The organism is Pseudoalteromonas sp. DY56-GL22, assembly GCF_041414715.1.
GTDB lineage: Bacteria > Pseudomonadota > Gammaproteobacteria > Enterobacterales > Alteromonadaceae > Pseudoalteromonas > Pseudoalteromonas simplex.
Genome location: NZ_JANHZR010000002.1, coordinates 36,110 through 93,780, shown reverse-complemented (window position 1 = coordinate 93,780; position 57,671 = coordinate 36,110). Strand labels below are relative to the sequence as shown.

Below are 57,671 nucleotides of genomic sequence, written 5' to 3'. Positions count from 1 at the left end.
AATGAGCTGGTCCAAAGTTCTTTATTTACTGGGAACTGTAAATCCCATAACCAGCCTAAGCATACACTTACCACACCTGCGGCGAACAATAAGGCGGTCATTTTCCACTCGCCAATTTGCTGAGCACGTGCCACTAATTGACCTGCAAACACACCCATTAATGCATTAACTATCGCAGGGATATTCGACAACACACCTTCTGGGTCTACTACACGGTTTTGATAACTAATCCCCGGCAGTAAGTGTGCATCAAACCATGCATTCCAACTCCCTGCTGCTGAAAGGTCACCAGCACTGCCACCCGGCACTGGAACAAAACAAAGTAGTAACCAATAACCCACTAAAATAGCCGCAGCGGTAATAATTTGTGTTCGTAAACCAGTATGCCAAACCAACATTGCACAGAAGAACCACGCAATAGCGATGCGGCCAAGCACACTGGCATAGCGAATTTCATCTAACGCCATCGGCATCCCTGTGCCCCAGCCGTGGTTATACAAAATACCTAATAAACACAATAGTAAAAGACGTTTACCCGCCTTACGGTAATACACTTTGCGCTCATCAAACGGTAAATGGTCAATGCGTTTCGGGGCTAACCCCATCGCAACACCCGATAAGAATATAAACAATGGGAAAATCAGATCGTAAAATGTGAAGCCATGCCAAACGCTGTGCACTGTGTGTGCTTCAAAAACTTTCCAGCCAGTCCAGCCAGTTAAAACGAAGAGCGCTGCGAATAGTGACTGTCCGCCTAATATCCAAAACATATCCATGCCGCGCAGTGCATCCAGCGATGCCAAACGTTTTCTTGTTGGTTGTGTTGTTGTCATTGTATTACCTTAAATAGAAAAAGCCCCGCGATACAACGGCGGGGTTTTTACCAGGGAAGCTTGTTATAGCGCTTTTCCAGCAATAAAGGTGGCTTGTACATTTTGCTGTTCGTCTAACACCACAAAGTCAGCGTCAAACCCGCTCAGTAAGCGACCTTTTCTATGTAAACCTAAATATTGTGCAGGATAAAGTGATGCCATACGTAAGCTCTCAGCAAGGCTAACATCCAATGTGTTCACTGTGTTGCGCACCGCACTTGCCATATCAAGTACGCTGCCTGCTAATTCACCGGTCGTTGAATTTAATCTATCGCCAGTACGAATAACTTTACGACCATCAAAGAAATCAAACTCCATATCATCAGTCCCCACAGGTGGCATTGCATCTGTGACTAACATAATTTTTCCGCGCTGTTTGCTGCGAATTGCTAATTTAGCTGATGATGGGTGTACATGGTGACCATCAACAATTAAACCGCACCAGCTGTTATCATCCCAAAGTGCAGCACCCACAACACCCGGCTCTCGCGATGTAAATGCTGACATAGCATTAAATAAGTGGGTAAAACCATCTGCCCCTGCAGCAAGTGCAGCATTGGTGGTCGCAAAGTCTGCATTGGTGTGGCCAATTGATACTTTTACACCACACTCGACTAAGCGCGCGATATCATCAGCACTGACATTCTCAGGCGCTAGGGTTACCATTTTAATGCCTAAGTCTTGGCGGGCATAAATTGCAAATTCTTGCTCTGTAATAGGGCGAATAAATTGCTCGCTGTGGGTGCCTTTTTTCGGCAATGAAAGGTGCGGTCCTTCGAAGTGCACACCCATTACGCCCGGAACACCTTCAGCAATTGCTTGTGCAGTGGCATCGGCCGCTTTTGCCATGACTTCGACTTGGTCAGTGATCAGCGTTGGCATAATCGCTGTTGAACCAAACTGACCATGTGCTTTGGCTATTCTATCTAAGCAATCTGGCGTTTGTTCAGCGTTAAAAAACGCACCGCCACCGCCATTCACTTGTACATCAATAAAACCGGGGGCCACTAAACCCGTTAGCGTAATGGCATTAGCATCTGCTTCAACATGCTTAAACACACCATTGTCGACGCTAAAATACACATCAGATAAAAATTCATCACCGGTAAACAATGAACTTGCATGATAAATCGTCATTACAAACTTACCTCTTGGTTTTGTTCAAGCACAGATTGCTGAGCAAAGTACACAGCGCCCATTTCCGGTGGTTGAATAGGAGATTCAACGCGTTTCGCAATATCTTCTGCAAGCCATTTATTTAATGGCTCAGCTAAACCGCCAATCATAGATAAACGTGGCGGGTTATTCTCTAATAAGCGCTGCGCTAATTTACTAACGTAATCAGCCCCTTCTTTCACAATCGAAACCGCAACTTTGTCGTTGTTATTAGCTGCTTCAAATACATAGCGGGCTAATTTAGCAAAACTACTCGAAGGCTGACCAGACATTTGCTCAACAATCGCCATCGCATTGTCAGCTGCAAAATGCTCGGTGATCACGTTAGTCAGATTTGTTGATTCGCCTAGGCCATCAAGGTCTAATAAGGTCGCTTTTATTGCTTCAAGACCCATCCAGGCACCACTGCCTTTATCGCCTAGAGCAAAGCCATGACCGCCAAAGTTAGTTGTGCGACCATTTACGCAAGAAAAACCACAAGAGCCAGTACCTGTGATTATCACCGCACCATCACTCCCTTCATGGGCGCCGATACAGGCTGTATGTAAGTCGGTGGTGAGGAACATTTGTTTGAATGGATGCTCCCATTCCATAATCTTGTCGTACAAACTTGGTAGGTTTACGCCTGCTAAACCTAAGCCGGCATAAAGCTGATGAACGGTTTCAAGCGGTAAACCCGCATCACGAAGTGCTAATTGTGTTGAGACCATAATTGATTCGAGAGTACGTTCCAAACCATGTAATGGATTTGCAGGACCACCTAGGCCAGTTCCTAATACACCTTGTTTAACAGAGTAGATAGTTGCGCGACATTTCGTTCCGCCGCCATCAATACCAATAAACAATTGGTCCTCACTCACACTCTTCGCCATCATTTAACGACCCCTAGCCTTCGTTTAGTTTTTGTCTAAATCGCATTATTTTTCTTATCAGAATGCGAAATCATCTCAACCTTTGTTGATTTAATGTTACACAACAAATGACAGCGTTGTCATTATATTTTTTATAAAAATTCGTATAACTTTCATATTTATTTTTAATTTATTGAATTAAAACGCTTTATTTAACAGACAAGAAAATTAGAAACCACATCAACAATGTCCTCTAACACCTTTATTTATGCTTTTTTGCATAATTTAGTGCGTTGTGCGTGACTATTCCTTTATTTATCATCAAGTGTAGCTAATGTTAGCTTAGCTGAAATAATACTTTAGTTAAACATTTTATTTTTATAGGAATATTTTTTTACCTTGAGAGTAACAGTGAATCATCAATACAATGAAATTCAGCAGCAGCTTGCTTTAAAATATCTGCTGTGAGGTACTCTGCCCCATAGACATCACACGGTAGCTGATACTTATTCGATAAGTGACCAAGTAATAATGCAAAATCACCATCACCCGAAAGTAATACCATTTTATCGAGCTGCTTAGCATGCTCTAGCATATCAATGGTTATGCCAACATCCCAATCCCCTTTCGCACTGCCATCTTTGCGCTGAATAAAAGGTTTCAGTTTTACCTCAAAGCCAATTGCGCGCAGAATATTTTGAAACTGCGATTGCTTTTCATCGCCACGATATATTGCATACGCAATGGCGCAATCGATTTGGTAGCGTTCGCTCATTTGTGCCCAAAAGGCATTGTAGTCAAAGTTTTTCTTATAGCTTTCTCTACAGGTGTAATAAATGTTTTGTACATCTACAAAAATACCGACTCTTGGCTTATCAACTGCTGACATAATTTTTCTGTTCTTTAGAGATTTGTGTTCACTGTAGCATATCTAGGTTGATATTTACGAAAAAGTAACCTAAATTGGTTACATAAAACAAAGTAACCAAATTTGGTTACTTATCGCGATGTAACTAAATTAAGTTACTTAATCTAAGGGATCATAATGATTGCGGTGATCAGCGGTGATTTAATTAAATCACAAAAAATTCCACAACAAGAATACGACGCCATGCTTTATCAGCTTGATCAAAGCTTGCGCTTTGTTGCTAAGCGCTTTAATGCAAGCTTTACCATTTATCGTGGCGATGCATTGCAAATACAGCTAACAGAGCCAGAGCTTGTATGTCATGCAGCAATCTTGTTGTATTTGCAAATGAAAGCAGCCAATTACGAGCTGCGACAAAGTTTGGCTATTGGCTCACTCGATAACCCCCGCGCCGATATTAAAACAGCCACAGGTAGTGCTTATACTTTATCTGGCCGTGGTTTAGATAACATGAGCCAACAACGCTTAGTGTTAAATATTGAAAATAACCCCCTTGAAGAAGCCTTTGCGCTTAATATTGCGCTTGTCGAAGTGTTGCTTGAAAAAATGAGTCAAAAGCAGGCCAATGCCCTGTTTTATTATTTAACCGCCGAGAACAACAGCCATGCAGAGCTTGCCAAAGAACTTAATACTAGCCGAGAGAATGTCACTAAGTTACTCAACCTAGCCCATTATCAACTTATCGAGCGCTTTATAAATTATAGCCAAACCACACTCAAAGGATTGTTATGACCAGTTTTGCTCTACTACTCACCGCGTTAGTACTGGGCCACTTACTTGCTGACTTTTATTGGCAGCCAATGAGCTGGGTTCACGATAGAAACAACCGTCACTTTCGTGCTAGTAAGCTCTATTTGCACGTATTAACACACGGCGTGACCTCTTTAGCTGTGCTCACACTGTGGGAATACACCTACGGCTGGCAAGAGTTCTTTCGTGTATTGTTAGCAATGGTTGCGATTATGCTAAGCCACTATGTCATTGACTTGGCAAAGTCGTATTCAAATAAAGGCGTAGTGCCGTTTTTACTCGACCAGTTGGCGCATTTTGTTGTGATTGTAATGCTAAGCGTTTGGCTTAGTGATAAGAATGAATTTTATAGCTTAGCGTGGCAGAAGCTGATTGCCCTCGATACTTTGTTTGTTATTGCAGCTTATTTATTGGTGCTTAACCCAAGCTCTGTGTTTATTCGCATGCTGTTTGAGAAAATCAATATTCAGATAAACAATGAAGGCAGTATTCCTGCCGCGGGGCATTTTATAGGCTTGCTCGAGCGAGTGTTAATGTTGAGCTTTATCTTGTTAGGTGAATACGGCGGCGTGGGCTTTCTACTGGCGGCCAAATCTATCTTTCGATTCGGTGATTTAAAAGAAAGTAGCGAAAAACAACTTACTGAATATGTCATGCTGGGCACTTTGTTAAGTGTCACCGTGACACTCTTTATTGGTGTCGCCACCTTATATTGCATTAAACTCATTTAAAACAAAAAACGCGCAATTGCGCGTTTTTTGTTTTTACTGCTATTAACTATCCGCAGCGGGCTTACGTCTTGGGCGAGATGGCCCCGATACACGCTGACGATTACCCGCAGGTTTATTACCTGTTGGTTTAGTGTTATTTGATTTATTCCCGTTGTTAGCGCCTTTTTGGTTTTGGCCCTGCTCTTTACCCTTACCCTGCCACTTACCTTGTGAAGGTCGCTTTTGCGATTTAGGTTTTGGCTTTTGTGAAGGTTTTGCTGCACCTTGACCATCTTGAGCTGGTGCTTTTGGCTTTTTCGGTTTCTTTGGTTTTTTCGGCTTGATTGGACGCGTATCTAGTGGCCTTTCAGCAACTGGTTTGCTTGGCTCAAAACCTGCTTCTGTTGCACGCGGAATAAGCTCACCAATAAAGCGTTCAATACCATATAAATCGTCGGCATCATCTACTGTTACAAACGAAATAGCATGGCCCGATGCACCCGCTCGGCCTGTACGGCCAATACGGTGTACGTAATCTTCATAAATATTCGGTAGATCGTAGTTAACAACGTGCGGTAGCTCAACAATATCAAGACCACGGGCAACGATATCGGTTGCAACTAGTACGCGCACTTCACCGGATTTAAAGCCTTCGAGTGCTTTAACACGAGCGCCTTGCGATTTATTACCATGAATCGCAGCGCCGACAATATCATCGCGTTCAAGCTGCTTAACTAAACGGTTTGCACCATGCTTGGTACGGCAAAATACTAATACTTGTTGCCAATCATTAGTACGGATCAAATGACTAAGTAATGCTGTTTTACGTGATTTATCTACCGCATAAACAGATTGAGCAACCGTTTTAGCTGTGGTGTTTTTTGCCGCGACTGAAATTTCAACGGGGTCGTTAATGAGCCTTTTTGCAAGTTCACGAATTTCGTCAGAAAAAGTCGCTGAGAACATCAAGTTTTGACGTTTAGCAGGCAATTTAGCAATGATACGTTTGATGTCATGAATAAAGCCCATATCAAGCATACGGTCGGCTTCATCAAGGATCAGCACTTCTAAATCATCAAACTTAACAGCATTTTGATTGTGTAGGTCTAATAAACGACCAGGTGTGGCTACTAAAATATCAACACCTTTACGAAGGCGCATCATTTGCGGGTTAATTTTAACGCCGCCATAAACAACAAATGAGCTAACATTTGAATGCTTAGCGTATTGCTCAACATTTTCGCTTACTTGTAAAGCCAGCTCACGAGTTGGTGCCAATACTAATGCACGTACTTTATTGCCACCGGCTTTAGGGTCTTTTGACAAACGCTCGATTAACGGCAGTGTAAAACCTGCTGTTTTACCTGTACCAGTTTGCGCTGCGGCCATAACATCACGGCCTTCAATGATCGCAGGGATAGCTTGTGATTGAATAGGCGTTGGTGCTTCATAGCCCTTTTCTAAAACTGCATTTACTAAAGCTGGTGATAAACCTAACCCATCAAAACTCATACTATCTCTCTTTAAAAATTTCAGCCGATTCGGCGAAGTGCGCGCATTATACCTAGGATAGTCAATAATGCATGGAATTATTTGCAAACTAGCACTTAATAGCGAACTGAGCAGCCTAATTTCAGGCATAAAAAAAGCGGCTCAAATGCCGCTTTGTCTTATATACCCAAATCACCTCAAGGTGGTTCGGGTATAACCAATCTTTACTTGACACCAAGTTCGCGTAAACGCTCTTGTAAGTAGCTGTCTGCTGTGTAACGCTCAGAAAGCACAACATCAGGACGCGGGTGTAAGAATAGTGGTAACGAAATACGTGATTTCGTTGACGCTTTACCCGTTGGGTTGATCACACGGTGAATCGTTGATGGGAAGTAACCACCTGACGCTTCTTGTAACATGTCACCAATATTGATGATCAGGTTACCAAAATCACATGGTACGTCTAACCAACCACCATCTGTTTTTTGTACTTGTAAACCTGGCTCATTCGCCGCAGGTAATACAGTTAGTAGATTGATGTCGCCATGCGCTGCTGCACGGATTGCGCCTGGCTCTTCATCACCTGTCATTGGTGGGTAATGAAGAATACGCAGAAGTGTTTGCTCAGAGTTAGCAATCATATCTTTAAGGTCGATAGAGAACTTAGCGCGCACCTCTTCTGGTGCTTCAGCTTGAACCCAGCTTAATAATGTTGCTGCAAACTCATTCGCTAAACGGTAGTACTCACGGATTTCTTCTTCTAGCTGTGCTGGAACGCGGCCTTTTGGATAAACGTGGTAGTACTCTTTAATATCTTTAACGGTAAAGCCTTTTGCAACTTCTGACACTGATGGTGGGAAGTAACCATCTTGTGTTTCTTTTGAAAATAAAAACTCGTGCTTTTGCTCAGAATTAAAGAATTCTTGCCAATTTTTGTAAATAGACTCAACTAATGACTGAGGGATTGGGTGATTTTTTAGTACACCGAAACCTGTGTTTCTTAGTGACTCAACAAATTGAGCGGCCGCATCGCTCGCTTTATAATCAACGGTAGGTAAATGTTGCATTTGTCTTTTCCAGTGAATAAGGTTCAAGAAGTCTGTGCTAAGCATAGCATTTCTTCATTATAGCGCTTCGCGAGGATAGAGAAACACAGGTAAAAACATAAGGACTTATGTCCGCTCCACCTTGCTTAGCTCCTTAACTTTGATACAGATCAAGCAACAAATCATTTGCTATTTATTAGCAAGTAAAAATGCGTTGAGCTCTTTACTCATTCGTTCTACAAGCGCTTTTGGGCCACCATCATACATATCGTTATGGCGCGAATCTTTAAGCTTAATTTGCGTCACTGGGTACATAGCAAGTTCTTGCGGCGTTAGCAATACGTTGTCATCTGCTGGGTAATCGCTACCGCGTAGTGTCAGTACAGCAATATTTTTGTTTCTTGGGGTCAGCATCCGACGATGATCAAGGGTGATCAGCTTAGCCACCTTAGCAGGATAAATAGCGGCATATAACGCTGCAATATCACCGCCATTTGAGTGCCCAAATAAAGTGAGCTGATTAAAGTCATACGCAGGGTATCGCTTTGCAAGTTCTACGGCTAAAAACTCAAGGGTTTGTACACCACGGTGCCAGTTTTCCATACGGGTGGTCATGTAGGGTGGCTCAGGGTTTAAACTCGGATCGCCTTTTAACTCATGAGCAACTTCAACCGTTAAGTAACCATGCTGATGAAAGGCCTGCTGGGCAAATTGATAGTCTGTATGTGCCATACCATAGCCTGCCCCAATAAACGCCACGGGGCATTTCTTCTTTATCGTGCATTTGCTATCGGCTGCTGTAATGGTCACCGGAATATGGCGTGCCCGCTCAGTATCAAACAGTGTCTCTGTTTGATTTGCAAAGGCTGTTTGCCCGCAAAGCGTTAAAGCGAGCAATAGCGCCGCCTTTTTAATATTTAACATGCTAATTTGAATTCTAAACTACGTTTAACCATAGGCCACTCACCATCAATAATTGAAAACACCACGGTGTCGCGTACGCATCCATCAGCCATTATTTGGTGATTACGAAGCACCCCATCTTGTTTCGCCCCTAAGCGAGCAATGGCATTGCGCGAAGCCTGATTATGCCAATGGGTACGAAACTCAACAGCAATCACATTAAGTATTTCAAATGCATAACTCAGTAGCAGTTTTTTACAATCAGTATTAACCCCAGTACGCTGAAAACGCTTGGCATACCAGGTATAGCCAATTTCTAAACGGCGGTTTTTACTGTCGATATTACAAAAGCGAGTTGAGCCTATCACCTCATCGGTGTGTTTATCGATGACAGCAAATGGTATTGCGCGACCAACTGACTGTTGTTCAAACGCCATATTTAAATAATCGTCAACACGTTCTTCATTGGGCACTGAGGTAAACCAAAGCTCCCAAAGCTTTCCATCTGAAGCGGCGTTTACTAAAGCATCACGGTGCTCAAGCGTTAACGGCACTAATTTAACAAATTGACCTTCTAAGGTGATGGGGCTTAAATCCATAACTTTCCTTAACCTTAATTAGTAATAATATTTAATCCACCAGCTCTATATCGAGCCCTGCTAATAAATCCAAAGCGGCATAACGTTCAAATTTGGCCTTACTGATATTGTTAGCTGTTATATCAATGGCGAAATGACTGGCACCAATAAAATTAGCTTTACTGAGGTTGGTTTGTTGAAACAAGCTGTCACGAAAGTCCGTATTAGTAAAATCAGCAGATGTTAAATCTGCATGTCTAAAATCAACATCTTTGGCAAAACAGCTACGCATTTTTAAAGCTTTTAAACTAAGTTCAAAAAAGCTGCTGTGGCTAAGTTCACAGCCAACAAAACTCACTGGAGCACGGCTGGCGAGTAGCGGCCAATCAACATCAGTAAAACGAACACTGGTTAATTTACACTGTTTAAAGCTTACTTCTTCAAGCGAGGTGTATCTAAGCTCAAGCGCAGCTAAATTACAATTTTTAAACTCACACTCTATAAACCGACAGTTTTCAAACTGACTATTGCTAAAGTCACAGTCAATAAATTCACATTGCTCAAATTCGCAATGCGAAAATGTTTGTCCTGCAAGGTTTGCTTCAAAGGTGTGCTCAAAATAAAGGGAATGGCTTGCGATCACGCGGTGGTCTCAATATCTTGTTTAAGCGCAAGTACAGCAATAAAAATAAGACCAAACAATGGAATTAGCCCTAGTAAGCCACCAATAATTGCCACCACGATTGGTGTTGAGGTTTTACGCTTACCTAAGTAATAGCTGATAGCGGCAAACAGTGGGAACAGAACAAGTACAAAATAACCTAAAAAAGTTGCACTGATATTCATACTCTTTCCTTGAAGAACATACTAAATATTCATTTAAGCACAAAAAAACCCTAAGGCATACACCTTAGGGTTTTCGTTGATCAGCTTATGAATTATTCAGCGTCTTTCGCTACAACATCAATAGCAAGCTCAGTTAATGCATCGGCATTTGCTTTGCTTGGTGCATCTGTTAATAAACATGATGCTTGCGTTGTTTTAGGGAAAGCAATAACGTCACGAATATTATCAGTACCGCATAGCAGCATAACTAAGCGGTCAAGACCAAACGCAAGACCCGCATGCGGTGGCGTACCATATTTAAGTGCATCAAGTAAGAAGCCAAACTTGTCTTGCTGCTCTTGCGCTTCGATACCTAAAATTCTAAATGCTGTTTCTTGCATTTCTGCATTGTGAATACGTACCGAACCACCACCAACTTCGTAGCCGTTTAATACCATGTCGTATGCATCTGATAGTGCACCAGCTGGGTTTGCTTCAAGCTCTTCAGGAGAAATACCTTTCGGTGCAGTGAATGGGTGGTGAACCGCATGCAATGTACCTTCGTCGTCTTCTTCGAACATTGGGAAGTCAACTACCCATAACGGTTTCCAGCTATCAAGATCAGTAATACCTAAATCAACACCAATCTTAAGACGTAGCGCGCCCATCGCTTCGTTTACAACGTTACGCTTGTCAGCACCAAATAAAATGATGTCGCCAGATTGTGCGTTAGTACGCTCAAGTAACTGGTTGATCACCTCTTCGTTTAAGAACTTAGCTATTGGTGACTGTACACCTTCAACGCCCGCTGCACGGTCGTTCACTTTCATCCATGCTAGGCCTTTCGCGCCATAGATACCGATGAATTTAGTGTAATCGTCGATTTGTTTACGAGAAAGCTCAGCACCGCCTGGTACAGTTAATACAGCAACACGGCCTTTTTCGTCATTAGCAGGACCAGAGAATACTTTAAACTCAACGTCTTTTACTAAATCAGCAACGTCTACAAGTTGCATTGGGTTACGTAGGTCTGGTTTATCAGAACCATATAAACGCATTGCTTCGCTGTATGGCATTACTGGGAAGTCGCCTAAGTCAACGTCTAGTAATGATTGCCACATTTCGCGGATCATTTTCTCAGTCATTGCACGCACTTCATCAGAGCTCATGAATGACGTCTCTAAATCGATTTGTGTGAATTCTGGCTGACGGTCAGCACGTAAGTCTTCGTCACGGAAACATTTAACAATTTGATAGTAACGGTCAAAGCCCGACATCATTAATAATTGTTTAAATAACTGTGGCGACTGAGGTAAAGCGTAGAAGCTACCTTTATGAACACGGCTAGGTACTAAGTAGTCACGGGCACCTTCTGGTGTTGCTTTTGTTAGTACTGGTGTTTCGATATCTAAGAAACCGTTGTCATCTAAGAAACGACGCACAAAGCTGCTCGCTTTTGCACGAAGTTTGATACGGTCGCTCATTTCAAGACGACGTAAATCTAGGTAACGGTATTTTAAGCGGCGCTCTTCAGAGTTTTGCTGATTAAAATCAAGTGGTAATGGCTCTGAACGGTTGATGATAGTTAAGCTTGTGCCTAAAATTTCAACTTCACCTGTTGCCATGTCTTTATTTACTTGGCTATCAGGGCGTGCGCGAACAACACCTTTTAACTGCACACAAAACTCTTGACGTAGTTTATTCGCAGTATCCATTAATCCTTCTACTTCAGGATCAAAAACAACTTGTACTAAACCTTCTCTGTCACGTAAATCGACGAAGATAAGGCCACCAAGGTCACGGCGTTTGTTGATCCAACCACATAGTTCAACTTCTTGATCTACGTGAGATTTATTTAGCTGTCCGCAATATATAGAGCGCATAGTATTCCTGTCAGTTAAAGACTTATAGCCGCCTGCTCTTAAGAGTTCGCTATTTTGAGAGCAAAAGCCACTATACAAAGTAATCATTTAAGGCAGAGCATTATACCCAAACCATCGCAAAATGCGAGTGCCAGCAGTGCCTGTCGGGGGGGTAAATATACACCCCGACTTCTGAGCAAACATTTCTTTTGATACACTAGCTAAAGTTTAAATTTATTGGTTGGTTTAATGCTGTATTTAGGTTGTCCGCAGTGGTCTAGCACCGCATGGAAAGGAAATTTGCTCTCTAGTCACTGTAAAAGCGCCGACATGCTCAGTGAGTATGCGCAATGCTTTAACTCAGTCGAGGGCAACACCAGTTTTTATGCTGACCCAAGTCACGAGTCATTATTACGCTGGCATGATGCGGTACCCGAAGACTTTAAATTTACGTTTAAGTTTCATCGGCGTTTTAGTCACGAATTACAGCTGACGAATATAACTAGTGAGCTTAATGCGTGGCTAAACTTATTTGAGCCAATTTTTGCTAAAACGGGGCAAATCATGTTGCAGCTACCCCGCGCCTTTGAACCTGATGCCCTACCCCTTCTTGCAAATTTTATTGCGCAACTACCCAAGCAACTTAGTTACGGTGTAGAAGTCCGTCACCCTGGCTTTTTTAATAAAGATGATGCAGAAATTCGCTTAAATCAGCTGTTAATTGAAAATAATATAGATCGCATCAGCATGGATACCCGCGCTTTATTTGCAGTACCCGCCGATACCGATGCACTCATTGATGCGCAAAAGAAAAAACCTTATCTACCTGTGCATGCCATTGCAACAGGAAATCAGCCTATGCTGCGCTTTGTGATTGCCAGTCTTGAACATGAATACAAGTCGTATTACCAGCCATGGCTGAAAAAAGTAAAACAATGGCTTGATGAAGGAAAATCACCCTATTTGTTTTTTCATACCGCAGATAATCGCCAGTCACCACTTTTAGCAAGACAGTTTTGCCAAGATTTAGGTTACAATCACCCCGTGCTTGCGCCTTTTATGGGTGAACGCGAAGCAAGCCAAAGCAGTTTATTTTAGCGCCCGATTTATCAAAGAAAATATGAAAGATTACAGCCGTTATTTTCAAGGTTATCCGCCCCATATCATTGAGCAAGTGTTACAGCTATTTAATGGTGACAGAGCCGCAAAATACCTTAAAGGCAAATACCCTGATGCGCATAGCATTACCAGCGATAAAGCTTTATACAATTACGCCACTGAACTAAAAAAGCGCTACCTTAAAAATGCCCTGCCTTTTGGCCGTGCCGCATTCAAAAAACAAGGCGATATGGTCACAAATGCCTTAGGCACCCATACTTTTCGTATGCAAGGTAAAACCCGAAAACACGATCTTGCCATTAATAGCGACCTGCTTCGCGCACCTGAACCACTTCTCAAAGCACTCGTCGTACATGAGCTGGCTCACTTTAAAGAAAAAGACCACAACAAAGCCTTCTATCAACTTTGCTGCCATATGGAGCCGCAATATCATCAACTAGAACTAGATTTAAGAATATTCAGTGTGTTGGTAGGTGAAGGGAAAAATCCGTATTAAAACTATCAGCTAAAAACTGACGGCTGAAAGCTGACAGCTAAACTTCTGAAACCTCAAACCTTCTTTGCCCTATCAGCTGCCCAGACTCGGTAACCACTTTGACGACCCATTTCCCTGCAGCATTAGCAGGGAAATTCGTTTTATGGCTCCACGCTCGATAGCCCTCTTTACGACCACCAGAAATATCCAAGGCTATGCGGTCAACTTCTTTTCGATTATGCACCCAAACGTGGAAGATTTTTTCATTTAAACCTCGCGGTGCTTTTACCGCACTAAAACTATATAGACCGTTTGCATGCAAGCTCTGCTCAGTGAGTTCTGTTATTGGCGAAAGCGGTTTACGAACTTGTGCATCTAACTGATATGACATACTCATATCCGTTAAACGCAGTGCCGCAGGTGGCACAAAGCTACGTAATTGCCAAAGCCCGGCACCTAATGAACAAAGCAATAACACCAACAACGGAAAACGCCACCATTTCGCATTGGGCATCAAATTACCAAGACTAGGGACAGTTAAAATAACCGCTATTATCAGTGCAATTTCAAAACTTTGGCTGGTCGTTAACTTCAACAAAATAGGTAAGGTAACCGACAGCACGACAAACAAAGAAAAGCTATGAAACACACTAAACCACACACTGTGCCTTGCAAGCTTTTTGTAATAGAGGGGGTCAACAACAGAAACGAACGCACAAAGTATAATTAAAGCGGTAAACGCGGCCTGCCCATGATCCCAGGTTGTCACTGCTAAGAAAAATGGTAAGGCAAAAAACAAACTTTCTTGCTGCACAACTTGCAGCGCAAAGCGCATCACGTTAGGCGACACCGCCACACCAAAACGCTCCTCGACTTTATCTCTAAGCCAGTTATCTATTAACAACCACAACCAAGTGACTAATAATAAGATAGATATAAGCTGCGAAAACGATTCTTTTCGCTCAACAAAGACATAGCTTGCCACACCACTGCAAAAAGCCAACACCGCCATCAACCCCGGCCGCTTCTGCATCATGAAAACAAATTTAGTTATAAAGTTTTTTAAGTAATTCATGCAATCATCAAATCCATTTAAGGCTTTATGAGTAAACCATAAATTGGATGAATGTAGGCTTTAAAACGAGCTTTAAGTTCAAAGCTTTAAGCTGTAAGTTTTGAGCCAAGACTAATTACTCAACCGCATCGATTATGAAGGTTCGTAAATAACAATTTGACTCAACCACCAGTTAAGTTCATCGTCAATTTGCCATGCCTCACATGAATTCAGATGTTTTAAAATTACCTGCTTATCAGACTGACAACACATAGCTTTTAATACAAGATTACCATTTTCCCAAAGTGTTGCTCTTGCTATAAGGCCATTGCCTTTAATTTCGATGTATTGAGCTTTAATTGGCTCACCCAATTGAGCAGAGAGAACCACCTTGAGCTTTTCAATTGTCAAAATTTTAGATTTTGAATTTCTCCAATTATCTAATTCTTGCAGCATTATTTTCCTCAACATAAGAATGTAAGCAATTGCTACCAAGCACTATTTTTATACCGAGGTAGCTTACAAGGCTCTTAACCTAATGAGTCAAAGCAAATTTCCGTATAACTCTCATGTGAAATACCTAGGGTAAATTTGCCATACTCAGCTTGATCAGATTCGCTATATTCGAGCCAAAGTTGTTTTGCTTCTAACAAATCAGAAATATTATCAATCTCTCGGACTCCATTAAGTACAACATGTAGAGTCTCCGATTGAGTTTGGAATGTAACAAACACTTGAAACTCACTCCCAGCGCGTTTTAACTTCACTTCATCGACTATAACATCTTGGTATATGTGATTAAACTTCAATTCAATTGCCTATTGAGTTATTTCAGTAGATTAATTTATGTATTACACACCAAGACATTAACTTAATGAAAGCTGAAAAACCATATTTCAAACTTAGGGTTCAGTACCCTCAATTGAATTTCAGCGTTGAAATAAACTCAACATAGAACACTAAGTCTTATAGCCTTTTCAAAACAAAAAAACGCGGCCTGACCCGTACCTCTATTTTATCTGACGGCTGAAAGCTCATGTTAAATAAAAACACTTTTGACTATTCAATCAAACTTGGATAACTTCAGTCGAACACCTAAAATGCTTGAAATTATTTTTTCACAGTGGAGGGGGTGGAGAATAGAGGTAGATTATGCACGTTAAATTGAAATTCACTTTAATACTTTCTTTATCATTACTTTCTATTGGCTGCGCAAAAGCAGAGCAATGTGCAGAGTCAATGCAACTAGGTGAAACTACTTTGTATTCAGAGTGTCGAGGTGCTGAAGCAATTTCATCCAGTACTATACACTCATCAATGAGCCTAGATGAAGCATTCGAGATGATGTTGAATATTTTAGAGTCTAAGGGTGATATTCAAGCTTCAAAAAACGATTTATATGTTTCTATTTTTTCAATAATGCAGACAGAAAAATTTAATTTTAGAGTAACTTCTTTTCCTAACGGGATATTATTGGCTTCTGAGAATACTAGCGCAATTTATCTGAAAATAGATGAGAAAACATGGTTACAAAAGGTTCTGTAACGTACACATTAAAAAATGTTAAATTGCAACTTAAATCGCATTCCACCCTGCATTTATTTACTATTTAGCATTTTATAACAATACACATAACGCCTCCCATTTATTGATTCAACAAACCTCGCATTAATATCAAATTAATAACTGAACCCAATATAAGCCCAATATACAATTGAAAAGTTAGTTTCCAGTTAATATTTAATCTTGTTAATAACTGAAATTAACTCCTAATAAAATAAAAGGTAAAGAAAGGAATATCTAATGCCATTAAATGCAAACGTAAAAACAGAGGTTATTAAAAATACTGAGAAGTTTGAAGGACGAGTTCCTCATTTGTATCTTGATACCAGAGGATTAGATACTGTGGGAATCGGTCATCTAATTTAAAACAAAGCAGCCATGGCATCAGTTGTCATGTATAAAAATAATTCAAACAACACGCTTGTGTTAGCTTCATTAGCTGAGAAGCAAGCTGAGTATGACTCGATAAAAAAGCAACCCTATGGCTTTAGTCGCAATGCAAATTTTTACAAATTGCATACAACTTTAATTATGAAAGACCATGATATAGTAGCGCAAAAAGAAAAACACATTTTAAAATTCTATAGTGAACTTACTAAATATTACACCACGTCTAATGGCTTCGCTAAAAGCTTTGATTTAATGCCCTATTCAGTACAGAAAGCATTACTTGATATGGTCTTTAATTTGGGCTGCGTACGCAGTATGTAAAAATGAATAACGCCATTAAGAAAGAAGACTGGATTGTTGCAGCAGTTGAGAGTAAAAGGGTTGGCATTTCAAGTTCAAGAAACAACTATGTCAGCAACTTATTCCTTTCTGCCCAAAAACAGTCAATCACACCTTAAGAGGTTAAAAGCATGTCTCAGCAATTATTACGTTTAGGAATATACGTTAGTGTTATTTTTACCTTGTTAAGCGCTTGCTCTACAAGCAACCAACCATCAAAACAACAGCAAAACATTGAAACTGCTTGGCTAAACCCTTTGATATTTGAACAACAAATCGAGACTAATGACTCTTTGGAGGATATCAAATTCAATATTGAGTTTACAGGAACTCACAAAAAGCCATTTTTTGCTAAAGGGTGCTCTTTTGTACTTCAAAGCGGCGATGATATTGTTGTGGACTGGGAGTATGACCGCTGGCAATGGCTTAAAGCCAACTGTGTGGGGGCAAATAGATACTTCAACGCACCAAAAACTGCCTATAGTTTCTGGCCTGAATTATTTGACTTCGAAACAATTAAGCACCTTCCTGCTTCGGCGATTCCCAATTTAGGAGGCGAAAGTTTAGAAGGGCGAACTGGTAGTTTATCTTCTTACGATAAAAGCCTTACGTTCGTTGCAGCATCACGTGAAAACAGTATTTCGGTAGAGGTAGATGGTTTAGAGGTGCATTATACTCAAGTTGCACGTGCAGACTTTAATCATGATGGTTACCAAGATATTTTCATCCGTATGGATTGGTTTGTAAAAGATGCGTTTGGGAAAGGAACTGATTGGGTAGTACTAACTAAATTATCCTCAGTTGAAGATCCTATGTTGCTCTGGCGAAATTAGAAAATTAAATATGGATGTGTAATTTAGAATCTATAAACAAATCCACATTGAACTCAACAAACAATTTAAACACAAAAAAAGCGCGGTCTAACCCGCGCCTCTATTTTTATCTGACGGCTGAAAGCTGATGGCTGACAGCTCAAGTCTTTGGGTTACAAACCAAGTTCTGCCATAAAATCATCATCTGCATCGTCTGCTTGTGATGATGCTTTTTGCTTTTCAGCTTTTTGTTTAGCTTCGTTTTCGATGATGTCATCCGGATCAACCGCTTCTGAAATATCAAAGTCATGTAGTTTAATAAATTCAGTTTTATCCATGGCTAATTCTAGATAGAAGATATTTTGCTTCGCTGTGGTGAAGGTCACACGGCGTGCTTGTGGTCTATCCATAGTGGTATCAACAGAGATTTGCACCTGCTTATTAATTGCCATCATCTTAGGTTGGTTTTGCGTGATAGAAGTATGCAGCTGGTCGCGTACTTTTGACGTAAAGTCACCAACGATTTGGTTCATCAGTTCGCCGAGTACGTTTGCCACATCATCTGATAAATGGCTTTGTGCAATTTCTTCTTCTGGCATTCCCATGTTACGCATGTAGTCATGGTAAATTTCCATGGCAGCTTGCGCTGTGAAGTTTGTTACCACAAGACCGGTAAAGCCACCATCGAACAATACAAAACAGCCAATATCTGGGCGCATACAGGTACGGGTAATTTTTTGAACCATGGCAGAATAACTAATACTGTTACCGCTTGCTGAAGACAGAACTCCAGTCACTGAATGACACAGAGTTGATAAGATATCTTCTGTACTGATCACTTTGCTTTTTGTCATTAAACTTCTCTTTTTTGTACTTGTTATTGATAATTCTAGCCAAGCTACTGAATTTATCACTGACTATCCAGTTAAAAATGCTAAAATAGCGGTATTATTTTTTAAAGAGACTGTTCACGTGACGCAAAAAGACAGTATTTATGCCACTGAGCAAGCGGTTAAAGACTTTAGCTTTGACCAACATGTAGTAGAAGTTTTCCCTGATATGATCCAGCGCTCGGTGCCAGGTTATGCAACTATTGTTAGCACCATAGGCAAGCTGGCTGGCGAGTACGCGCAAAGCAATTCAAACCTATACGACTTAGGCTGTTCTCTTGGCGCTGTAACGTTAAGTATGCGCCGTAATATTCGCACCGATAACTGTAATATTATTGCCGTCGATAACTCAGAAGCGATGGTTGAGCGCTGTAAATTACATTTACAAGGTTTTCGCTCTGACGTGCCGGTCACGGTTACACTGGGTGATATCAACGATTTAGCTATCGAGAATGCCTCTGTGGTCGCGATGAACTTTACACTACAGTTTATTCCACCTGAAAAGCGCCAAGCGGTGCTTGAAAAGATTTACGCAAATTTAAAACCAGGCGGTGTTTTGCTGCTGAGCGAAAAAATTAGAGGTGAAAATGAGCAATGCGATAATTTGCTCATTGATTTACACCATGATTTTAAACGTCACAACGGCTATTCGGAGCTTGAGATCAGCCAAAAGCGCACCGCTATCGAAAATGTCATGCGTCCTGATCATTTATCTACCCACTTAAACCGATTAAGTGAAATTGGTTTTAGCCAAACGCAAGTGTGGTATCAATGTTTTAACTTCTGCTCGATGATTGCAATCAAGTAATCATCACAACGATATAAAGAGTATTTCATGTCTCAATGGTTTAACCAATTTTACGCTGCGATTGCACAAAGCCCGCTTAGCCACTGGCTCGAAACTTTGCCAGGTCAATTAAAGCACTGGGAACTCGAAGCCAGCCACGGTGATTTACCGAAATGGCAAAAAGTGCTGAAAAACTTACCTGAGGTAAGCACAAACCATGTGAATCTTCAGGATAAAGTACAAATTGGCACCGGTGATGAGCTTTCTGAAGGTCAGCAAAAACAGTTAACGCATTTATTAAAGCGCATGATGCCATGGCGTAAAGGACCCTTTAGCTTACACGGTATCGAGATTGATACTGAGTGGCGCAGTGATTGGAAATGGGATCGTTTACTACCTCATATCGAACCGTTAAAAGGCCGCACTGTGCTTGATATTGGCTGTGGCTCGGGTTATCACTTGTGGCGCATGCGCGGTGAAGGCGCAAATTTTGTGGTGGGTATCGATCCATCCGATTTGTTCTTATGCCAATTCCAAGCGATAAAGCATTATCACCAAGATGAAAACGTGCATTTATTGCCATTGGGTGTTGAAGCTCTGCCAGAGCTAAAAGCATTCGATACAGTTTTTTCGATGGGTGTTTTATATCATCGTCGTTCGCCTATCGACTTTTTAGCGCAATTAAAAGCACAGCTTCGCCCTGGTGGTGAGTTAGTCCTTGAAACACTGGTTGTTGAAGGTGATGAGCACACAGTTTTAGTGCCAACCGACCGCTATGCAAAAATGCGTAATGTATGGTTTATCCCAAGCACCGCGGCATTAAAACTATGGATGGAACGCGTTGGCTTTAAAGATGTACAAGTTAAAGACTGTGCAATCACAACGCTTGAAGAACAACGCAAAACCCAGTGGATGGAAAACGAATCATTAGTCGACTTTTTAGACCCTAATGACACCAGCAAAACCATTGAAGGTTACCCTGCCCCTCTGCGCGCTATTTTAACAGCGAAAGCTTAACAAATAGTGAGAAGTTTCGAGTTTCAAGGTTAAAAGTTCATTTGCTTGATACTTTTGCCTTGTAACTTGAAAACAAAAAACCGGACAACTGTCCTTGTCAAGTCGGTTAAAGTGATTTTTCAACTAGCCGCGCCAGTGCAATTGTTGTAAAATACGCGCGTTTCTAAGCAACCCACATGCAACTTTTTTGAGGAAAACCTGTGAGCGAACAAAAACAGTCTCTTAGCTATAAAGACGCGGGCGTAGATATCGATGCCGGTAATGCACTTGTTGAGCGTATTAAAGGCGTAGTTAAAAAAACCAGACGTCCTGAAGTAATGGGCGGTATCGGTGGTTTTGGCGCACTTTGCGAACTACCAACTGGCTATAAAGAGCCTGTACTGGTTGCTGGCACAGACGGTGTTGGTACAAAACTACGTTTAGCAATCGATCTTAAAAAGCACGACACAGTGGGTATCGACCTTGTTGCTATGTGTGTAAACGACCTTATTGTACAAGGTGCAGAGCCACTATTTTTCCTTGATTACTATGCAACGGGTAAATTAGACGTAGATACTGCGGCTGATGTTGTAACAGGTATTGGTAAAGGCTGTGAGCTTTCTGGCTGTGCATTAATCGGTGGTGAAACTGCTGAAATGCCAGGTATGTACGACGGCGAAGACTACGACATGGCTGGTTTCTGTACTGGTGTTGTAGAAAAATCAAAAATTATCGACGGTACTAAAGTTGCTGCAGGCGATCAATTAATCGCTCTTGCATCAAGTGGTCCTCACTCAAACGGCTTCTCATTAATTCGTAAAGTTCTTGAAGTATCTGGCGCAGACACGAGCGCTGAGCTTGAAGGCAAAACACTTGGCGATCACCTTTTAGAGCCAACTCGTATCTACGTTAAACAACTACTTGAGCTATTCAAGCAGGTTGACGTACATGCGTTATCTCACATCACGGGTGGTGGTTTCTGGGAAAACATCCCGCGCGTACTTCCTGAATCTGCAAAAGCAGTAATCAAAGGTGACAGCTGGAAATGGCCTGTTGTTTTCAACTGGTTACAAGAAAACGGCAACATCACAACACACGAAATGTACCGTACATTCAACTGTGGTGTAGGCATGGTTTTAGTTGTTCCAGCTGACAAACTTGAGCAAAGCTTAACAATCCTTAAAGATCTTGGCGAAAATGCATGGCATATCGGTGAGATCCAAGATGCGAAAGCAGGCGAAGAGCAAGTAGAAATTTTAGGTGGTCGTGACTAATGACCCCTTGTCGTCTTGTTGTATTAATTTCTGGTAGCGGTTCAAACCTTCAAGCCATCATTGACGCGTGTGCGCGTGGTGAGATAAAGGCCGAAATCGCCGCTGTAATTAGTAATAAAGCCGACGCCTATGGCCTTGAGCGAGCAAAAAATGCAGGTATACAAACATGTGTACTAAGCCATAAAGATTTTGACTCGCGCGAGGCCTATGATGCTGAGTTAATGGACATTATTGACAATTTTGAACCAAATCTAGTTGTATTAGCTGGTTTTATGCGTATTCTTACACCTAGCTTAGTGCAAAAGTTTAAGGGAAAAATGTTGAACATTCACCCTTCTTTGTTGCCTAAGTACCAAGGGCTGAATACCCACCAACGAGCGATAGATGCAAAAGATGACGTTCATGGTGTTAGTGTTCACTTTGTCACAGAAGAGCTAGACGGCGGTCCCGTTGTTCTTCAAGCCAAAGTGCCGGTACTCGAAAACGATACCGCAGAGACACTCGCACAACGTGTTCATCAGCAAGAACATATAATCTATCCGTTGGTGGTCAAGTGGTTCAGTGAACAACGACTCAAGATGGAAGCAGATTATGCAGTTTTTGACGAAAAGAAACTTCCTGCACACGGCGCGCACTACCCAGAATAAAAATCTAAGTGCCCTACTCGCTTGTGTGGGCACTTTATTACTTCCTACCAGTGTATTAGCTGGCGACCTCACTCAATACGAAGCCAAATACGATGTACTTCGTAAAGGCGAAACCCATGGTAAAGCAGTACGCGAGCTGAAAAAAGCCGCAGACGGTAACTACGTGATCACTTATCACAGTGAAATCGAATGGATGATTTTTTCAGACTCACGAAAAGAAACATCCATGTTTACTTATCATGATCAGAAAATTTCTCCGCTAAGTTACACTATGGAGCGTTCGGGCACCGGGCCTGATAAAGAGTACAGCTTAAAATTTGATGCTACGCAAAAGCAAGTTCAAAGCAGCCAAAGTAAATACCCTCTTAAAATTGATTGGTCAGATGATTTTCAAGATTCACTGTCTTATCAAGTGCAAGTACGCGAAGAGCTAAAACAAGGTAAAACGCAATTATCGTATCCACTGATTGATAAAAAAGGCAACCTTCGTAATTATGACTTTGAAGTTGTCGGCACAGAAATGATTTCGCTACCTATTGGTAATGTAGAAGCGATTAAAGTAAAACGATTATACGATAACGATAAGCGTCAAGCGCTTGCTTGGTTTGCCCCAGAAATGGATTACATGCTAGTTCGTATGTGGAAAGGTGAAAAAGGCGTAGAGCAATTTGAAGTGCAGCTCAATTCATTCACCGTGACCACACCTGTTAGTGTTCCAAATGAAGTGCAACAAGAAGTGAGTAATGAAGCGCCTGAGTAGCGCTTCATCTTTTATTTAAATCTTTTCGCCCATTTTAAACAGTGCAAACTCACCTGGCTCCATTTTCTGCCAGCGTTCATCATTGGTGAGCGGCCTTGTTGCAATCACAGTAACCACATCGTTCGGTGTGGTTTCTTTTTGAAAATCAATCACCATGTCTGCATCAATTAATGTCGCTTTACCAAACGGTGCACGGCGTGTGATCCAATGTAGGTTATTGGTGCAATAAGCTAAAACATAAACACCATCGGTAAGTAGCATATTAAATACGCCTTTCTCACGCAGCGTATGAGCAAGCTTTGCAGCATAACGAAATACAGACGCCATATTTGATGGGCGTTTAGGGTATTTTTCGCGAATTTTATCGAGCAGCCAGCAAAACGCCAGTTCACTGTCTGTATTCCCCACAGGTCGATAGTAATCTGGTTTTAAATCATGATAATTCGATAGTTGCCCGTTGTGAGCATACGTAATTTCGCGTCCCCATAACTCGCGAGTAAATGGGTGGGTATTTTCAAGACACACTCGGCCACGATTACCTTGGCGAATATGGCTTATCACCGAAATACTTTTTATTGGATAGGCTTTGACGAGTTTGGCAATTTCTGATTGGCAACTTGGCTCAGGATCTTTAAATGTACGACAGCCTTTGCCTTCGTAAAAAGTGATGCCCCAGCCATCTTTATGCGGGCCAGTATTACCACCGCGTTCTAATAATCCTGAAAAACTGAAACAAATATCCGTTGGTACATTGGCCGACATGCCAAGCAACTCACACATAGAACTCTTAACCTATAAAACTAATCGAAGGAAGGCATGATGGGCTGATCCCTGCCTGCGCTCATTGTTAAACATAGCGTTAAAGATGGCAACTGCTATGCTGAGATTTTCAGAACTATCTGAGCAATTCAAAACTAATCGTAAGTATAACGGCGCTGATTATAAGTAATTACTCAACAATTCCTCATCTGCTGTAAATGTTTTTGCACTGATAGCCATTTTTAAAATAATAAAACTCACCAAACAAGCCGTTTTAATCCTTGTTCCCCTCTTGATAATTCGCTTTTCTAGCGCTACTCTAAAAGAGGTGGTCTGACCTCTATTAAGGAATAATCAATGACTCTCATATTTTTACTTGGTTTACTCGTGCTGCTTAGTATTGCGAGTTACCACAGAGCAAGCTGGAATACCTGCTTAGGTATTGCCGTTGCGACTTTACTTGTTGGCACATTTGCTGGCGCGTTTGGCGCAATTAGTTGGCTACTATTCTTACTTATCGCTGTGCCACTTTCTGTGACTGGCGTTCGTCAACAATACATCATCAAACCTATCTTCGCTGCTTTCAAAAAAGTAACCCCGACGATGTCGGATACTGAAAAATCAGCAATCGATGCCGGTACGACGTGGTGGGAAGCGGATCTTTTTTGCGGTCGTCCTGACTGGAACAAATTACACCAATACCCAGCACCTAAACTGACTATCGAAGAGCAAGCGTTTATTGATGGTCCAGTTGAAGAAGTGTGTAGCATGCTAGATGACTGGCACGCAACTCACGAACTAACTGATTTACCGCAAGATGTTTGGCAATATCTAAAAGATAATAAATTCTTTGCCATGATCATCAAAAAAGAATTCGGCGGTTTAGAGTTTTCTGCTTATGCACAATCATGTGTACTGCAAAAGCTAACTAGTAAATCAACGTTACTTTCTTCTATCGTAGGTGTACCTAACTCATTAGGTCCGGGCGAATTACTTCAGCACTATGGTACTAAAGAGCAAAAAGATCATTACTTACCACGCTTAGCAAGTGGTCAAGAAATTCCATGTTTTGCTTTAACATCACCAGAAGCCGGTTCTGACGCAAGTGCAATTCCAGATTACGGTGTTGTTTGTAAAGGTCAATGGAACGGCGAAGAAGTTGTTGGTATTAGCCTAACGTGGAACAAGCGTTACATTACTCTTGCTCCTGTTGCGACTGTACTTGGTCTTGCATTTAAACTACAAGATCCAGACGGTTTACTAGGTGATGACAAAGAACCTGGTATTACCTGTGCGCTGATCCCTACAGATACTCCAGGGGTCGAAATTGGCCGTCGTCACTTCCCGCTAAACGTACCATTCCAAAATGGTCCTACTCGCGGTAAAGACATCTTCGTACCACTTGATTACATCATTGGTGGCCCGAAAATGGCTGGTCAAGGCTGGCGTATGCTGGTTGAATGTTTATCTGTTGGTCGTGCAATTACATTGCCGTCTAACTCAACAGGTGGTATTAAAACAATTGCGCTTGCAACAGGCTCTTACAGCCGTATTCGCCGTCAATTCCGTTTACCAATTGGTCAAATGGAAGGTGTTGAAGAATCAATGGCAAAACTTGCAGGTTACGCATATAGCTCTGATGCTGCAGTGAGCATGTCTACAGGGGCTGTTGACCTTGGTGAAAAACCATCGGTTGTATCTGCGATTATCAAATACCACTTAACTGAGCAAATGCGTGAAGCAACGATTCACGGCATGGATGTTCATGGTGGTAAAGGCATCATGCTTGGTCCAAACAACTACTTAGGTCGCGGTTACCAAGGTGCGCCAATTGCAATTACCGTTGAAGGTGCAAACATCTTAACGCGTAACATGATCATTTATGGTCAAGGTGCAATTCGTTGTCATCCATTTGTGTTAACTGAGCTAGGTGCTTGTGCTATTGAAGACCGCGAAGAAGCGCTTGCTGTATTCGATAAAGCGTTAATGGGTCACGTTGGCTTTACTATTTCGAACCTTGTTCGTACTAAGTGGTTAGCATTAACAAATGCTCGCTTCACAAGTACACCATACAAAGACGAAACAGCTGAGTTTTATCGTGTTGCGTCACGTTTCAGTGCATCATTAGCATTAATGTCAGATATCAGCATGGCAGTATTTGGTGGTTCATTAAAACGTAAAGAGCGTATCTCTGCACGTTTAGGTGACTTACTAAGCTACTTATACCTTGTATCTGCAACACTTAAACGTTACAACGACGAAGGCCGTAAAAAAGAAGATTTTGCGCTTGTTCAATGGAGCTGCCAAGATCACCTTTACCACTGCCAACGTGCACTCGCTGACTTAATCAATAACATGCCATCTGCACCACTACGTGCGATGCTAAAAATCATGTTATTCCCATTCGGTCGTCCAGTACGTAAGCCTACTGATAAGCTTGAGCACAAACTTGCTCACTTATTACAAGTACCAAGCGAAACTCGTAACCGTTTAGCTAACTACATTTATCTTAAAAACGAGCCACTTAACCTTGTTGGTCGTCAAGAGCAAACGCTTAAAGACATCCTTGAAGTTGAGCCTCTGTTTGACAAGGTATGCCGTGAAAAAGGCGTAAAACTGCCTTTCTTCCAGCTTGATAAAGTAGCGCAAATGGGCCTAGAAGCAGGCATTTTAAGCCAAGCTGAAGCCGACAAACTAGCTGCTGTTGAAAAAGCCCGTCTTGACGTTATTAACGTTGACGACTTTGACCCAGCAGACTTAGTTGCAGGTAATGTTGCCCGCGGCGAGAGCGATAAAAAAGCAGACGCCGCTTAAGCTAGCAAAACAATTCCAATTGTTATGAAAAACCAAACCAGCGCAAATTGCGCTGGTTTTTTTTGCGCTAAATATTGTTGCAATACACACCACACTGCCCCAATAGGGATGTAAATCAAGTTAGTGCCAAGCATGCTTATAACGACAATGAAAGCCATAGCAAAAAATATAAGGCTCGGTAAAAACTGGCTTATATAAAACGGCTTATCTTGGTTATTGCTTTGAAAGAACAGCCGATATTTTTTAAAAACAGCCAAGCAATCGAACTGCAGCGAGCTCGTTAGCAACACGCATACTGAAAAAGCCAAAGCCAGTACCAAGTCGCTAAAGTCATTACGCACTGCAATTAGCTGTAATAAAGCGAGCAAGCATGCTAGCAAGACTGAACCACGCCATATTAAGCTCCAGCTATGCTGTATAAAGTAACTAAGCCAAAACAACGCAAGCGAGTGTACTTTTAACTTATGACTTATTCTTACAGGTGGGAGTAAAATCGAACAGCCGAAAATTGCAATAAAACTTAGATAGTATTGCAGTGAAGTTAAACTAACAGGCAGTAATACCAAGATAGAACTGAGTAATAAACTATAAAAAAGTGCACCTGGCCTATAAAGAACAAATACTCCACATAGCCACTGCAACAACATAAACAGCATAAAATGAGGTACTTGTAGCCACTGCTTTAACGATAGATCTATTGCGATTAATAAACTGGCAATAAGCCAAGCATTACTTAAAAGTAGTAACTTGCAGTCAGCACATACTCGCCAAAAGGATTTATATAGACTTCGCTGAAACACCCTATTTTTCGAATTTTTAATGGCTGGCGCCATGGCCCATAACATTACTGATTCAAGTAAAAGATAAACCACTGCTAATTTTGCACCGTAACCAGGTGCTGCATGGCTATCGACTATTTTACCAAGTCCTAGAAACAACAATAAAACCATACCAAGAAAAGCTGGGCCCAGTACCAGTGCAAACAACAAGCTAAAACTCTTTAATTGAGACAGCATGCTCTTGAGGGTGGTCGTATATGCTAAGTATCGAAAAGAAAGGAATGAGAAGTAACTTGCAAAGGAATTTATCATAGTGATGTGCACTCAAAACCGTGCTGTATAAACACTTCTGGTTCGTGGCTTGTAATGATAATTTGCCCATTAGGTTTATCATCAAGGTAGTCATCAAGTAAGGTCAGCAAAAATTTTATACTTGTTTGATCAAGTGCAGCACTCGGTTCATCTAATAGCAAAAATGGGGCTTGCTTTAAAAAAGCAGTGATAAGCTGACACTTCTTTTGATTGCCACTCGACAAAGCACTAAAGCGAGTATTGAGGTGCTCTTTAAAGTTAAATCCAGTAATGAGTTGCTCAGGCATATCTTTCTTTAACGCCTTGCAACTAAGTTCAATAACTTGTCGCGCAGTTAAAAAATCTGGCAGAGCAATACGGTCGCTAGCAATTGAAACAATGTTTTGCGGCGATTTTAATGCTTGATTATTATATAAAACCTGCCCTGATTGCGGCTTTTCAAGGCCAGCTAGCATCATCAATAATGTTGTTTTTCCTCTGCCATTGGCTGCCTGTAAACAAACTCGTTTACCTTGAAATTGCTTATTATAGTTTTCAAAAACGTGGGCTGAAGCAAAGCGCTTATTGAGGTTGTTAATTTCAATCATGTTTATTCCTTTAATAGTGAAAAAATAGTAACACACTCATATCTCTTATTAGTTACATGATTTGTAACAAATATCGAACGGGTAAAACTTGCGTTTAGATTATGAACAGGCAACACTTTAAAACGAAAAATTAACAAGGAATAATTACAATGAAACCGAGTTTTCAACTAGCAGCTGTTGCATGCGCACTTAGCCTTGCACTTGCAGGATGTTCACAATCAACCTCACCAACGAGCAGCACCGAAAGCGTGCAACAAAGCCAAACTGTTAAACAGTATGACGCTGAAACCTTTTTTGATACAACCTCAATCATGGGCAGCAGCTTTTCACCAAAAGGCGACAAAATACTCGTTAGCAGTGACGAAAGCGGTATTTATAGCCTTTATGAAGTAGATATAAAAACCGCCAAAAAAACCCGCTTAACAGATTTTGAAGACAGTACGTATGCTGTGGCTTATTTCCCTAAAGATGAGCGCGTACTATTTACTAAAGATTCAGGCGGTAACGAGCGTTATCACATCTATGTTCGCGAAACAGACGGCACAGTTAAAGATCTTACGCCAGGTGAAGAAACCCGTGCAGGATTTGCAGGCTTCACAGAAGACGGTAAACACTTTTTTATAACCAGCAATCAGCGTGATGCTAAGTTTATGGACCTATATCGTGTTGATGCTAACAGCTATGAAGTAACGCCTGTTTACCAAAATACTATGGGGCTAGATGTCGGCGCAATCAGCCCTGACGGTCGATTTATTGCTTTATCGAAAAACAATTCGAACAAAGACAGCGATGTGTTTATTCTCGATACGCGTAAAAAAACACTGAAACCAGAGCTTATCACCCGTCATGACGACGACGCTAAGTATGGCCCAGAAACCTTCTCAAGAGACAGTAAATCATTGTATTACTCAACCGATGCCAAAGGTGAGTTCGCAGAAGTGTGGCGCTATGACTTAACGACCGGCGAGCACAGCCCTGCCCTCAAAGATGAGTGGGATGTGAGTTTTATCTACTTCTCTAAATCTGGCCGTTATCAAGTAAGCGGTGTTAATGCTGACGCAAGCACTAAAGTGTCGATAATTGATACCACCACAGGTAAAGGTATTGCCATGCCATCGCTGCCTGCTGGTAACTTACGTGGTGTGAACTTTTCAGCTGATGAAAAGACCATGGCGTTTTATTTAAATTCAGATACCTCCCCAAGTAACCTATTTGTGTGGCAACTCGGAGAATCAAAAGCTAAACAGTTAACCAACACATTAAGTGATGCAATTAATCAAAATGACTTGGTTGAAAGCACAATTGTGCGCTTTAAAAGCTTTGATGGTTTAGAAATCCCCGGGGTTTTATATAAGCCTAAGCAAGCTAACAGCAACAACAAAGTACCAGCTTTAGTTTGGGTGCACGGCGGTCCTGGCGGCCAAAGTCGTACAGGCTATAGTGCAATGCAGCAGCATTTAGTCAATCATGGTTATGCCATTTTTGCAGTTAATAACCGTGGCAGCTCAGGCTATGGTAAAACCTTCTTCCATTTAGATGATAAAAAACACGGCACTGACGATTTACAAGATATTGTTTACGGTAAAAAACACCTGCAAAGCCTAGATTGGGTTGATGCTGATAAAATTGGCATCATGGGGGGCAGCTATGGTGGCTTTATGACCGCCGCCGCACTTGCCTTTGAACCTGAAGAGTTCAAAGTAGGCATTAATATATTTGGTGTAACAAACTGGGTTAGAACCTTAAACTCGATTCCACCATGGTGGGAAAGCTTTAAAAAGGCACTGTATGATGAAATGGGCGACCCCGCGACAGACGGTGAACGTCACCGTGCCATTTCGCCACTATTTCATGCTAAAAACATCACCAAGCCATTAATGGTGATCCAAGGTGCTAACGACCCACGCGTTTTACAAGTTGAAAGCGATGAACTTGTTGCCGCTGTAAAGGCAAATGGTGTGCCTGTCGAATATGTATTATTCGATGATGAAGGCCATGGTTTTACTAAAAAAGAAAACCGCATAAAAGCCTCAAATGCATACCTTGAGTTCTTAAATACCTACTTAGATAAGTAGCAAAATTGCAAAGCTAAAGAGCCGGTATTATGCCGGCTTTTTTATGCAAAACACCTGTATAGAATCAAAATTTAACAGTTTACACAGTACTGTATAAAATACTGTATGGATTTAATGGTAAATTTTTCACCTTTTTTCCACCTTCAAACCAAAACTATAAACCATTGTTAAATAACAATTAAATTGTTTTTATTAAAATAAAACTGAATCATTGGTTAAAAAATAGCAAAAAAGTACTTGCGCAAAAACACTGTATAAACTACTGTATACACATACTGTATAAACAACCAGTGAGTGAAAGTTATGTTACAGCCAATTACCTTAAGAACAGTTAAAAGCTACCAACAAGATAACGACAAAGCGTCTGTTAATTTAATTCAAATTGAAGACGAAATTTCAGCAACCTTTGAGCTATTAAAAGTATTGCATCATTACAATAGCCAAAATGCATGGACACTATTAATTGCTCCTGATCATGTTCCTAGTAAAGCCTTACTAGATTCGTGTTCGATTGATACCAGCAAACTACTTGTGATCAGACAAAAACATTTAGTTAATCTTGAGTACGTTCTTAGTTCAGCATTACATAACGGTAATTTTGCTGCAGTGATCACATGGACAGATATTGTAAACAATCATCAACTTGATTCGATGAACTTAAACCTTGAGCAGGCATCTGCTAAATTTTATTGTTTTACAAAAAGCGCTCAATTAAACAATTTAGTACCGCAGCCACAATAGGCTTGTTAAAATAACAATTTATAGTTTTAGGTAAGTTGTTATGACATCACTCACACACTCCCTTTGTCCTTGTGGCAGCGAATCGACTTACGAGCTTTGCTGCCAACCTTTTCACACAGGTGCAAGCCAAGCTGATACCCCAGAGCAACTTATGCGTTCTCGTTTTAGTGCTTACGCACTAAAAGATGCAAAATATGTATTTAGTACCTATGCACAAAGCCAGCAAGCCGCTAACCCTGTTCGCGAAATTAAAGATTTTGCTAATAGCTGCCGTTTTACCAAGCTAAGTGTTTTAGATACTGAACATAACGATCAAGAAGGTCTTGTCGAATTTAAAGCAAATTACTTTTACCAAAACTTGTATTGTGAGTTACACGAGAGGTCGCGTTTTATTAAAGAAGATGGCCTATGGCGTTACCTAGACGGTGATATAACGCCAGTTGCAGATATTAAAATAGGCCGTAACGACGAGTGCCCTTGTGGGAGCGGCAAAAAATATAAAAAGTGTCACGCTCTTTAATTGCTCTTATACCAATCTGCTTAATTAAGTAGTCTATTTTGAGGCAATAAAACCTCGTTGATAGCAAGGCAAAAATTTCGTTATTTAGTTGTTCTCGGCAATTGCTCCTGCATTGCTCTACCTTCTGCATCCATGCAGTCGTAAATGAGATATTTTTAACGCAGTTAGCGACAGGTTTGATCCCTCAAAATGATTAAGTATTATTGCGGGTTGGTATTAACCTGGTAAATCCAGTCTAAAGCTTGGGTAATCGTTGTTGGGAATGCGGTTGCATGGCGTGCCTGAGGAATAACAAATAAATTTGTTGTAACCAGCGCGCCGCTTTGTTTATTAATTTTAGCTGCTAATTGCCTTGCGCCCGACACCATTTTTTCACCTTCGCTTTCTTCAAGTTCACCCACTGCGATGTAAACTTTTGTTGTGTTGGCAGCTGGTTTTACAGCCATAGCTAATATTGAGTTTTCTTTAAACCACACTGAAGGACTGCCGATAATATAATTTGAAAAAAGCGAAGGCTCAGTGAATAAGGTATAAGCCGCAAATAAACCGCCAAGTGAGTTACCGACTAACGTACTTTTTTGGGTTGTTCTGTAGTGAGCCTCAATATGAGGCAATACAGTATGTTTTAGGTAGTTTAGATACTGGCTTGCTCCACCCGTTTTACGCTGCCAACTGCTATCTTCAAACGGCGTGTAGTCATAAATACGACTATTAAGCCCTGACACACCATTTTGGTATCCTACTGCAACGATAATTACCTCTTCTATAGCCCCCGAATTCATCATAAAGCGACTAGCACCAGAGGCAATTGGCAAACTGTAGTTTGCATCTAATAGGTAAACAACTGGGTAGCGCTTCTGGTTTTGCTTTTGGTAGCTGCGTGGCAATTTAATCGTAATCGGGTATTCGTTTTTGGTCTGTTTATCTTTAAGTAACACAGTATTAGTACGTGGCAAAGTAAACGGTTCAGCATAGCTTACAGAGCTCACACCCAAAACGCTGATCACAAAAACGAGCAATATATAAGGCATAGTTAATCCTTTAGCCACTTCTTAATTGGTAACAGCCACTCATCTTTTGGTTTATAAAATGCGCCATGGGAGAGCCCTGTATTAATGCTTATTTCTTCGAACTTGGTTACGTCACTTCTATCAATTAAAAATTGGCAAGAGCCAACCTGATCTGAGCGCTCAAAGATAGAATACACCTTGCCATAAGCCTTAACTGATGTGTGATTTTTTATAAGGCCTGCGCAACCTGCCAATATAATTAAGTTGATATGTGTACGTTTCAGTTCATTAGCCGCCAGGATCGACAATGCCCCGCCCCGTGAAAAACCAACCAAACTAATGTTCGACTCAGCAACACCGGCACTGATCAATGCTTCAACATCTGCAGCGAGTTTCTTCGCAAACGCAAAAGGTTCAGTGTCTTTTGGCCTGTGGTAGGCAATTAAATGATAGCTATCATCTGCCAGAGCTTCTTTTACAGCCACAAAATCATAAACTCCAAAGGTTTTGTGAACAGGCTTAGGGTTTGTCCCTTCGACGATAAAACCATGTGAATAAAAAACATAGTGACCATGCGGGTCAATCTCTGTTGGAAGCTGGCTGTAAATAGTGCCAGCGCAAACAGGCAAAACCCAGCATGCACAGAGTAAAAGTACGGTACGTATCACAAGCATTCCTTTAAAAATCACGTTACACCTAATGGAAGATAATAACACCTTAAAAAATAATATCTTAGCAAACAACTAAACCCTACTCTCAGTAATTTTAATTAAATATCAAATTACTAATCGCAAGCTGTATCACGATTTGAACGGCAAGTTTCAACTTGAGGTAAATTCATGGAATTTCATAGCTAAACTACAAAAAACTCAATGACAACGCTGTCTATTATTTATAGAAAGGCGTATTGTAAAAAAGCAGTTAAAATAACCGCATATTTTAGACGTCTAGACGTTGAAAAAATAAATTCTAAGGCGTAGTATGTTCGTAATCTGAGTTAGACTCACATTTTCCATGAGATTTTTTAAAGATGATTGATATAAAGCACCTAAAAACCATAGCGACCCTTAAAGAAACAGGCTCTTTGGTCAATACCGCCCGTGAGTTGTTTTTAACTCAATCGGCTTTATCGCATCAAATTAAAGATCTCGAGAATAAGTTAGATTGCCAGCTGTTCGAACGTAAAACACAGCCTGTGCGTTTTACTCCGCAAGGTATGCTACTTCTGGAGCTTGCTAATGAAGTATTACCTCGTGTTGAGGCAACAAAATGTCGGTTAAAAGAAAGCCTTAACCAGCCAATCTCAAATTTACGTTTAAGCGTTGAGTGTCATGCCTGCTTTCATTGGTTGCTCCCAACCATCAAAGAATTTAATAATTTTTGGCCTGATATTAAAATTGATTACGAGCGCGGCTTTAGTTACGACGCCATTCCAGATTTAATTAATGATGAATTAGATCTAGTGCTGACTTCTGATATTCGTGAACCCGATCAGCTTGAGTATGCTCACCTATTTGATTTTAAATTAAAGCTGATAGTCGCACCGGATCATGAGTTGGCAAAAAAAGCCTATGTCACCGCCCTTGATTTAAAAAACGAAACAATTATTTCGTACCCTATTCCCCGTGAGCGCCAAGACATCTTTAAACATTTTATTCAAAATGCGCGCTTTGATGGCACGCTTAAAACGGTTGACCAAGGCTTATTGATATTTCAATTAGTGAGTGCAGGTATGGGGGTTGCAGCATTACCAGACTGGCTAGTCACTCCTTATGAAAGCCAAGGACTCATTAAGTCTATTCCGTTAGGTGCACTAGGCCTTACTCGCCCTATGTATTTAGCGATGAAAAAGAATATGAAAGATAACCCAGTTTATCGCCACTTTTTAAATACGTGTAAGCAAAATAACGGTCGCTAAAACAAGGCAAAATAACTAACATAGCAGCATCTATTACTAATAATAATGTTGATACATGTTTGAAATTAAAAAGATCATTGGCTCATTATTAATGCCCCTGCCGTTGCTCGGGCTGCTTACTTTAGTGATGGTATTTTTAGCCATTGCACATAAACGCAAAGCACTCTATTTTGGCTTTGTTAGCATTTTAACTTTAATGCTGATAAGCACGCCATTTATTGGTCAATCACTGATAGCTGCAAACAATAACCCTGCATGGCAATTTAACCAAGCAAAACACCCTAAACTTGATAATATAGTGGTACTTGGTTGCTCAATAATGCCCAACTCGCGCCTTCAAGCAAACCACCAGTTAGGCGATTGTGCACTTAGTCGCTTACTTGAAGGTGTTAAACTTGCCCACCACTACCCAAATGCCACCCTCTATGTATCAGGAGGCGGCTTTGCTAATGCCACCAATAGCCAGCTCATGTTTGAAACAGCAAAAACGCTTGGTATCTCAGCAACTAGAATTAAACAAAACCCTCTCGCCATGGACACCGCAGAAGAAGCGAAACGACTTGCCATTTATTTAGTCGATAAAAAAACAGCGCTTGTCACCTCAGCGAGCCACATGCCACGTGCGAAAGACTTATTTAATGCACAAGGCATTGATGTGAAACCAGCGGCAACCGACTTTCAAGATTTTAGTCAGTATCCAACGTATAAGCAGTTTATACCTAACATTGCAGTACTTGTTGCAGTGACCAGAGTAGCGCATGAGAAAATTGGCAGTGCTTGGGTGAGTGTGCGCCGCTGGATTGATCCAGAGGCGCTGTAGAACAATCAGACTGGATTGTCGATATCGATAAACGTCACATCAAAACCATGCTGCTCAGCTAAAAGCTCGCCTAAGGCTTTAATGCCATAACGCTCAGTAGCATGGTGACCAGCTGCAAAAAAGTCGATACCTTGCTCGCGTGAACTATGAATCGTTTGCTCAGAGGCTTCACCTGTAAGATAAGCATCAATACCTTGAGTAGCTGCTAAATCAATATACCCTTGTCCGCCACCTGTGCACCAAGCGATGGTTTCGATTTTCTCTTTTCTTACCAAACTAGCTAATGGTGCACGGTTAAGTACTTGGGTTATTTTGGCGGTAAACTCTTCACCACTTAAAGGGGTTTTTAAACGCCCTTTTACCGGCACACTATTTGGACCAGATTCAAGCCCACCTGTGAACTCAATATCGAGTAACTTAGCCAGTTGCGCGTTATTACCAATTTCAGGGTGTATATCTAGCGGTAAATGATAGCCATATAAGTTAATATCATTATTTAAAAGCGCTGCAATACGGCGCTTTTTCATGCCCGTGATTGGCTGCGATTCCCCTTTCCAGAAATAGCCGTGATGTACCAAAATAGTATCTGCATTTTCTGCAATAGCGGCATCAATTAATGCTTGGCTAGCTGTGACACCCGTCACTATCTTTTTTACTTCGCTCGCACCTTCAACTTGTAAGCCATTTGGGCAAAAGTCAGCGATAGAATCAGGTTTAAGAATGTCGTTTAATAATTGAGTAAATTGTTTGCGTTGCATATAAAAATCGTCCTTCAACCCTCTATTTTGTGCAAATTTTGGCGTTTATGAGTGAAAAATGGAAGGAAAATCGCAAAAAATTGAAAAGTAAGCTGAAAATAGGTATAAATATATATTCTTAATCTGTGTTTACAACGTATAGGGTCTCTGATGAGCAAACTAGACAAAACAGAAGTGTTAAATGCCTTCGAAGCAGCATACGAAGCAGCGAATGGTAAGAAACCTGAAATCACAACAAAACCTGGTTGGTATAGCATCGACGGTGGCAAAAATATGCGCCTTGCTGATGTTGCAGCACTGACTGAAGAGCTCACTTCTGGTAAAACAGTTGAGCCTAAAGCAGAAGAAGCACCTAAAGCACCAGCGAAAAAAACCAAAACTAAAACCGCTGCACCGGCTAAAACAGCTAAGAAAGCATCGTTCACTGTTGTTACAGCAAACGATGACGGTTACAAAGCTGAAGAGCTTTGGATTGTTAACCTAGCTGAAAAAGACCACGATTGTCGTTTACCGCGTGGTGTTGTGTAATCAAATTACACTTAGCAATTTTAAAAACCGCTACTCGTTAGCGGTTTTTTTATGGCTGTTCATTTGGCTAGTTATAACCCATTGGCTACTATGGCCAAACAACACAATAAATACGGTTCCAATCAATACAGGCATCACTAAAAAATCCCAGCTTTGCATAGATTGCATTATCAAAATTGGGTTTGCGCCTGCAGCAGGATGTACTGTGTCCGTCAACATCATTAGGCTAATTGCCAACCCTGTGGCTATAGCAATTTCAACAGGCCCTACACCGACATAATTTACAAAAACAACGCCGATTAGTGCAGTTAAAAAGTGCCCACCGATAACATTCTTCGCTTTCGCAAGCGGACTATGTGGCACACCAAATACCAACACCGCAGTTGCTCCAAATGGGGCCATCAACCACACACCATAACTTCCTAATTGCTGTAAATAGGCCAACACAAAAATTGCCATACAAGCAAATATACCCGCAACGGCCGCCTTGCTTACTTTATTCTCCATAAAACCTCCAATAGGTAGACCGACTTGTCTACCAAGCAGATAGTAGACAACTCGGTCTACTTCTGTCAAGCTGTCATTAGTCACCCAATGAGGCCTTGTTATGGATAAACGAACACATATTATTTTGACCGCCCTGTCACTTTTTTATCAAAAAGGCATTCATAGTGTGGGGATAAACGAAATTATTAGTGTGGCGGGTGTCGCCAAAAAAACCATGTACCACCATTTCACAAGTAAAGATGAATTGTTATTAGCGTGCCTTAGTGAGCGACATACCCGATTTTTAAATTGGTTAACGCATGCCACCAGCAAACTAACCACTATTGAAGAATTTAAAGTCGCTTTGATCAGCTGCCATGAAGCTTGGTTTAACTCTGAGGTGACTGAGTTAGGTGATTTTAATGGCTGTTTATTTATTAACACCGCTGCGGAGTTTGCTGATCCTGCAAGCCCGATAAATCAAGCCTGCAAAGAGCATAAAATGGCAGTACAGCAGTTAATTAAACAGCGTCTATCAGCGTGTGAAAATATGGAAAGCTCGCAGCTCGACTCACACAGCCACTATTTAATGACGCTGGTAGAGGGCATGATCTGCCAAGCAAAACTAGTAGGAATTAAACAGTTTCCTTATTTAAAGCAATAAATAAACAATAAAAAAGCGGCACAATGGCCGCTTTCAGTTTAGATTTTTGCTATGTTAGATTTTTTCAAAATATAGCTTTTCGCGTTTTTTCTCACCCACTTCGTTCATGGTTGCAGCATCAAATAAACGACCATTGATCATGGTGTAATCGATTTTATCTGTATCACGAATGTTAGTTAGCGGGTTACCGTCAATAACAATTAAATCGGCAAGTTTACCCGGCTCAAGAGAACCGATGTTGGTATCAAGGCCAATGTATTTAGCAGGATCTAAGGTTGCTGCACGAATTGCTTCAAGTGGTGTCATACCACCTTGCGCAAACATCCAAATCTCCCAATGTGCCGCTAAACCTTCACGTTGACCGTGAGCACCTAGGTTTACTAAAACACCTAAGTCTTGCAGCTCTTTAGCAACACGGGCATTGTTAAAGTGGTTATAGTGATGATCGGGCGCCTTAACACGACGCATTGAACGAGGTAAAAGCTGATTCTTTGGTACAAACTTACTTAAGCGTGGGTGATTCCACACATCTGTCTTGTCGTACCAATAATTTTCACCCCAAATACCACCGTAAGCTACACCCAGTGTCGGCGTGTAGCCTACATCACTTTGTGACCAAAGCTGGCGAATATCATCGTAAATATTGGCAACAGGAATTGAGTGTTCAATACCCGTATGACCATCAACTACCATAGTTAAGTTATGCTGCAGTAATGAACCGCCTTCTGGCACAACCATCATTTCAAGTTCACGACCTGCTTCAATAACTTGTTGGCGCTGTTCACGACGAGGTTGGTTATAGGATTTAACACTAAACGCACCTACTTTCTTTAAACGCTCAAGATGGAATTTAGCATCTTCTAACGAGTCAATATGCGATGTATAACCTGGCATATTTGCACCATATAAAATGGTACCCGTTGAGAAAATACGAGGGCCGACAATCATGCCTGCTTTTTGCATTTCGCTTGCAGCAAAAATCTCTGTTGTGTCGTTTGATGGATCATGAATCGTTGTCACACCTAACGCTAAACCCGCTAAGTTCTTCCAGTTTTGCTGTGGAATGATCTCATCGCTGCCTTGCGAGCCATGCGCATGTGCATCAACAATACCCGGCATAATCGTCTTGCCAGTTACATTAATTACTTCTGCACCTTTAGGAATAGCAACACTGTCTTTACTGCCAACCGCTTTAATATGCTTACCATCAGTAACAATAACGCCGTTTTCAATGACCTGCTCACCGTTCATGGTGATAATACGCGCACCAGTTAACGCGAATACTGATTTAGGCTCCGCCATGGTTTTTGTAAAACCGATGTTGTCGCCGCTTTTAACTTTAAAGTCAGTCTCTGCATTTTGGTTAATATCAAATAAACCCGCTAGGCTGGCATGATATAACTCTGGGCCTAAGCTCCAATAAAGTTTATCGCTTGTGCCACTCCAACTGATGTTTTCACCCGCGCGAACAGAGAGCTGTTCAATTGGGAATTGGCTATCTTTCGGGCCAATATTAATGGTTTTGCCACGCTCAACAAATGGCGTAACAAATACTTTAAAACGCTCTGCAAACGCTAAGTATTGGCCATCTGGTGATACTCTAAACTCTGTAGCATGTTCTGATTCGTAAAGTTTACGAACTTGCTTTGATTCAAGCTCAACAACACTTAATGTTGGTTTCGGCCAAGGGCTCATCACATAAATACGGTCATTCGCTGCACCAAATTGCGGCTGATAGCCTGATTTAGTGATTAGCGTCGCTTTACCGCCTTTAGCACTTACTGAGTAAATGCCTGGCTCTAATGACCATGTTGGGTTAAGGATACTACCGCCAGACGCTTTACGGTAAACAACTGTTTTGCCATCAGGGCTGAAAGTTGGCTCTACATATTTACCCGGCTCTTTAGTAATGGTATCGCCACGGCCACTGCGCGCAGATACTACACGTACTGAGCCCTGTTCGTTATCATCCCATGTGGTGTAAACAATCTTCTTCCCATCACGAGAGAACTGCGGGAATAATTCAAAGTGGTCGTCTTGCTTAGTCAGGCGCTTTACTTTGCCAGACTCTAAATCACGTTTATAAATATGGCCTAGCGCTTCAAATATAGCCGTTTCACCATCCGGTGAAATTTGTACATTACGCAGCATTTTCACATCAAAATTATCGCTATCGATGTTTTGTGTAAAACGCACGGCTTTTTGAATTTGCTTATTGGTCTCCACTTTAAACGGAATAGTCGAGACAGACTTATCATCCACATCTAGCTTATGAATTGACCCACCCGCCCAAAAGACCAGTTGTTCGTTATCTGGTGTCCAAGCAATTGTTGGGTATACGCCATGAATTGCCCATGTCTCTTGCATATCACGCTCAAGCTCGCCATACAGCTTAGTATGCTCACCGGTGTGAAGATCATATAAGTACAAGCTTGTTTGGAAATCATCGCGCTTAATATACGCAAGCTTTTTACCATCTGGTGAAGGTGTTGGTCGAATAGCCCCACCCATGCCATCAATAATTGTTTCAATCTCGCCAGTTTCACGGTCATAGCGTTTAATTTTATAAATACCCGCTACAGAATCTTTAGAGTAATGGAATGTTTTACCCGGCGTTGCATCATGCGAGAAATAAACATAACGACCATCCGGTGAGAACATCGGTTCGCCTAAGTCTTTTTGGTCGTTCTCACGTGCGGTTAGCTGCACACCTTTACCACCCGCTTTGTGGTAAAGCCATACTTCACCAGCCCCTAGAGAGCGGCTTGCAGTAAAGTGCTTACGCGCAACTAAGTAGTCACCATCTGGGCTCCAAGCTGGGCTGTTTAACAAACGAAATGTTTCGTTCGTTACGGCTTTTTGGTTTTCACCATTTAAATCCATAACCCAAATGTTATCGCCACCACCTTGGTCTGAAGTAAACGCAATGTGCTTACCATCAGGGCTAAAGCGTGGTTGCATTTGCCATGCAATATCACTGGTTAATTGCGTTGCTGTGCCACCTGACATTGGCATGGTATAAATATCGCCGAGTAGGTCAAACACCACTGTTTTACCATCAGGGCTAATATCTACGTTCATCCACGTGCCCTGCTCAACACTAATTTTAGCGTCTAGGAATTGGCCTTTAGGTGCGTCCACCTGCCATTTGTCGTCATTTGATTGCTCAGCTGCCGCCACTTGCCCAGTTAGAGCAAGTGAAATAGATACAGCGAGCGCTGTATGAAGCATTTTCTTCATTGAAATCTCACTTTTTATTGTTTTGCTTATATGCACACTTTTAAGATTGCACCAAATAGCATAGCAAGATTCCAGTGATTCGTGTTAAACAGACGTAAATAGTCGACTAATGCCACGCAATCGGATCAAACTGATAAAAGCCAACCAGTAAATGATAAATTTCTGGGTCAAATTGCCTGAGTTCAGCGGGTTTTTCTAAGAAAGTTTCGGTAATAACAGCAAAAAACTCTGCCTCGTTGGTCGCGCCATAACTATGGATAACATGAGGCATGCCATAAGCTAAATGGGTTTTCAGTTGATTAAAGACGCGGCTAAATACTTTTGCCCACTTTTGATAATCTTCATTACTCGCAAGCAGTGGTGTACCCGTGGTTTTGCCGGTTTCTTGGTCGAGCTGATGGGCAAATTCATGAAACACTAAATTATGGCCATCGCTTGGTAAACGGTTCCCCTCAAGGACATCATGCCAACTCAATACCAGTGTTCCGCCTGGCCATGATTCACCTTGGCGCACCGTATTGTGATAACTAACAAGTCCGGCATTATCGCGGGAAGTTTGCGGGGCATAATACGCGCTTGGATATAACAGGATCTCTTTTACATTACGATACAGTGGCCATGGTTTATTAAGCACTAAAACACAGGCATCGGCTGCCACAATCAGCTTCATTGCATCATTAAGCTTAAGGCCATCACAACCGATAAAGCGTTTTTCATTTAAAAACCAAACGATATGACGCTCCAGCTTTTCACGATCGGCATCCGTCATCTTTCGGTAGATGGGCATATATTTTAACAGCAGATCTTTTTGCTGAACATTGAGGGAGTTATTTAGGTATTTTTTCTGCCAAAAGTGATTACGGATATCGTCCCAGCGCCAGTAACACACAACAAAAATTATTAAAAAAAGTATCAAAACCAGGTTAAGCATTACTATCGCCTAAAAAACAATCTTGATACTTTAATGTGTGCAAACAAAAAAAGATCAATTGTTTACACACATTTTTATTTTTAAAGCTGATTAATCGAGCGTAATACAGCCTTGATTATAAATAAAAATTTGGTTCCGGCCGTTATTCTTCGCATTGTATAAAGCGTTGTCGGCGTGTGATAGCAAGCGGTCGTAGTCTGCAACTTGCGCGTTATCTGCCACACCAAAACTTACCGTTACAGAAAGGCTATCTGCTAATTCTGAGAAATCGTAACCCGCTATCTCTAAACGGATAATTTCACATAATCTTGCGGCCTCTTCAGCGTTTTTGTATGGAAACAACAGGGTAAATTCTTCACCGCCCCAACGCGCCGCATAACCTTCATCAGGGAAGTTCATGCGCAGTAAACGAGCAATTTCACAAATCACTTTATCACCAATTAAGTGCGAGAAATTGTCATTAATGAGTTTGAAGTGATCAATATCCATAATCGCAATACTAAGCGTTTTATTATCACGTTGGAACTGACTAAAGTTTTCAGACAGCCATATATCAAAGGCACGTCTATTCGGTAATTGCGTTAATTGGTCATGATTCGCTAAATGAGCAAAGGCATCGGCTTGCGTTTGCAAATCATGCATTTGCTGTTCAACTTTTTCAGTTAACTCAATTTCAATGCGCTTGTAATGATATAAGCGGTATTTATAAATGGCATAAGCAGCAAAAAGCACTGCAACTAAGATAAATAATTTAAAGCTGGTTTTCTGCCAAAAATAAGGGGCTATTTTAAACCGCAGTACTTGTTCATTATCTTGCCAATCACTATTTGGATACCCAGCGCGCACTTTAAAGGTATAGTTACCCGGTGGTAAATTAGTGTATTCGGTAATGGCCAAGCGCCCCCTGTCTACCCATTGTTGATTGTAACCACTTAATTGCGTTTGGTAGTTTAAACGCCCGGGCATGATAAAACTAAGCCCAGCGTAATTAAACGAAACACGAGAAACACCAGCAGGTAAGCTCAACACCTCACTTCCAACGGGTAAAGTAATGGGTTTGCCATCGACTTCGAAGCTTTCAATAACCGTCGATAGTCGGCGTTTACTGGCTTCTTTTAAACGCTCTGGTGTCGCGATAGCAACGCCTTTTGCTGTGGCAACCCATACTTGTCCATCTGAATGAAGTACAGCAGCAGGGTTTGAACCACCATTAGCTTGCGCGCTAAGCATGCCATCGCCTTCATCATAAAGCTGCATCGAAACACTCATTGGCTGAACTTTTTCAGGGTTATCTAGCAGTGCTACTAGCTGAGCTTTATTGACTTGAATAACACCGCGGTTACTGGTCAGCCACAGTGAGTCACCTTGTTCAATGACTTGGAACAGCTTATCGACAGGTAAACCTTGATCTCGACCAAATAAGCTCATTTTATCTGTACTGAGATTGTAACGAACGAGACCTCTATCGGTTGCAAGCCACATTTTATCGCCATCTAAGTAAAAGCCGAATGCATACTCAGTGCTGAACTGCGTTGGAAACTCAAGTGTTTTAAACTGCTCTGTAACTGGGTCAAAAATAGACACACCGACGCCCGTGCCAACCCATAATCTACCATGGTCATCCTCATTAAGTGCCATTATGAAATCACCGGCTAGGCCATCCTCCGTGGTAAACGAATGAATTTGCCCTGCAGGGTCTATCTTGGTTAAGCCTGCAGCGGTACCAACCCATAGATTATCAAAAGCATCAAACAACACAGCGCGAACTTCGTTACTGATCAGGCCATTACTGCGGTTTTTTACTGGGTAAATTTGCCCATTAACCACTTTCATTAAACCGGCAGTATAAGTGCCTAGCCAGACTCCGCCCTGCTTATCTTCAGTTAAACTTAAAACGGATAGTGGGTCTTTTTCATAGGCTTGGGTAAGGGTTGTGAGCTTGCCATTTTCAATACGATTTAAGCCATTACTACTGCCCACCCATAAGCTGCCATCAGAATGCGATAACACGGTACGCACATAATCAGATGCAAGCCCACGACTTTGGCTCCAATTCGTAAATGGTGCTTCGCGCAGGCGGAATAACCCGGCATTCGTGCCAACCCAAATACTTTTTTCCCGATCGAGCAATAAGGATAAAATACGGTTGTTGGGTAAGCCATCATCTGCCGCTAAGTTTTCAAGGCCTAAACTGCTAAGTCTAAATACCCCTTTATTGATGGTGCCAAACCACAAATCGCCTTGTGCATCTTCGAGTAAACTAGCAATTGATTCGTTGTTAAGGACGGGATTAATAGCAACAAACTTATTATTTTTCTTTTGCCATGCCCCTTTTTCAGTGCCGACAATTAAAGTGCCTGACTCCGTTAGTAACAAGGTAAACACAGAAGCATTTGGAAGCCCTGAGTCTTCATTGATCTTACTAACTTGCTTATTCTCAATTTGATAAAGACCATCACTGGTCGCAGCCCAAATCACGCCTGTTTTGTCTTGTAAAAGGCGGTAGGCACTTAACTTATCAAGCAGTTTTTGCTCAGTGGCAGTTTCAGAAGCGCGGTATACAATACCTTGCCCTTCAAGTGCCAACCAAAGCTCACCTTGTTCAGTAACATGTGCATGATTAACCATGGCTGATGAGCTTGGTAATGCGCGCCACCCTCCTTGTGAGCGAAGCGCAATGCCACCACGGGCGCCCACGATATATAAATCGCCATTTTCCATTGCAATAAGGCTACGTAGGCCAGAATCAGGTAAGCCAGGTATTTCTGTTCGAGTAAAGAGTTTAAACTCGCGACCATTAAAACGGGCAAGCCCTTCCCAAGTTGCTATCCAAATGTAACCATCTTTGGTTTGCGCTACACCATTGATACTATTGTGAGGAAGGCCGGCGCGAGTACTCCAAGTCTCTGTAAAATAGTCACTTAAAGAGAGGCGTGCAGATTCTGCAACCGCGCTGAAACATAAAAAAAGAAAAATACAACTAACTACCCGCACCATTAAACTAAAACCCTGATATTTATTATCGTTCTATTCAGTGATGTAGTTATGCGAAGTAAAGTCATCCCTAACTTCAGATAATACTACATTAGTTGCGATTTTTACTTACTTCGATAACATTTAGCAAGAATCAATTACAGAAATTAGTAATTTTTTCTTGCAGTATTTTCACAAATCTTGCTACATGCAGGCCATCCATCAAAGCATGATGCACATCGATTGAAAGCGGCATCTTGCCAGTTTGTACGTCATATTGGCCAAACACAAACTTGGGTATACCTAGACCATGCCCTTCACTCACCGCATGCGAGAAGCCGGTAAAATTAAGCCATGGGAGCACTGAGATATGAATAAGATCAGGCTGCCCTTCTGTTGCAGCAAATGCATCAGAGAAAAATGGTTTTGCTTTACTTGTTTTACCCACAGCAATCGCGTGCTTTGAAAAATCTTCCATCGACGCTTGTTTTTCAAAATAACTAAAACGAAAAGTTTCATCTTCTGCAAGCTCTACCACACTGCCTCTTACAGATGACAGTTGTACGGGCAACAAATCAATAATACGTTGACGCATTGGTGCATAGTCATGACATGCTTCAAGTGTTAGGTAAACATAGCTGTGAAAGAACGAATACGGTTCTGCTTTGCACTTGTTATATAGAGCCGCCATATCGAGTGAAACACATACATTAAAATATGGCAGAGAAAATTCTTTGAAAAAAGCGAAATGCTGCTTACGAGGCCAAGTATCAAGATTGATTGGGGTTATTTCACAAGGCTGAGTTTTCATTAGGCGTCCTCGAGATTTAAAAACCGAGTGTACCGAGATAGTTAGCCTTCGTCATTTTGTTGCGATAAATAACAGCGACAAAAAAGGTGCGACCTGCGCACCTTTTTTAACTGTAAATTTAGTGGGTTTACTAAATTATAAGCCGTTTTCGATGATTTCTAACGCGAGTTCATCGGCAATTAAATGCGTCGATTTTTGTTCTTTTTCAGAACGTGCGAAGATTTCAGTTAACGTATCGTAGATACCTTCAACGTGCTTAGTTGATGCTTCTGCACTATAACCTTCTGGTGCAGTTTCGTAATAAACATTGATGATACCACCTGCGTTAATTACGTAATCTGGTGCGTATAAGATACCTTTTTCGCGGATGATCTCACCGTGACGAGACTCTGCTAATTGGTTATTCGCACAACCTGCAATAATTGTTGCTTTTAAACGCGGGATAGTCGTGTCATTCACCGTTGCGCCAAGTGCACATGGTGCATACACATCAACATCTAAGTCGTATATTTCATCAATACCCACAGCCGTTGCATTGAAGTCATTTACAACACGCTCAACAGCTTGTTCGTTGATATCTGTTACAAATAATATTGCGCCCGCTTCATGTAGGTGTTTACAAAGGCCATATGCTACTGCACCTAAACCTTGCACGGCTACTTTGATACCAGCAAAATCTTGATGACCTCGTTGATGTTGTAAAGCTGCTTTAATACCTAAGAATGTACCATATGCTGTGAACGGTGAAGGGTTACCACTTTTACCTTCAAGGCCTAATACATAGTTAGTTTCTTTATTCATGATAGCCACATCATCACAAGTGATGTTTACATCTTCAGCTGAATAGTAGCTACCACTTAAACGCTCTAACTGACGACCAAATGCACGGAAAAGTTGCTCTGATTTAATTTCCTTAGCATTACCGATGATCACTGACTTACCGCCACCAAATGGTAAACGTGCCACAGCATTTTTGTAGGTCATACCTTTTGATAAACGAAGTGCATCAGTAACAGCATCTTCATCAGTTGTGTAGTCCCACATTCTGCAACCACCAACCGCTGGACCTAACTTGGTATTGTGAACCGCGATAATAGCTTTTAGGCCTGATTCTTTATCTGAACAAAACACCACTTGCTCGTGGTTATCAAAGTCGACTTTATTAAATACAGCCACAGTTAAATACTCCGAAATTTTCTTACCCTAAAGGGGTGTGAGCGCTGAAAGTGCCGAGACTTTATCACTTCGTATGCTCCCTTACCACTAAATGAGATGATAAAACTAAGCAAAGTTCTCAGGCCGAAATAACAACTCAAAAACTAACACTTTATGGAAAAAATATACCAGTCAACGTACGCATTAAGCATTGTTAATTCAAAACAAAATATTAACATCGCCAACTTTATTACGTGAACGTAAAGGTAAAGTATAGCGTAAAGAAAAAATGACAAAAAAATTATGCCGATAAAGCCAAGTAAAATCAGCTTTTAAAGAGATGTTAGAGAAATAGCTGAGACTGGTCAGAGCTGAAAAAAACGGCGCAGGTGCGCCGTTTTTTCAAGAGAGTTTCAAGATGGTTATTTTAATTTGCCATCAAGTTCTTCGATTTTTGCTTTCCAAATAGCAGGGCCTTGCGTATGCGCATTGGCACCTTCACTATCAACAGCAACGGTTACTGGCATATCTTCTACTTCAAACTCGTAGATTGCTTCCATACCTAAATCTTCGAACGCAACAACACGTGCTTTCTTGATTGCTTTAGATACAAGGTAAGCTGCACCACCTACTGCCATTAAGTAGATAGATTTATTGTTTTTGATTGATTCTACTGTAGCAGGACCACGCTCTGCTTTACCAATCATACCGATGATGCCCGTTTTTTCTAACATCATATCAGTGAATTTATCCATACGAGTCGCAGTTGTAGGGCCAGCAGGACCTACCGCTTCATCACCCACTGCATCTACAGGGCCAACGTAGTAGATAAACTTGTTATCAAAATCAACGCCTTCAGGTAAACCTTCACCTGATTGGATCATATCTTGTAAACGTTTATGCGCGGCATCACGACCCGTTAAGATAGTACCAGACAGAAGAACCGTTTCACCCATCTTCCATTCTTGCGTGTCTTCTTTAGTCAGTGTGTTTAAATCAACACGACGTGTACCTTCGCCTACTTCAAATGTAACTTCTGGCCAATCTTCAAGTTTAGGCGCTTTAAGATCGGCTGGGCCTGAACCATCTAATGTGAAGTGAACGTGACGAGTTGCTGCACAGTTCGGGATCATTACCACTGGTTTTGATGCTGCGTGAGTTGGTGCCGTTTTAACTTTCACATCAACTACGGTTGTTAAACCACCTAGGCCTTGTGCACCAATACCTAATTTATTAGCACGTTCGAAGATATCGATACGCATTTTTTCTTCAGTTGTTTCTGCGCCGCGCTCAATCAGCTCGTGAATATCAACCGGATCCATTAATGACTCTTTAGCAAGTACCGCAGCTTTTTCTGCAGTACCACCAATACCTATACCTAGCATGCCAGGTGGACACCAGCCCGCACCCATGGTTGGTAATGTTTTTTCAACCCATGCAGCCACATCATCAGATGGGTTAAGCATAACCATTTTCGTTTTATTTTCTGAGCCGCCGCCCTTCGCTGCCACCATTACTTCTACTTCAGCGCCTGGCACTAAGTCGATATGAACAACTGATGGAGTATTGTCTTTGGTGTTTTTACGCGTACCAGCAGGGTCTGCAACAATTGATGCACGTAATGGGTTATCTGGGTTTAAGTATGCGCGACGTGTACCTTCATCAACCATTTGCTGAACAGTCATGTCTGTTTTATCCCACTTAACATCCATACCTACTTTTACGAAACAAGTAATGATACCTGTATCTTGGCACAGTGGACGTTTACCTTCAGCAGACATACGAGAGTTAATTAAAATTTGCGCAATGGCATCTTTTGCCGCTTTGCTTTGCTCTTTGTTGTAAGCTTTTTCTAAGGCCTGTACGAAATCGAGAGGGTGATAAAAAGAAATGTATTGCAATGCATCTTCAATGCTATCAATGAAGTCTTGCTGACGAATTGTACTCATTACGGGTTCCTTAAGTTTTTATCGCGTAGCGCTGTACGTGATCCTGAGTAAACCGGTGACGAAGATTTACTCTACGGGTTAGTCATGGCATCACTATAAAGGAAATCATAACGCTGCCAATCAAATTTAACTTATGATACCCTCCTCGCCCGTTTCGGGCTAGTTATTCAGGGCAATGTAGATGATAAACGATGAAAATTTGTGCATAAAATTAGATTTAAGTGGTGATTGCATCGCGCTATATAGTCATTTTGCTCATTTGCCCCATGCCGTGTTGCTCGATTCAGCCAATAGCGAACATGTGAATAGCCGCTTCGATATCATCGCTATTGCCCCATTAAAGCAATTAGAAGTGCGTGAAAATACCTGCTTTGTCGACGGCAAAGCACAATCAAGTGATTGTTTTAGCTTGATGAAAGAAGGCCTTCAGGAATTTAATCACACAGCAAACTCTAATAACCTGCCTTTTACAGGTGGTTGGCTTGGCTATTTTGGTTATGATTTAGGTCGCGTGATTGAAAGCATGCCAACTACTGCCGAAAACGACATTAACATGCCGCAAATGGCTATTGGCCTTTATCCAGATGCCCTTATTTATGATAAGCAACAGCAAAGCTGGTTTTACGTCTGTCAGCCAAATCATAATCGCTTAGCGCTATACCAGCAGCACCTAAACGAAACACCAGCAAGTGCAGAGTTCGCGCTACAAAGCGACTGGCAATCAAACATGAGTAAAGCCAGCTACAGCGAAAAGTTCGAGAAAATTCAAGCTTATTTAAAAAGTGGTGACTGCTATCAGATCAACCTTGCACAGCGTTTTAAAGCTGAGTTTTCTGGTTCAACATGGCAAGCCTATAAACAACTTCGAGAAGCGAATAAAGCACCGTTTTCAAGCTATATAAATCACCCTGATGGCGCTATTTTATCTATCTCCCCTGAACGTTTTATTGCTATTAATCAGGGCCAAATAGAAACCAAGCCAATTAAAGGAACCCTCCCTCGTTTGGCTGACTCTGAACAAGACCAAGCGCAAGCAACCCGTTTACAACAATCTGAAAAAGACCGCGCAGAAAATGTCATGATTGTTGATCTGCTACGCAACGATTTAGGCAAAGTGGCTCGCCCAGGTAGCGTCACCGTTCCCTCGTTATTTGCCATTGAAAGCTTTCCGGCTGTGCATCATTTAGTAAGTACTGTGCGCGCAGAATTAGCGGATGGCAAAGATGCCGTTGACCAAATTCATGCCGCTTTCCCGGGTGGTTCAATTACCGGAGCGCCGAAGATTCGCGCTATGGAAATTATAGAAGAGCTCGAGCCGCATCGTCGTAGTGTGTACTGCGGCTCAATTGGCTACTTGAGTGCTTGTGGCAATATGGATACCAGTATCACAATCCGTACTTTAGTGTGTCACAAAGGTGCAATCTATTGCTGGGCTGGCGGTGGCATTGTGGCTGATTCAAAGGTCGACTTGGAGTACCAAGAAACTTACGATAAAGTAAATAAAATACTGCCTTTATTAAAGTAAAAGTTGAAGTAACTACCTTGAATAGCCAGCAAATAATTGCCCGTTTTAGTTTAAGTCAAACCACAGAGCGCCCAGCTAGCATTCGCTTTAATGCCGAAAAGCGTGCCAGTGCCGTAATGTTACCTCTGCTTGATGTTAACGACGAAGCGCATTTGTTATTGTGCAAGCGACCTAGTTATTTACCTCATCACCCGGGGGAGATTTGCTTACCGGGTGGAAAGTATGAAGAACAAGATGACACGTTAATGCACACCGCTCTTCGAGAGCTCAATGAAGAGCTTAATATTGCGACTCACCAAGTGACTGTCCACGGTAAATTACATCAGTACGCGACTCTAACCGGTTTCACTATTGAACCTTTTGTGTGTGTGCTTAGTGAGGGCACTACATGGCAAGCAGATCCCAACGAAGTTGCTGCCAGTTTTTTACTACCCTTATCTTACTTAAGTAATCAACAAAATTGGCAACCCCTCCCCTTTGAGCGAAATGGTAAAACCATTACTTTGCAAGGCTTGATGACCCCCCATGGTCTGCTTTGGGGAGCAACAGCAAGCATTATTAATAACTTTATCAAGCAGCTCGCCCTACCAGTTTAATTATCCTGCTTTTAGGGTTACACAGACACGTTTAAACGTTATCATGTGGCACCGTTCAAAGGCAGGTAGTATGCCGTTAATAGAAAAATGAGTAGCAAATTATGATCAGTGCATTCGATATGTTTAGTATTGGTATTGGCCCATCGTCATCTCACACAGTTGGTCCGATGCGCGCTTCGCGTTTATTTGTAAACGAACTAGAAGAAAAAAACTTACTTGCAAACGTCACCGATATTAAAGTTGAGCTATTTGGCTCACTCGGTCAAACAGGTATTGGCCATGGCTCTGGTAAAGCTGTGATCTTAGGCCTTGCCGGTTATGATCCAGAAACCATTGATGCTGATTTAGTCGACGATATCCTCGCAAAAATCGAAAAAGAGCAGGTTATTTATTTAAACCAAAGCCATAAAGCCAATTTCCCTAAGCAAGGTGCGATTGTATTTCATCGTCGTAAAACTCTACCAAAACACTCAAATGCAATGGAAATCATTGCTAGCCAAAATGGCGAAAAGTTATTCAGCAAAGTGTATTACTCAATCGGTGGCGGCTTTATCGTCAGTGATGAAGAGTTCGAGAACGAAAAACAAAAAGCACTCGAAATTCGCGAAGAAAACCCAGCGCCTTATCCGTTTAACACGGCTAAAGAGTTATTAGAGCTATGCCGTGAATCAGGGTTTAGTGTATCAACACTTATGATGCATAACGAAAAAACCCTGCGCAGCGAAAAAGACATCAAGGATGAGCTGTTTAATATTTGGCAAGTAATGAAAGCCTGTATTGAGCGTGGTATGCGTACAGAAGGGATTTTACCAGGCGGATTAAAAGTAAAGCGCCGTGCCCCTAGTTTACACCTTAAATTAAATATTGAAGTAAACAACGACCCATTACGTGCGATGGACTGGGTTGATTTATTTGCCCTTGCAGTAAACGAAGAGAACGCTGCTGGCGGCCGTGTTGTTACCGCACCAACCAATGGTGCTGCAGGTATTTTGCCAGCAGTATTAATGTATTATCACACTTTCATTAAAGAAGTAGACCGTGATATTGCTACTCGTTACTTATTAACGGCGGCAGCAATTGGTATTTTATATAAAAAGAATGCGTCAATTTCGGGGGCTGAAGTTGGTTGCCAAGGTGAAGTGGGCGTTGCTTGCTCAATGGCAGCGGGTGCACTAACTGAAATCATGGGTGGTAATGTTGTACAGGTTGAAAACGCCGCTGAAATTGGCATGGAGCACAACCTAGGTCTAACTTGTGACCCTGTTGGCGGTCTTGTACAAGTACCATGTATTGAACGTAATGCAATGGGCTCAATTAAAGCAATCAATGCGTCACGCCTTGCTATGCGTGGTTCTGGAGAGCAAAAAGTAACCCTTGATAAGGTCATTAAAACCATGCTCGATACAGGTAATGATATGAAAACGAAATACAAAGAAACCGCTCGCGGTGGCTTAGCAGTTAATATCATCGAGTGTTAATTTAAGCATAATAAAAAGCCGCTTTAAAGCGGCTTTCTTATCTCTATTTTACTGGTAACTCAATGTTTTCGAAGAGTTTATCAACATCTTCTTGGTTACGTAATAAACTTGCTCGTTCAACCAGCTCTTTCGTTAAGTGCGGGGCAAAACGCTCAATAAAATCATACATGTAGCTACGCAAGAAGCTGCCTTTTCGAAAACCAATTTTAGTGGTGCTCGCTTCAAATAAGTGACTTGCATCAATACAGACTAAATCAGTATCTGTTATTTGATCAATCGCCATAGACGCCACAACACCCACACCTAGCCCTAAACGAACATAAGTTTTAATTACATCAGCGTCCGTTGCAGTAAAGACAATATGCGGCTCAAGGCCATGAGCATTGAAAGCTTTATCTAATTCAGAACGACCAGTAAAACCAAACACATAAGTTATCAGTGGATATTTAGCCACATCGGCAACCGTTAAGTTATCAGCCTTTTGCGCAAGCGGGTGTGTTTTTGCCACAACAATACTGCGATTCCAGTGATAGCACGGCAACATAACTAAATCAGAGTATAAATGTAGTGCCTCAGTCGCAATGGCAAAGTCAGCATCACCGCGTGCTGCCGCATCAGAAATTTGCTGTGGCGTTCCTTGATGCATATGCAGAGAAACTGCCGGGTACTTTTTCATAAAGCCTTGAATAACATTCGGTAATGCGTAACGAGCCTGAGTATGAGTAGTCGCAATGTTAAGTTTACCTTGATCAGGCAAAGTATGCTCATTAGCAACCGCTTTAATACCTTCAACTTTCGACAATATCTCTCGCGAAATATTAATTATTTCGTTACCGGCACTGGTTACATGGGTAAGGTGTTTGCCACTACGGCCAAAGATCTGTACGCCCAGTTCGTCTTCAAGCATACGAACTTGTTTCGAGATCCCCGGTTGCGAGGTAAATAAACTTTCGGCTGTCGCTGAGACATTCAGTTTATGATTTTGGACTTCGACTATATATCTGAGTTGTTGTAGTTTCATGGCTGCATTGTAAACGTTGTTATTGTTTATTTATAAAGGCTGCAAAGCGCGATGCCAAGCGATATTTCATCGCGCTATACATTTATATCGATTGTTTCTAAGGCTAACACATTAAATTAATGCTCGGTAGCCGTGTTTACTCGCAAAATATTCAATAAAGATGTTAGTTTAGCGCTATACTCATTATAAAGTAGTAAACTTAATAAGTTTATTCGAGATAACTACCGCAAAACTGTTCAGATCTAATCTTTTTAAGGTAATATAAAAAAATTAGATAGTTAAAACTGAGATTTAGTAATGATTGTTTCTATCATCATCATGCTCATTGTTGCATTAATTGTGATCGCATTATGGGTCAGTGCTGTGCAACAACACAAAGAAAAACAAGAAGCAGAGCGCCGCAAAGAGTTAACTAAGCAAAAGAAAATCATTGAAGAAGCAGAAGACGTGCTGCTTAACAGTGCCAATATTCCCATGTCTGAGAATATTCTACGTATTATTCAGCGCCGTATATATGATGCGCTTGCAAGTATGGTACAACTCTCTCCAAGTTCTAAGGAACTCAAAAGTCGCTTAAATGAAGCTAAACAGCGTTTAGGGGGTCCAATTGAGGCGAATAATAGCGACTCATTAGTGTTACCAGACAACGATAAGCAGCTTATTTCTTTAATTCAAGGAATAAAAAAACTAAGGGCAGTGCTACGCTCTGAACATAGTAAAGGTAAAATCGAGAGTCAAATATTTGTTGCCGAAGATAAACGCCTTGAAAAACTACAACTTCGAATCAACGTAGAAAGCCAAATTAAGCGTGGGCTTTCAGCTCGCTCAGCAAATATGGTGGGCTCTGCCAGACAGTATTTCGAAAAAGCACTGGCAACGCTTAACTCAGTTAGCTATAGCGATGAATATGTAAACTCGAAAAGACAAGAAGTTGAAGGTTATTTAGAAACGATTAGCTCTGAGTTGAAAGCATCAAATGCGACGTCACTAAAGAAGAAAGCAGAACAAGAGCAGGACGATTTAGACGTGTTATTCGCACCAAAGAAAAAGTGGTAAACCACTTTTTCTTTGCTTTGTGAAAATTAAGATAAAAACGCAAACTTAACAATAAACAGCGCTGTTAATACCCACACACTAATACTGATTTCATCTTTTTTACCACATACCAACTTCACTGCAGTATAAGAAATAAAACCAAGCGCAATACCGTGAGCAATCGAGAAAGTTAACGGCGTCATTAATAATACTACGCTCACTGGAATGGCATCTGTCATATCATCCCAATTTACCAGCTTTAAGTTTTGCATCATTAACACAGCTACATATAAAATTGCACCTGCCGTTGCATAAGCTGGGATCATGCCAGCAAGTGGCGCAAAGAACATCATTAACAAGAAACAAATGCCTACAACAACAGCAGTTAGGCCTGTACGGCCGCCCACAGACACACCTGCTACTGATTCAATGTAAGACGTTGTTGTTGACGTACCAAGCATTGAGCCTGCAATGGTAGCTGTGCTGTCAGCGCTTAATGCACGACCTAAACGAGGCATTTTACCTTGTTCATCAGCAATACCTGCTTTTTGCGTTACAGCAACTAAAGTGCCTGAAGTATCAAACAAATCAACAAATAAGAACGCAAATACCACTGTTAGCATTGAGATTTCGAATGCTGCTGCAAAATCCAATTGCATAAAGGTTGGTGCAATTGAAGGCGGCATTGAAATAATTCCTTGATATTCCACAAGGTCTAAACCAAGCGCAATAGCCGTTACTAGTAAAATACTAATAAGCACGCCGCTTTTCATATCGCGGTATAACAGTGCTGCAATAACAAAAAAGCTAAAAATCGCAAGTAGTGGACCTGGGGCCGTGATATCGCCTAACTGCACTAAGGTTGCAGGGCTTGCTACGATAATCTCGGCGTTTTTCAATGCAATAAGCGCTAGGAAAGCACCGATACCTGTGGCAATAGCACGCTTTAATACCAGTGGAATAGCGTCTATGATCCACTCTCTCACCTTAAATAGGCTTAAGAATAAAAAGATACAACCAGACATAAAAACTGCACCTAATGCAGCTTGCCAAGTGTAGCCCATGCCCAAAACAACACCATAAGTGAAGAAGGCGTTCAAGCCCATACCCGGAGCCAGTGCTAATGGGTAGTTTGCCCATAAACCCATAATAAAACAGCCAATTGCAGCAGCAATACAGGTTGCTACGAATGCCGCACCTTGATCCATTCCCGCTTCTGCTAGCATGGCAGGGTTAACAAATACAATGTAAACCATGGTAATGAATGTAGTGATGCCAGCAATAGTCTCGCGGCGCACAGAGGTGTTGTTTTCAGTGATTTTGAAAAGTCTTTCGAACATGTTGAACTTTAAGTTGAGATTAATTGGCTAATTTTATCATATTTTATCTCAATAAGAGGACATTTTACCTTGCAATGTTCTAAACTAATAAGGTCTTTTATTTCAAGAAAATAACTAAACTATGTCTGATAATTCGCCAGTAGGCTTAGATTTAGAGCAACAGCTTGATAATGTACTTGCCTTTATTACCCAACCCGATAAAGGGTCGGCGCCAAATAAAAGTACTCAATCTGTTGAAAACGTACTAAACAAAGCTTTGTATTATTTAAAAAATGAACAGCCTCCCCTTGCTGCCAAATGGATGCGCTTAGCAGCTATGGCGGGTAACCATAGAGCGCAATTTTATATGGGGCTGTTTTTCATCAAAGGACAAGGTGTTCCGCACAGTGTTTTTCATGGTGCGGTGTGGCTAAGTCTGGCAAGTAGTCAAGGTTATGAACCTGCAACGGCTGCACTTGATGATCTTAGAAAGCACATCAGTACGCGCAGATTACATGATGCGCAGAGCTATGCAGCGACCTTATACGAACAAATCCACCAGCAACAGTTTGCTCATTTAATTCCTCGTGATCCTGACGCCAGCTAACACGCGTCAGGTTCTACAACTCATTAATGCTGTCTTGTCAGTTTACTCTCAAATGTTATGAGACCTGCACCAACTACAAGCAATAAGATACCTATAAACTCAAGCCACACATGGCCTTTATGGGGCTTGATAATAGGTGTTTTTGAAGTAAGGCTATATAAGCGCCTGCCTTGCTCGCCAGATTCTACAAACGAAATACCTTTATAGTCCGCTGAAATAATAAATTTAAAATCATGCCTGCTAATCATTTCTCGACGTTTAGCATCTATTTTCTCGCGGCTTTGTTCTACGAGTAGCGTACGCCAATCATGAAAAATGCCATCTGGTTCACTATCTTTCACTACACCATATGATTTGTACTCATAGAACGTTGTATTGAATAGCTTTTCTTGATGCCCTAAATAAAACATGGCACAACCTAGCGCACTTAACAGTATGGCAATATAGACGAGTGAGCGCTGTTTAATGAATTGCTTATTACTTTGTTGCTTATACCAAGCTTCAATGTCAGGCACATTAATCAATCTCGCTTTATCTACAGAATGTTTTAATGGCTTCATAAAGTCGCAAATTGTTAGATTGAGCGCCGTTAATATTGAACGAAATGTGTCGTTTGAAGGCACTGATTTATCGTTCTCAAGTTTTGAAAGGTAGCTTTGCTCTATTCCCACTTGCTCAGCAAATTCTGGTTGGCTTAGTTTTAGCTCACTGCGATAGTGCTTTAGTTGTGTTCCGAATGTACTCATAACGCATTTCCTTTTTGTTGTGGAGTCGCCATTCTTTGCTATTCATGCAGATATAAGAAGCTGAATAAATAGGAATAATGAAGAATATTAGCAAGATAGGAAGAAATTTACGAGATACGAGATACGAGATACGAGATACGAGATACGAGATACGAGATACGAGATACGAGATACGAGATACGAGATACGAGATACGAGATACGAGATACGAGATACGAGATACGAGATACGAGATACGAGATACGAGATACGAGATACGAGATACGAGATACGTTGTCAGTATAAGTAAATAGTAAAGTGTAATGTAAAGACTTATTTAATCATTTGCTTGAGGAAAACAAATGGCGGAGTGGACGGGACTCGAACCCGCGACCCCCGGCGTGACAGGCCGGTATTCTAACCAACTGAACTACCAC

General features: G+C 41.4%; 57 protein-coding genes (1 of these 57 cut by a window edge). 26 read left to right on the top strand and 31 right to left on the bottom strand.

The genetic code is table 11. The annotated features are described in order from the left end of the window. The 4 genes from nagX to NO991_RS04425 form a co-directional block, all read right to left on the bottom strand. Window positions 1-833: the 5' portion of a transmembrane glucosamine N-acetyltransferase NagX gene (gene nagX, locus NO991_RS04440; RefSeq protein WP_166339410.1), read on the bottom strand. It extends 298 nt beyond the left edge of the window; 833 of the gene's 1,131 nt are visible here — the first part of the coding sequence; its start codon is at window positions 831-833; the stop codon falls past the left edge of the window. Between the two features lie 63 nt (window positions 834-896). Next, complete coding sequence (gene nagA / locus NO991_RS04435) at window positions 897-2,009, bottom strand: N-acetylglucosamine-6-phosphate deacetylase (RefSeq protein WP_371351713.1); 1,113 nt, start codon at window positions 2,007-2,009, stop codon at window positions 897-899. Next, entirely contained in the window at window positions 2,009-2,923 is a 915-nt protein-coding gene (nagK, locus tag NO991_RS04430; RefSeq protein WP_209326492.1) for an N-acetylglucosamine kinase, read from the bottom strand. The genes nagA and nagK overlap by 1 nt, the downstream gene beginning before the upstream one ends. Window positions 2,924-3,293: 370 nt before the next feature. Continuing rightward, the gene (locus NO991_RS04425) at window positions 3,294-3,788 is read right to left on the bottom strand and encodes an NYN domain-containing protein (protein WP_300360107.1); all 495 of its coding nucleotides are present in this window, start codon (window positions 3,786-3,788) and stop codon (window positions 3,294-3,296) included. Between the two features lie 156 nt (window positions 3,789-3,944). On the opposite strand from NO991_RS04425, the gene NO991_RS04420 reads away from it, so the two are divergent. Then, window positions 3,945-4,559: a hypothetical protein gene (locus NO991_RS04420; RefSeq protein ID WP_300416698.1), complete on the top strand. Its 615-nt coding sequence runs from the start codon at window positions 3,945-3,947 to the stop codon at window positions 4,557-4,559. Continuing rightward, entirely contained in the window at window positions 4,556-5,308 is a 753-nt protein-coding gene (locus NO991_RS04415) for a DUF3307 domain-containing protein (RefSeq protein WP_371351712.1), read from the top strand. Before NO991_RS04420 ends, NO991_RS04415 begins: the two co-directional genes overlap by 4 nt. A 42-nt stretch (window positions 5,309-5,350) precedes the next feature. Here the strand turns inward: NO991_RS04415 and NO991_RS04410 are convergent, their stop codons facing one another. The 7 genes from NO991_RS04410 to aspS form a co-directional block, all read right to left on the bottom strand. After that, a complete protein-coding gene (locus tag NO991_RS04410) occupies window positions 5,351-6,799 on the bottom strand; it encodes a DEAD/DEAH box helicase (RefSeq protein WP_371351711.1) in 1,449 nt (482 codons plus the stop codon). Between the two features lie 203 nt (window positions 6,800-7,002). Next, complete coding sequence (locus tag NO991_RS04405; RefSeq protein WP_054551580.1) at window positions 7,003-7,845, bottom strand: isopenicillin N synthase family oxygenase; 843 nt, start codon at window positions 7,843-7,845, stop codon at window positions 7,003-7,005. Between the two features lie 168 nt (window positions 7,846-8,013). Next, entirely contained in the window at window positions 8,014-8,748 is a 735-nt protein-coding gene (locus NO991_RS04400; RefSeq protein ID WP_300360098.1) for an alpha/beta hydrolase, read from the bottom strand. Next, a complete protein-coding gene (locus tag NO991_RS04395) occupies window positions 8,742-9,326 on the bottom strand; it encodes a GNAT family N-acetyltransferase (RefSeq protein ID WP_300546003.1) in 585 nt (194 codons plus the stop codon). Before NO991_RS04395 ends, NO991_RS04400 begins: the two co-directional genes overlap by 7 nt. Window positions 9,327-9,357: 31 nt before the next feature. Next, entirely contained in the window at window positions 9,358-9,948 is a 591-nt protein-coding gene (locus tag NO991_RS04390) for a pentapeptide repeat-containing protein (RefSeq protein ID WP_300362867.1), read from the bottom strand. Then, entirely contained in the window at window positions 9,945-10,151 is a 207-nt protein-coding gene (locus NO991_RS04385) for a hypothetical protein (protein WP_187490769.1), read from the bottom strand. Before NO991_RS04385 ends, NO991_RS04390 begins: the two co-directional genes overlap by 4 nt. Before the next feature lie 92 nt (window positions 10,152-10,243). Continuing rightward, on the bottom strand, window positions 10,244-12,013 hold the full coding sequence (gene aspS, locus NO991_RS04380; RefSeq protein ID WP_166339426.1) for an aspartate--tRNA ligase: 1,770 nt from the start codon (window positions 12,011-12,013) through the stop codon (window positions 10,244-10,246). Window positions 12,014-12,241: 228 nt separating this feature from the next. On the opposite strand from aspS, the gene NO991_RS04375 reads away from it, so the two are divergent. Together NO991_RS04375 and NO991_RS04370 are read left to right on the top strand one after the other, a co-directional pair. Beyond that, window positions 12,242-13,090, top strand: a complete 849-nt coding sequence (locus tag NO991_RS04375) for a DUF72 domain-containing protein (RefSeq protein WP_300416706.1) — start codon at window positions 12,242-12,244, stop codon at window positions 13,088-13,090. Between the two features lie 22 nt (window positions 13,091-13,112). After that, window positions 13,113-13,607: a M48 family metallopeptidase gene (locus NO991_RS04370; protein ID WP_130167071.1), complete on the top strand. Its 495-nt coding sequence runs from the start codon at window positions 13,113-13,115 to the stop codon at window positions 13,605-13,607. Window positions 13,608-13,644: 37 nt separating this feature from the next. Here the strand turns inward: NO991_RS04370 and NO991_RS04365 are convergent, their stop codons facing one another. The 3 genes from NO991_RS04365 to NO991_RS04355 all read right to left on the bottom strand — a co-directional run bounded on the left by NO991_RS04365 (window position 13,645) and on the right by NO991_RS04355 (window position 15,449). After that, a complete protein-coding gene (locus NO991_RS04365; RefSeq protein ID WP_300362871.1) occupies window positions 13,645-14,661 on the bottom strand; it encodes a DUF5924 family protein in 1,017 nt (338 codons plus the stop codon). Between the two features lie 132 nt (window positions 14,662-14,793). Then, complete coding sequence (locus NO991_RS04360) at window positions 14,794-15,096, bottom strand: hypothetical protein (RefSeq protein ID WP_138599711.1); 303 nt, start codon at window positions 15,094-15,096, stop codon at window positions 14,794-14,796. Window positions 15,097-15,170: 74 nt separating this feature from the next. Then, entirely contained in the window at window positions 15,171-15,449 is a 279-nt protein-coding gene (locus tag NO991_RS04355) for a hypothetical protein (RefSeq protein WP_166339432.1), read from the bottom strand. A 343-nt stretch (window positions 15,450-15,792) separates the two neighbouring features. Between NO991_RS04355 and NO991_RS04350 the strand changes: the two genes are divergently transcribed. From NO991_RS04350 to NO991_RS04335, 4 genes are all read left to right on the top strand, one after another. Continuing rightward, a complete protein-coding gene (locus tag NO991_RS04350; RefSeq protein ID WP_138599713.1) occupies window positions 15,793-16,185 on the top strand; it encodes a hypothetical protein in 393 nt (130 codons plus the stop codon). A gap of 258 nt (window positions 16,186-16,443) precedes the next feature. Beyond that, complete coding sequence (locus NO991_RS04345; RefSeq protein WP_267237894.1) at window positions 16,444-16,569, top strand: hypothetical protein; 126 nt, start codon at window positions 16,444-16,446, stop codon at window positions 16,567-16,569. 27 nt (window positions 16,570-16,596) lie between these two features. Then, window positions 16,597-16,914, top strand: a complete 318-nt coding sequence (locus tag NO991_RS04340; RefSeq protein WP_300360892.1) for a hypothetical protein — start codon at window positions 16,597-16,599, stop codon at window positions 16,912-16,914. Between the two features lie 149 nt (window positions 16,915-17,063). Continuing rightward, a complete protein-coding gene (locus tag NO991_RS04335; protein WP_166339435.1) occupies window positions 17,064-17,765 on the top strand; it encodes a hypothetical protein in 702 nt (233 codons plus the stop codon). A 152-nt stretch (window positions 17,766-17,917) separates the two neighbouring features. Here the strand turns inward: NO991_RS04335 and NO991_RS04330 are convergent, their stop codons facing one another. Next, the gene (locus NO991_RS04330) at window positions 17,918-18,598 is read right to left on the bottom strand and encodes a DUF3334 family protein (protein ID WP_054551591.1); all 681 of its coding nucleotides are present in this window, start codon (window positions 18,596-18,598) and stop codon (window positions 17,918-17,920) included. A gap of 118 nt (window positions 18,599-18,716) precedes the next feature. Here NO991_RS04330 and cmoA point away from each other — a divergent pair, with 118 nt between their 5' ends. The 5 genes from cmoA (at window position 18,717) to NO991_RS04305 (ending at window position 23,098) form a co-directional block, all read left to right on the top strand. Beyond that, window positions 18,717-19,442 carry a carboxy-S-adenosyl-L-methionine synthase CmoA gene (gene cmoA / locus NO991_RS04325; protein WP_063706202.1) on the top strand — a complete coding sequence of 242 codons (726 nt, stop codon included), beginning with the start codon at window positions 18,717-18,719 and terminating at the stop codon, window positions 19,440-19,442. Between the two features lie 27 nt (window positions 19,443-19,469). After that, window positions 19,470-20,438, top strand: a complete 969-nt coding sequence (gene cmoB / locus NO991_RS04320) for a tRNA 5-methoxyuridine(34)/uridine 5-oxyacetic acid(34) synthase CmoB (RefSeq protein WP_054551592.1) — start codon at window positions 19,470-19,472, stop codon at window positions 20,436-20,438. Window positions 20,439-20,638: 200 nt separating this feature from the next. Further along, window positions 20,639-21,691: a phosphoribosylformylglycinamidine cyclo-ligase gene (purM, locus tag NO991_RS04315; RefSeq protein ID WP_166339439.1), complete on the top strand. Its 1,053-nt coding sequence runs from the start codon at window positions 20,639-20,641 to the stop codon at window positions 21,689-21,691. Then, on the top strand, window positions 21,691-22,338 hold the full coding sequence (purN, locus tag NO991_RS04310; RefSeq protein WP_300360900.1) for a phosphoribosylglycinamide formyltransferase: 648 nt from the start codon (window positions 21,691-21,693) through the stop codon (window positions 22,336-22,338). Before purM ends, purN begins: the two co-directional genes overlap by 1 nt. Further along, a complete protein-coding gene (locus NO991_RS04305) occupies window positions 22,283-23,098 on the top strand; it encodes a DUF3108 domain-containing protein (RefSeq protein WP_082389175.1) in 816 nt (271 codons plus the stop codon). Before purN ends, NO991_RS04305 begins: the two co-directional genes overlap by 56 nt. 15 nt (window positions 23,099-23,113) lie before the next feature. On the opposite strand, the gene NO991_RS04300 is transcribed toward NO991_RS04305, so the two are convergent. Then, on the bottom strand, window positions 23,114-23,878 hold the full coding sequence (locus NO991_RS04300; protein ID WP_054551596.1) for a class II glutamine amidotransferase: 765 nt from the start codon (window positions 23,876-23,878) through the stop codon (window positions 23,114-23,116). Window positions 23,879-24,214: 336 nt separating this feature from the next. On the opposite strand from NO991_RS04300, the gene fadE reads away from it, so the two are divergent. Beyond that, entirely contained in the window at window positions 24,215-26,671 is a 2,457-nt protein-coding gene (gene fadE / locus NO991_RS04295) for an acyl-CoA dehydrogenase FadE (protein WP_054551597.1), read from the top strand. On the opposite strand, the gene NO991_RS04290 is transcribed toward fadE, so the two are convergent. Further along, the gene (locus NO991_RS04290; protein WP_300546246.1) at window positions 26,668-27,762 is read right to left on the bottom strand and encodes a DUF6136 family protein; all 1,095 of its coding nucleotides are present in this window, start codon (window positions 27,760-27,762) and stop codon (window positions 26,668-26,670) included. The genes fadE and NO991_RS04290 overlap by 4 nt on opposite strands. After that, window positions 27,759-28,349, bottom strand: coding sequence for an ATP-binding cassette domain-containing protein (locus NO991_RS04285; protein WP_300360913.1), 591 nt, complete (start codon window positions 28,347-28,349; stop codon window positions 27,759-27,761). The genes NO991_RS04290 and NO991_RS04285 overlap by 4 nt, the downstream gene beginning before the upstream one ends. 149 nt (window positions 28,350-28,498) lie before the next feature. On the opposite strand from NO991_RS04285, the gene NO991_RS04280 reads away from it, so the two are divergent. The 3 genes from NO991_RS04280 (at window position 28,499) to NO991_RS04270 (ending at window position 31,685) form a co-directional block, all read left to right on the top strand. Next, on the top strand, window positions 28,499-30,424 hold the full coding sequence (locus NO991_RS04280; protein ID WP_054551600.1) for a S9 family peptidase: 1,926 nt from the start codon (window positions 28,499-28,501) through the stop codon (window positions 30,422-30,424). A 303-nt stretch (window positions 30,425-30,727) separates the two neighbouring features. Beyond that, window positions 30,728-31,165 carry a SulA-like leucine-rich domain-containing protein gene (locus tag NO991_RS04275; RefSeq protein WP_054551944.1) on the top strand — a complete coding sequence of 146 codons (438 nt, stop codon included), beginning with the start codon at window positions 30,728-30,730 and terminating at the stop codon, window positions 31,163-31,165. 40 nt (window positions 31,166-31,205) lie between these two features. Continuing rightward, entirely contained in the window at window positions 31,206-31,685 is a 480-nt protein-coding gene (locus NO991_RS04270; RefSeq protein ID WP_300360919.1) for a YchJ family protein, read from the top strand. Window positions 31,686-31,885: 200 nt separating this feature from the next. Here NO991_RS04270 and NO991_RS04265 read toward each other — a convergent pair whose 3' ends face one another. Together NO991_RS04265 and NO991_RS04260 are read right to left on the bottom strand one after the other, a co-directional pair. Next, complete coding sequence (locus tag NO991_RS04265; protein WP_371351710.1) at window positions 31,886-32,716, bottom strand: alpha/beta hydrolase; 831 nt, start codon at window positions 32,714-32,716, stop codon at window positions 31,886-31,888. Between the two features lie 2 nt (window positions 32,717-32,718). Continuing rightward, window positions 32,719-33,363, bottom strand: a complete 645-nt coding sequence (locus NO991_RS04260) for an alpha/beta fold hydrolase (RefSeq protein WP_294412147.1) — start codon at window positions 33,361-33,363, stop codon at window positions 32,719-32,721. Between the two features lie 362 nt (window positions 33,364-33,725). Between NO991_RS04260 and NO991_RS04255 the strand changes: the two genes are divergently transcribed. After that, complete coding sequence (locus tag NO991_RS04255) at window positions 33,726-34,613, top strand: LysR substrate-binding domain-containing protein (protein WP_054551603.1); 888 nt, start codon at window positions 33,726-33,728, stop codon at window positions 34,611-34,613. 55 nt (window positions 34,614-34,668) lie between these two features. Continuing rightward, window positions 34,669-35,433, top strand: a complete 765-nt coding sequence (locus NO991_RS04250) for a YdcF family protein (protein WP_300360203.1) — start codon at window positions 34,669-34,671, stop codon at window positions 35,431-35,433. Between the two features lie 5 nt (window positions 35,434-35,438). On the opposite strand, the gene NO991_RS04245 is transcribed toward NO991_RS04250, so the two are convergent. Then, window positions 35,439-36,191 carry a Nif3-like dinuclear metal center hexameric protein gene (locus NO991_RS04245; protein WP_300360201.1) on the bottom strand — a complete coding sequence of 251 codons (753 nt, stop codon included), beginning with the start codon at window positions 36,189-36,191 and terminating at the stop codon, window positions 35,439-35,441. A 150-nt stretch (window positions 36,192-36,341) separates the two neighbouring features. On the opposite strand from NO991_RS04245, the gene NO991_RS04240 reads away from it, so the two are divergent. Next, window positions 36,342-36,719, top strand: coding sequence for a hypothetical protein (locus NO991_RS04240; protein ID WP_054551606.1), 378 nt, complete (start codon window positions 36,342-36,344; stop codon window positions 36,717-36,719). A 30-nt stretch (window positions 36,720-36,749) separates the two neighbouring features. On the opposite strand, the gene NO991_RS04235 is transcribed toward NO991_RS04240, so the two are convergent. Beyond that, on the bottom strand, window positions 36,750-37,226 hold the full coding sequence (locus tag NO991_RS04235) for an HPP family protein (protein ID WP_054551607.1): 477 nt from the start codon (window positions 37,224-37,226) through the stop codon (window positions 36,750-36,752). Window positions 37,227-37,326: 100 nt separating this feature from the next. Between NO991_RS04235 and NO991_RS04230 the strand changes: the two genes are divergently transcribed. Continuing rightward, window positions 37,327-37,869 (top strand): TetR/AcrR family transcriptional regulator, encoded by a 543-nt coding sequence (locus NO991_RS04230; protein WP_054551608.1) that lies wholly within the window; start codon window positions 37,327-37,329, stop codon window positions 37,867-37,869. A gap of 54 nt (window positions 37,870-37,923) precedes the next feature. On the opposite strand, the gene NO991_RS04225 is transcribed toward NO991_RS04230, so the two are convergent. The 6 genes from NO991_RS04225 to NO991_RS04200 all read right to left on the bottom strand — a co-directional run bounded on the left by NO991_RS04225 (window position 37,924) and on the right by NO991_RS04200 (window position 48,928). Continuing rightward, the gene (locus NO991_RS04225) at window positions 37,924-41,109 is read right to left on the bottom strand and encodes an amidohydrolase family protein (protein WP_300360196.1); all 3,186 of its coding nucleotides are present in this window, start codon (window positions 41,107-41,109) and stop codon (window positions 37,924-37,926) included. A gap of 106 nt (window positions 41,110-41,215) precedes the next feature. Beyond that, the gene (locus NO991_RS04220) at window positions 41,216-42,040 is read right to left on the bottom strand and encodes a M90 family metallopeptidase (protein WP_300360194.1); all 825 of its coding nucleotides are present in this window, start codon (window positions 42,038-42,040) and stop codon (window positions 41,216-41,218) included. Between the two features lie 90 nt (window positions 42,041-42,130). Continuing rightward, entirely contained in the window at window positions 42,131-45,037 is a 2,907-nt protein-coding gene (locus tag NO991_RS04215) for a ligand-binding sensor domain-containing diguanylate cyclase (RefSeq protein WP_300360192.1), read from the bottom strand. 130 nt (window positions 45,038-45,167) lie between these two features. Continuing rightward, window positions 45,168-45,824, bottom strand: coding sequence for a CatA-like O-acetyltransferase (locus NO991_RS04210; RefSeq protein ID WP_054551612.1), 657 nt, complete (start codon window positions 45,822-45,824; stop codon window positions 45,168-45,170). 135 nt (window positions 45,825-45,959) lie between these two features. Continuing rightward, window positions 45,960-47,000 (bottom strand): Glu/Leu/Phe/Val dehydrogenase, encoded by a 1,041-nt coding sequence (locus tag NO991_RS04205; protein WP_300360190.1) that lies wholly within the window; start codon window positions 46,998-47,000, stop codon window positions 45,960-45,962. A 401-nt stretch (window positions 47,001-47,401) separates the two neighbouring features. Next, on the bottom strand, window positions 47,402-48,928 hold the full coding sequence (locus NO991_RS04200; protein WP_054551614.1) for a fumarate hydratase: 1,527 nt from the start codon (window positions 48,926-48,928) through the stop codon (window positions 47,402-47,404). Between the two features lie 181 nt (window positions 48,929-49,109). Here NO991_RS04200 and pabB point away from each other — a divergent pair, with 181 nt between their 5' ends. The 3 genes from pabB (at window position 49,110) to NO991_RS04185 (ending at window position 52,527) form a co-directional block, all read left to right on the top strand. Next, the gene (pabB, locus tag NO991_RS04195) at window positions 49,110-50,453 is read left to right on the top strand and encodes an aminodeoxychorismate synthase component I (protein ID WP_300360188.1); all 1,344 of its coding nucleotides are present in this window, start codon (window positions 49,110-49,112) and stop codon (window positions 50,451-50,453) included. 17 nt (window positions 50,454-50,470) lie between these two features. Then, complete coding sequence (locus NO991_RS04190) at window positions 50,471-51,049, top strand: CoA pyrophosphatase (RefSeq protein WP_300360186.1); 579 nt, start codon at window positions 50,471-50,473, stop codon at window positions 51,047-51,049. Between the two features lie 101 nt (window positions 51,050-51,150). Continuing rightward, a complete protein-coding gene (locus NO991_RS04185) occupies window positions 51,151-52,527 on the top strand; it encodes an L-serine ammonia-lyase (RefSeq protein ID WP_054551617.1) in 1,377 nt (458 codons plus the stop codon). Between the two features lie 43 nt (window positions 52,528-52,570). Here the strand turns inward: NO991_RS04185 and cysB are convergent, their stop codons facing one another. Continuing rightward, window positions 52,571-53,548 carry an HTH-type transcriptional regulator CysB gene (gene cysB, locus NO991_RS04180; protein WP_054551618.1) on the bottom strand — a complete coding sequence of 326 codons (978 nt, stop codon included), beginning with the start codon at window positions 53,546-53,548 and terminating at the stop codon, window positions 52,571-52,573. Between the two features lie 297 nt (window positions 53,549-53,845). Here cysB and NO991_RS04175 point away from each other — a divergent pair, with 297 nt between their 5' ends. Then, a complete protein-coding gene (locus NO991_RS04175) occupies window positions 53,846-54,604 on the top strand; it encodes a hypothetical protein (RefSeq protein ID WP_054551619.1) in 759 nt (252 codons plus the stop codon). 26 nt (window positions 54,605-54,630) lie between these two features. On the opposite strand, the gene NO991_RS04170 is transcribed toward NO991_RS04175, so the two are convergent. After that, window positions 54,631-55,923, bottom strand: a complete 1,293-nt coding sequence (locus NO991_RS04170) for an NCS2 family permease (protein ID WP_300360183.1) — start codon at window positions 55,921-55,923, stop codon at window positions 54,631-54,633. Between the two features lie 121 nt (window positions 55,924-56,044). Here NO991_RS04170 and NO991_RS04165 point away from each other — a divergent pair, with 121 nt between their 5' ends. Then, complete coding sequence (locus tag NO991_RS04165; protein ID WP_054551621.1) at window positions 56,045-56,509, top strand: sel1 repeat family protein; 465 nt, start codon at window positions 56,045-56,047, stop codon at window positions 56,507-56,509. Window positions 56,510-56,532: 23 nt separating this feature from the next. Here NO991_RS04165 and NO991_RS04160 read toward each other — a convergent pair whose 3' ends face one another. After that, a complete protein-coding gene (locus NO991_RS04160) occupies window positions 56,533-57,255 on the bottom strand; it encodes a helix-turn-helix domain-containing protein (protein WP_300544470.1) in 723 nt (240 codons plus the stop codon). Window positions 57,256-57,671 lie beyond the last annotated feature (416 nt).

Bases quoted from the DNA above. Each gene is read 5' to 3' on its own strand.
- NO991_RS04400 (WP_300360098.1), bottom strand. From the start codon at position 8,748: ATGTTAAATATTAAAAAGGCGGCGCTATTGCTCGCTTTAACGCTTTGC.
- cmoB (WP_054551592.1), top strand. From the start codon at position 19,470: ATGTCTCAATGGTTTAACCAATTTTACGCTGCGATTGCACAAAGCCCG.
- NO991_RS04240 (WP_054551606.1), top strand. From the start codon at position 36,342: ATGAGCAAACTAGACAAAACAGAAGTGTTAAATGCCTTCGAAGCAGCA.
- NO991_RS04215 (WP_300360192.1), bottom strand. From the start codon at position 45,037: ATGGTGCGGGTAGTTAGTTGTATTTTTCTTTTTTTATGTTTCAGCGCG.
- NO991_RS04175 (WP_054551619.1), top strand. From the start codon at position 53,846: ATGATTGTTTCTATCATCATCATGCTCATTGTTGCATTAATTGTGATC.
- NO991_RS04230 (WP_054551608.1), top strand. From the start codon at position 37,327: ATGGATAAACGAACACATATTATTTTGACCGCCCTGTCACTTTTTTAT.
- NO991_RS04220 (WP_300360194.1), bottom strand. From the start codon at position 42,040: ATGCTTAACCTGGTTTTGATACTTTTTTTAATAATTTTTGTTGTGTGT.
- NO991_RS04275 (WP_054551944.1), top strand. From the start codon at position 30,728: ATGTTACAGCCAATTACCTTAAGAACAGTTAAAAGCTACCAACAAGAT.
- NO991_RS04285 (WP_300360913.1), bottom strand. From the start codon at position 28,349: ATGATTGAAATTAACAACCTCAATAAGCGCTTTGCTTCAGCCCACGTT.
- NO991_RS04250 (WP_300360203.1), top strand. From the start codon at position 34,669: ATGTTTGAAATTAAAAAGATCATTGGCTCATTATTAATGCCCCTGCCG.
- NO991_RS04410 (WP_371351711.1), bottom strand. From the start codon at position 6,799: ATGAGTTTTGATGGGTTAGGTTTATCACCAGCTTTAGTAAATGCAGTT.
- NO991_RS04365 (WP_300362871.1), bottom strand. From the start codon at position 14,661: ATGAATTACTTAAAAAACTTTATAACTAAATTTGTTTTCATGATGCAG.
- NO991_RS04300 (WP_054551596.1), bottom strand. From the start codon at position 23,878: ATGTGTGAGTTGCTTGGCATGTCGGCCAATGTACCAACGGATATTTGT.
- NO991_RS04280 (WP_054551600.1), top strand. From the start codon at position 28,499: ATGAAACCGAGTTTTCAACTAGCAGCTGTTGCATGCGCACTTAGCCTT.
- NO991_RS04255 (WP_054551603.1), top strand. From the start codon at position 33,726: ATGATTGATATAAAGCACCTAAAAACCATAGCGACCCTTAAAGAAACA.
- purN (WP_300360900.1), top strand. From the start codon at position 21,691: ATGACCCCTTGTCGTCTTGTTGTATTAATTTCTGGTAGCGGTTCAAAC.
- NO991_RS04330 (WP_054551591.1), bottom strand. From the start codon at position 18,598: ATGACAAAAAGCAAAGTGATCAGTACAGAAGATATCTTATCAACTCTG.
- NO991_RS04420 (WP_300416698.1), top strand. From the start codon at position 3,945: ATGATTGCGGTGATCAGCGGTGATTTAATTAAATCACAAAAAATTCCA.
- nagA (WP_371351713.1), bottom strand. From the start codon at position 2,009: ATGACGATTTATCATGCAAGTTCATTGTTTACCGGTGATGAATTTTTA.
- NO991_RS04170 (WP_300360183.1), bottom strand. From the start codon at position 55,923: ATGTTCGAAAGACTTTTCAAAATCACTGAAAACAACACCTCTGTGCGC.
- NO991_RS04165 (WP_054551621.1), top strand. From the start codon at position 56,045: ATGTCTGATAATTCGCCAGTAGGCTTAGATTTAGAGCAACAGCTTGAT.
- NO991_RS04375 (WP_300416706.1), top strand. From the start codon at position 12,242: ATGCTGTATTTAGGTTGTCCGCAGTGGTCTAGCACCGCATGGAAAGGA.
- NO991_RS04370 (WP_130167071.1), top strand. From the start codon at position 13,113: ATGAAAGATTACAGCCGTTATTTTCAAGGTTATCCGCCCCATATCATT.
- NO991_RS04425 (WP_300360107.1), bottom strand. From the start codon at position 3,788: ATGTCAGCAGTTGATAAGCCAAGAGTCGGTATTTTTGTAGATGTACAA.
- NO991_RS04340 (WP_300360892.1), top strand. From the start codon at position 16,597: ATGTATAAAAATAATTCAAACAACACGCTTGTGTTAGCTTCATTAGCT.
- nagK (WP_209326492.1), bottom strand. From the start codon at position 2,923: ATGATGGCGAAGAGTGTGAGTGAGGACCAATTGTTTATTGGTATTGAT.
- NO991_RS04405 (WP_054551580.1), bottom strand. From the start codon at position 7,845: ATGCAACATTTACCTACCGTTGATTATAAAGCGAGCGATGCGGCCGCT.
- NO991_RS04200 (WP_054551614.1), bottom strand. From the start codon at position 48,928: ATGAGTACAATTCGTCAGCAAGACTTCATTGATAGCATTGAAGATGCA.
- NO991_RS04235 (WP_054551607.1), bottom strand. From the start codon at position 37,226: ATGGAGAATAAAGTAAGCAAGGCGGCCGTTGCGGGTATATTTGCTTGT.
- NO991_RS04290 (WP_300546246.1), bottom strand. From the start codon at position 27,762: ATGATAAATTCCTTTGCAAGTTACTTCTCATTCCTTTCTTTTCGATAC.
- NO991_RS04305 (WP_082389175.1), top strand. From the start codon at position 22,283: ATGCAGTTTTTGACGAAAAGAAACTTCCTGCACACGGCGCGCACTACC.
- NO991_RS04345 (WP_267237894.1), top strand. From the start codon at position 16,444: ATGCCATTAAATGCAAACGTAAAAACAGAGGTTATTAAAAATACTGAG.
- NO991_RS04225 (WP_300360196.1), bottom strand. From the start codon at position 41,109: ATGAAGAAAATGCTTCATACAGCGCTCGCTGTATCTATTTCACTTGCT.
- NO991_RS04360 (WP_138599711.1), bottom strand. From the start codon at position 15,096: ATGCTGCAAGAATTAGATAATTGGAGAAATTCAAAATCTAAAATTTTG.
- NO991_RS04385 (WP_187490769.1), bottom strand. From the start codon at position 10,151: ATGAATATCAGTGCAACTTTTTTAGGTTATTTTGTACTTGTTCTGTTC.
- NO991_RS04185 (WP_054551617.1), top strand. From the start codon at position 51,151: ATGATCAGTGCATTCGATATGTTTAGTATTGGTATTGGCCCATCGTCA.
- NO991_RS04210 (WP_054551612.1), bottom strand. From the start codon at position 45,824: ATGAAAACTCAGCCTTGTGAAATAACCCCAATCAATCTTGATACTTGG.
- NO991_RS04350 (WP_138599713.1), top strand. From the start codon at position 15,793: ATGCACGTTAAATTGAAATTCACTTTAATACTTTCTTTATCATTACTT.
- aspS (WP_166339426.1), bottom strand. From the start codon at position 12,013: ATGCGCTCTATATATTGCGGACAGCTAAATAAATCTCACGTAGATCAA.
- NO991_RS04335 (WP_166339435.1), top strand. From the start codon at position 17,064: ATGTCTCAGCAATTATTACGTTTAGGAATATACGTTAGTGTTATTTTT.
- fadE (WP_054551597.1), top strand. From the start codon at position 24,215: ATGACTCTCATATTTTTACTTGGTTTACTCGTGCTGCTTAGTATTGCG.
- cysB (WP_054551618.1), bottom strand. From the start codon at position 53,548: ATGAAACTACAACAACTCAGATATATAGTCGAAGTCCAAAATCATAAA.
- pabB (WP_300360188.1), top strand. From the start codon at position 49,110: ATGATAAACGATGAAAATTTGTGCATAAAATTAGATTTAAGTGGTGAT.
- NO991_RS04245 (WP_300360201.1), bottom strand. From the start codon at position 36,191: ATGCAACGCAAACAATTTACTCAATTATTAAACGACATTCTTAAACCT.
- NO991_RS04265 (WP_371351710.1), bottom strand. From the start codon at position 32,716: ATGCCTTATATATTGCTCGTTTTTGTGATCAGCGTTTTGGGTGTGAGC.
- NO991_RS04160 (WP_300544470.1), bottom strand. From the start codon at position 57,255: ATGAGTACATTCGGAACACAACTAAAGCACTATCGCAGTGAGCTAAAA.
- NO991_RS04415 (WP_371351712.1), top strand. From the start codon at position 4,556: ATGACCAGTTTTGCTCTACTACTCACCGCGTTAGTACTGGGCCACTTA.
- NO991_RS04270 (WP_300360919.1), top strand. From the start codon at position 31,206: ATGACATCACTCACACACTCCCTTTGTCCTTGTGGCAGCGAATCGACT.
- NO991_RS04395 (WP_300546003.1), bottom strand. From the start codon at position 9,326: ATGGATTTAAGCCCCATCACCTTAGAAGGTCAATTTGTTAAATTAGTG.